General features: G+C 59.6%; 46 protein-coding genes and 2 pseudogenes (1 of these 48 running past the window's edge). 21 read left to right on the top strand and 27 right to left on the bottom strand.

Annotated elements, in window-relative coordinates:
- Positions 1–1223, bottom strand: partial view of a DEAD/DEAH box helicase gene (locus L4G42_RS24845; protein WP_237254421.1) — the 5' portion only. 130 nt of this gene lie to the left of the window's left edge; the window shows 1223 of its 1353 coding nt (coding positions 1–1223); it begins with the start codon at positions 1221–1223; its stop codon lies off the left edge, out of view.
- A gap of 180 nt (positions 1224–1403) precedes the next feature.
- Between L4G42_RS24845 and L4G42_RS24840 the strand changes: the two genes are divergently transcribed.
- The gene (locus L4G42_RS24840) at positions 1404–2684 is read left to right on the top strand and encodes a mechanosensitive ion channel family protein (protein WP_237254422.1); all 1281 of its coding nucleotides are present in this window, start codon (positions 1404–1406) and stop codon (positions 2682–2684) included.
- A gap of 199 nt (positions 2685–2883) precedes the next feature.
- On the opposite strand, the gene L4G42_RS24835 is transcribed toward L4G42_RS24840, so the two are convergent.
- From L4G42_RS24835 to L4G42_RS24825, 3 genes are all read right to left on the bottom strand, one after another.
- Complete coding sequence (locus tag L4G42_RS24835) at positions 2884–4656, bottom strand: coiled-coil domain-containing protein (RefSeq protein WP_237254423.1); 1773 nt, start codon at positions 4654–4656, stop codon at positions 2884–2886.
- A 121-nt stretch (positions 4657–4777) separates the two neighbouring features.
- Positions 4778–5281 (bottom strand): ABC-three component system middle component 5, encoded by a 504-nt coding sequence (locus L4G42_RS24830; RefSeq protein WP_237254424.1) that lies wholly within the window; start codon positions 5279–5281, stop codon positions 4778–4780.
- Positions 5256–5840 (bottom strand): ABC-three component system protein, encoded by a 585-nt coding sequence (locus L4G42_RS24825; protein ID WP_237254425.1) that lies wholly within the window; start codon positions 5838–5840, stop codon positions 5256–5258. Before L4G42_RS24825 ends, L4G42_RS24830 begins: the two co-directional genes overlap by 26 nt.
- 488 nt (positions 5841–6328) lie before the next feature.
- Between L4G42_RS24825 and L4G42_RS24820 the strand changes: the two are divergent.
- A pseudogene (locus L4G42_RS24820) lies at positions 6329–6925 on the top strand (mechanosensitive ion channel family protein); the annotation flags it as partial.
- 13 nt (positions 6926–6938) lie between these two features.
- Here the strand turns inward: L4G42_RS24820 and L4G42_RS24815 are convergent.
- On the bottom strand, positions 6939–7652 hold the full coding sequence (locus L4G42_RS24815) for an ArsR/SmtB family transcription factor (RefSeq protein ID WP_237254426.1): 714 nt from the start codon (positions 7650–7652) through the stop codon (positions 6939–6941).
- A gap of 75 nt (positions 7653–7727) precedes the next feature.
- Here L4G42_RS24815 and L4G42_RS24810 point away from each other — a divergent pair, with 75 nt between their 5' ends.
- Both L4G42_RS24810 and L4G42_RS24805 read left to right on the top strand, forming a co-directional pair.
- Positions 7728–8885, top strand: a complete 1158-nt coding sequence (locus tag L4G42_RS24810; RefSeq protein WP_237254427.1) for a cytochrome P450 — start codon at positions 7728–7730, stop codon at positions 8883–8885.
- Positions 8882–9226 (top strand): annotated as a pseudogene (locus L4G42_RS24805) (antibiotic biosynthesis monooxygenase family protein). The gene L4G42_RS24810 and the pseudogene L4G42_RS24805 overlap by 4 nt, the downstream one beginning before the upstream one ends.
- 70 nt (positions 9227–9296) lie before the next feature.
- On the opposite strand, the gene L4G42_RS24800 reads toward L4G42_RS24805, so the two are convergent.
- The 3 genes from L4G42_RS24800 to L4G42_RS24790 all read right to left on the bottom strand — a co-directional run bounded on the left by L4G42_RS24800 (position 9297) and on the right by L4G42_RS24790 (position 11257).
- Positions 9297–9533, bottom strand: a complete 237-nt coding sequence (locus L4G42_RS24800) for a hypothetical protein (RefSeq protein WP_237254428.1) — start codon at positions 9531–9533, stop codon at positions 9297–9299.
- A 152-nt stretch (positions 9534–9685) separates the two neighbouring features.
- Positions 9686–10552: a carboxylate/amino acid/amine transporter gene (locus tag L4G42_RS24795; RefSeq protein WP_237254429.1), complete on the bottom strand. Its 867-nt coding sequence runs from the start codon at positions 10550–10552 to the stop codon at positions 9686–9688.
- 390 nt (positions 10553–10942) lie between these two features.
- Complete coding sequence (locus L4G42_RS24790; RefSeq protein ID WP_065992674.1) at positions 10943–11257, bottom strand: 3-phosphoglycerate kinase; 315 nt, start codon at positions 11255–11257, stop codon at positions 10943–10945.
- A gap of 50 nt (positions 11258–11307) precedes the next feature.
- Between L4G42_RS24790 and L4G42_RS24785 the strand changes: the two genes are divergently transcribed.
- The 3 genes from L4G42_RS24785 (at position 11308) to L4G42_RS24775 (ending at position 15325) form a co-directional block, all read left to right on the top strand.
- A complete protein-coding gene (locus L4G42_RS24785; protein ID WP_237254430.1) occupies positions 11308–12234 on the top strand; it encodes a LysR family transcriptional regulator in 927 nt (308 codons plus the stop codon).
- A 511-nt stretch (positions 12235–12745) separates the two neighbouring features.
- Positions 12746–13303 (top strand): peptidylprolyl isomerase, encoded by a 558-nt coding sequence (locus tag L4G42_RS24780; protein WP_237254431.1) that lies wholly within the window; start codon positions 12746–12748, stop codon positions 13301–13303.
- A 189-nt stretch (positions 13304–13492) separates the two neighbouring features.
- Entirely contained in the window at positions 13493–15325 is a 1833-nt protein-coding gene (locus L4G42_RS24775; protein WP_237254437.1) for an ABC transporter ATP-binding protein, read from the top strand.
- 297 nt (positions 15326–15622) lie between these two features.
- Here L4G42_RS24775 and L4G42_RS24770 read toward each other — a convergent pair whose 3' ends face one another.
- Positions 15623–16750: a GNAT family N-acetyltransferase gene (locus L4G42_RS24770; protein WP_237254432.1), complete on the bottom strand. Its 1128-nt coding sequence runs from the start codon at positions 16748–16750 to the stop codon at positions 15623–15625.
- Between the two features lie 292 nt (positions 16751–17042).
- On the opposite strand from L4G42_RS24770, the gene L4G42_RS24765 reads away from it, so the two are divergent.
- On the top strand, positions 17043–18362 hold the full coding sequence (locus L4G42_RS24765) for a putative porin (protein WP_237254433.1): 1320 nt from the start codon (positions 17043–17045) through the stop codon (positions 18360–18362).
- Positions 18363–18630: 268 nt separating this feature from the next.
- Here the strand turns inward: L4G42_RS24765 and L4G42_RS24760 are convergent, their stop codons facing one another.
- The 4 genes from L4G42_RS24760 to fadD2 all read right to left on the bottom strand — a co-directional run bounded on the left by L4G42_RS24760 (position 18631) and on the right by fadD2 (position 28504).
- On the bottom strand, positions 18631–19752 hold the full coding sequence (locus tag L4G42_RS24760) for a beta-ketoacyl-ACP synthase III (protein WP_237254434.1): 1122 nt from the start codon (positions 19750–19752) through the stop codon (positions 18631–18633).
- Between the two features lie 408 nt (positions 19753–20160).
- A complete protein-coding gene (hrpA, locus tag L4G42_RS24755) occupies positions 20161–24072 on the bottom strand; it encodes an ATP-dependent RNA helicase HrpA (protein ID WP_237260012.1) in 3912 nt (1303 codons plus the stop codon).
- A gap of 690 nt (positions 24073–24762) precedes the next feature.
- Entirely contained in the window at positions 24763–26460 is a 1698-nt protein-coding gene (gene fadD1, locus L4G42_RS24750; protein WP_237254526.1) for a long-chain-fatty-acid--CoA ligase FadD1, read from the bottom strand.
- A gap of 355 nt (positions 26461–26815) precedes the next feature.
- Complete coding sequence (gene fadD2 / locus L4G42_RS24745) at positions 26816–28504, bottom strand: long-chain-fatty-acid--CoA ligase FadD2 (RefSeq protein ID WP_237260013.1); 1689 nt, start codon at positions 28502–28504, stop codon at positions 26816–26818.
- A 226-nt stretch (positions 28505–28730) separates the two neighbouring features.
- Here fadD2 and L4G42_RS24740 point away from each other — a divergent pair, with 226 nt between their 5' ends.
- Entirely contained in the window at positions 28731–29675 is a 945-nt protein-coding gene (locus L4G42_RS24740; RefSeq protein ID WP_237254528.1) for an alpha/beta hydrolase, read from the top strand.
- A gap of 40 nt (positions 29676–29715) precedes the next feature.
- Positions 29716–30186, top strand: coding sequence for a MaoC family dehydratase (locus tag L4G42_RS24735; RefSeq protein ID WP_037012202.1), 471 nt, complete (start codon positions 29716–29718; stop codon positions 30184–30186).
- A gap of 435 nt (positions 30187–30621) precedes the next feature.
- Here the strand turns inward: L4G42_RS24735 and ccoM are convergent, their stop codons facing one another.
- The 3 genes from ccoM to L4G42_RS24725 form a co-directional block, all read right to left on the bottom strand.
- Positions 30622–30738: a cytochrome c oxidase subunit CcoM gene (gene ccoM, locus L4G42_RS26155; RefSeq protein WP_336885906.1), complete on the bottom strand. Its 117-nt coding sequence runs from the start codon at positions 30736–30738 to the stop codon at positions 30622–30624.
- A gap of 134 nt (positions 30739–30872) precedes the next feature.
- Positions 30873–31034, bottom strand: a complete 162-nt coding sequence (locus L4G42_RS24730; protein ID WP_237254529.1) for a hypothetical protein — start codon at positions 31032–31034, stop codon at positions 30873–30875.
- Between the two features lie 66 nt (positions 31035–31100).
- The gene (locus tag L4G42_RS24725; RefSeq protein ID WP_237254530.1) at positions 31101–31448 is read right to left on the bottom strand and encodes an aspartate-semialdehyde dehydrogenase; all 348 of its coding nucleotides are present in this window, start codon (positions 31446–31448) and stop codon (positions 31101–31103) included.
- A 206-nt stretch (positions 31449–31654) separates the two neighbouring features.
- Here L4G42_RS24725 and rapA point away from each other — a divergent pair, with 206 nt between their 5' ends.
- Positions 31655–34501, top strand: a complete 2847-nt coding sequence (gene rapA, locus L4G42_RS24720; protein ID WP_237254531.1) for an RNA polymerase-associated protein RapA — start codon at positions 31655–31657, stop codon at positions 34499–34501.
- Between the two features lie 70 nt (positions 34502–34571).
- Here the strand turns inward: rapA and L4G42_RS24715 are convergent, their stop codons facing one another.
- Positions 34572–35930, bottom strand: a complete 1359-nt coding sequence (locus L4G42_RS24715; RefSeq protein ID WP_237254532.1) for a spinster family MFS transporter — start codon at positions 35928–35930, stop codon at positions 34572–34574.
- A 344-nt stretch (positions 35931–36274) separates the two neighbouring features.
- Here L4G42_RS24715 and L4G42_RS24710 point away from each other — a divergent pair, with 344 nt between their 5' ends.
- Positions 36275–36619 (top strand): YkgJ family cysteine cluster protein, encoded by a 345-nt coding sequence (locus L4G42_RS24710; protein ID WP_237254533.1) that lies wholly within the window; start codon positions 36275–36277, stop codon positions 36617–36619.
- Between the two features lie 112 nt (positions 36620–36731).
- Here the strand turns inward: L4G42_RS24710 and L4G42_RS24705 are convergent, their stop codons facing one another.
- Complete coding sequence (locus L4G42_RS24705) at positions 36732–37031, bottom strand: DUF2288 domain-containing protein (RefSeq protein ID WP_133777077.1); 300 nt, start codon at positions 37029–37031, stop codon at positions 36732–36734.
- Positions 37032–37358: 327 nt separating this feature from the next.
- Between L4G42_RS24705 and L4G42_RS24700 the strand changes: the two genes are divergently transcribed.
- The 5 genes from L4G42_RS24700 to L4G42_RS24680 all read left to right on the top strand — a co-directional run bounded on the left by L4G42_RS24700 (position 37359) and on the right by L4G42_RS24680 (position 42355).
- The gene (locus L4G42_RS24700) at positions 37359–38486 is read left to right on the top strand and encodes a branched-chain amino acid ABC transporter substrate-binding protein (protein WP_237254534.1); all 1128 of its coding nucleotides are present in this window, start codon (positions 37359–37361) and stop codon (positions 38484–38486) included.
- A 214-nt stretch (positions 38487–38700) separates the two neighbouring features.
- Complete coding sequence (gene livH / locus L4G42_RS24695) at positions 38701–39627, top strand: high-affinity branched-chain amino acid ABC transporter permease LivH (protein WP_237260014.1); 927 nt, start codon at positions 38701–38703, stop codon at positions 39625–39627.
- Entirely contained in the window at positions 39624–40886 is a 1263-nt protein-coding gene (locus tag L4G42_RS24690; RefSeq protein ID WP_237260015.1) for a high-affinity branched-chain amino acid ABC transporter permease LivM, read from the top strand. The genes livH and L4G42_RS24690 overlap by 4 nt, the downstream gene beginning before the upstream one ends.
- Positions 40886–41653: a high-affinity branched-chain amino acid ABC transporter ATP-binding protein LivG gene (livG, locus tag L4G42_RS24685; protein ID WP_122536637.1), complete on the top strand. Its 768-nt coding sequence runs from the start codon at positions 40886–40888 to the stop codon at positions 41651–41653. Before L4G42_RS24690 ends, livG begins: the two co-directional genes overlap by 1 nt.
- Positions 41654–42355, top strand: coding sequence for an ABC transporter ATP-binding protein (locus L4G42_RS24680; protein WP_037012216.1), 702 nt, complete (start codon positions 41654–41656; stop codon positions 42353–42355). It begins immediately after the preceding gene.
- Positions 42356–42892: 537 nt separating this feature from the next.
- Here L4G42_RS24680 and L4G42_RS24675 read toward each other — a convergent pair.
- A complete protein-coding gene (locus L4G42_RS24675) occupies positions 42893–43801 on the bottom strand; it encodes a LysR family transcriptional regulator (RefSeq protein ID WP_237260016.1) in 909 nt (302 codons plus the stop codon).
- Between the two features lie 104 nt (positions 43802–43905).
- On the opposite strand from L4G42_RS24675, the gene L4G42_RS24670 reads away from it, so the two are divergent.
- From L4G42_RS24670 to L4G42_RS24660, 3 genes are all read left to right on the top strand, one after another.
- The gene (locus tag L4G42_RS24670) at positions 43906–44505 is read left to right on the top strand and encodes a short chain dehydrogenase (protein WP_237254538.1); all 600 of its coding nucleotides are present in this window, start codon (positions 43906–43908) and stop codon (positions 44503–44505) included.
- Between the two features lie 62 nt (positions 44506–44567).
- On the top strand, positions 44568–45248 hold the full coding sequence (locus L4G42_RS24665) for a hypothetical protein (RefSeq protein WP_237254539.1): 681 nt from the start codon (positions 44568–44570) through the stop codon (positions 45246–45248).
- A gap of 216 nt (positions 45249–45464) precedes the next feature.
- Complete coding sequence (locus tag L4G42_RS24660) at positions 45465–47078, top strand: NAD(P)/FAD-dependent oxidoreductase (RefSeq protein WP_237254540.1); 1614 nt, start codon at positions 45465–45467, stop codon at positions 47076–47078.
- 135 nt (positions 47079–47213) lie between these two features.
- Here L4G42_RS24660 and L4G42_RS24655 read toward each other — a convergent pair whose 3' ends face one another.
- The 6 genes from L4G42_RS24655 to dinG all read right to left on the bottom strand — a co-directional run bounded on the left by L4G42_RS24655 (position 47214) and on the right by dinG (position 55692).
- A complete protein-coding gene (locus L4G42_RS24655; protein WP_037012225.1) occupies positions 47214–47678 on the bottom strand; it encodes an outer membrane lipoprotein in 465 nt (154 codons plus the stop codon).
- A 207-nt stretch (positions 47679–47885) separates the two neighbouring features.
- On the bottom strand, positions 47886–48533 hold the full coding sequence (gene pdxH, locus L4G42_RS24650; protein WP_237254541.1) for a pyridoxamine 5'-phosphate oxidase: 648 nt from the start codon (positions 48531–48533) through the stop codon (positions 47886–47888).
- Between the two features lie 48 nt (positions 48534–48581).
- A complete protein-coding gene (locus L4G42_RS24645; protein WP_237260017.1) occupies positions 48582–49688 on the bottom strand; it encodes an OmpA family protein in 1107 nt (368 codons plus the stop codon).
- Positions 49689–49838: 150 nt separating this feature from the next.
- Positions 49839–50987 carry a serine hydrolase domain-containing protein gene (locus L4G42_RS24640; RefSeq protein WP_237254543.1) on the bottom strand — a complete coding sequence of 383 codons (1149 nt, stop codon included), beginning with the start codon at positions 50985–50987 and terminating at the stop codon, positions 49839–49841.
- A 74-nt stretch (positions 50988–51061) separates the two neighbouring features.
- Entirely contained in the window at positions 51062–53440 is a 2379-nt protein-coding gene (locus L4G42_RS24635; protein ID WP_237254544.1) for a beta-galactosidase, read from the bottom strand.
- Positions 53441–53547: 107 nt separating this feature from the next.
- The gene (dinG, locus tag L4G42_RS24630) at positions 53548–55692 is read right to left on the bottom strand and encodes an ATP-dependent DNA helicase DinG (RefSeq protein ID WP_237254545.1); all 2145 of its coding nucleotides are present in this window, start codon (positions 55690–55692) and stop codon (positions 53548–53550) included.
- A 129-nt stretch (positions 55693–55821) separates the two neighbouring features.
- On the opposite strand from dinG, the gene L4G42_RS24625 reads away from it, so the two are divergent.
- Positions 55822–56286 carry a CopD family protein gene (locus L4G42_RS24625; protein ID WP_237254546.1) on the top strand — a complete coding sequence of 155 codons (465 nt, stop codon included), beginning with the start codon at positions 55822–55824 and terminating at the stop codon, positions 56284–56286.
- A gap of 87 nt (positions 56287–56373) precedes the next feature.
- Here L4G42_RS24625 and L4G42_RS24620 read toward each other — a convergent pair whose 3' ends face one another.
- Together L4G42_RS24620 and L4G42_RS24615 are read right to left on the bottom strand one after the other, a co-directional pair.
- Entirely contained in the window at positions 56374–57147 is a 774-nt protein-coding gene (locus L4G42_RS24620) for a collagen-like protein (protein WP_237254547.1), read from the bottom strand.
- Positions 57140–57415, bottom strand: a complete 276-nt coding sequence (locus L4G42_RS24615; protein ID WP_237254548.1) for a DUF1145 domain-containing protein — start codon at positions 57413–57415, stop codon at positions 57140–57142. Before L4G42_RS24615 ends, L4G42_RS24620 begins: the two co-directional genes overlap by 8 nt.
- Between the last annotated feature and the right edge of the window lie 256 nt (positions 57416–57671).

The raw sequence follows: 57671 nt of genomic DNA, 5'->3' as shown, positions 1-57671 counted from the left end.
TTGTCGCCCTTCTTGTCACCTTTGCCATCGGTTTTTTTCTTCTTCACGCCGACAGCCTTGCCCGACGCCTTGACCTTCTTCGGCCCGGTGTAGGTACCTTTGACTTCCTTGATCGTGCGGCGCTCGAACTTCTGCTTCAGGTAACGCTCGATGCTGGACATCAGGTTCCAGTCACCGTGGGTGATCAGCGAGATCGCCAGGCCTTCGCCACCCGCACGGCCGGTGCGGCCAATGCGGTGAACGTAGTCATCACCGGTGCGCGGCATATCGAAGTTGATGACCATGTCCAGGCCGTCGACGTCCAGACCACGGGCCGCGACATCGGTCGCCACCAGGATCTTCACGCCGCCCTGCTTCAGACGATCGATCGCCAGCTTGCGATCCTTCTGGTCCTTATCGCCGTGCAGCACGAATGCCTTGTATTCGAGCGCTACAAGGCGACCATAAATACGGTCGGCCATGGCGCGCGTGTTGGTGAAGATGATTGCTTTCTGGTAGGTCTCGTTGGCCAGCAGCCAGTTGAGGACCTGCTCTTTGTGCACGTTGTGGTCGGCGGTGATGATCTGCTGACGGGTGCCCGGAGCCAGTTCGCTGACACTGTTGACCTGCAGGTGCTGCGGGTCTTTCAGGACTTTGCCGATCATTTCGCGCAGACCCGAACCACCGGTGGTGGCCGAGAACAGCATGGTCTGCTGACGATTGGCGCACTCGCCAGCCAAACGCTCGACGTCTTCGGCAAAACCCATGTCGAGCATGCGGTCTGCTTCGTCGAGGACCAGCAGTTCAACGTGCTTGAGGTCGAGGTTGCCTGCGTTGAGTTGCTCGAGCAGACGGCCCGGCGTACCGATCAGGATGTCCGGCACCTTGCGCAGCATCGCGGCCTGGACCTTGAAGTCTTCGCCGCCGGTGATCAGGCCGGCCTTGATGAACGTGAACTGGGAGAAACGCTCCACTTCCTTGAGCGTCTGCTGGGCCAGCTCGCGGGTCGGCAGCAGGATCACGGCGCGGATGTCGACGCGAACCTTGGCCGGGCCCATCAGGCGATTGAGCATCGGTAATACGAACGCGGCAGTCTTGCCACTGCCGGTCTGCGCCGTCACCCGTAGATCGTGTCCTTCCAGCGCCAGCGGAATGGCCGCTGTTTGCACAGGCGTAGGCTCGACGAAATTGAGTTCGGCCACGGCTTTTAGCAGGCGTTCGTGCAGGGCGAATTGGGAGAACACGGGTGTTACCTCGGCGTAATACAAAAAAACAGTCGCATAGGGTACCGGTTTAAGCCCGATTCGCCGAGCCTCTTTAGCTCAAAGGGCCTATTTTGTTACCGGATTTAGCGCAAGCTGCCTTCCCTTTCCCAACAATGCTCTAATCGCGCCCCCCATTTTTGATCAGGAGATCCAGCGCCCATGGACACCCATTCGCTTTGGCTACGCGCCCAGGAAATCTGGACGCTGCTGGAAAACCAGCCAATGCTGCGCACGATCACCGGCTTGCTGTTACTGCTGATCGCCGCCTTCGTGCTAGGACGGCTGACGCGATGGGTGATCCTCTACGCCATGAAAGCGCTGAGCCGCCAGCCGGCGCTGTTCTGGCTCAACGATTTTCTGCACAACAAAGTCTTCCACCGGCTGGCCCAGGTCACGCCCTCGGTGGTGATTCAATTTGGGCTAAACCTGGTCCCGAACCTCAGCACTGCCGCCAATCACTTGCTCGGCAACATCGCGCTGGCGTTCACCATCCTCTTTCTCATGCTCACCGTCGGCGCGCTGCTCAACGCGTTGCTGGATATCTATGCGCGCACCGAACACGCCCGCACGCGTTCGATCAAGGGCTATGTGCAGCTGACGAAAATGATCCTGTACGTGTTCGCCGGGATCATCATCGTCGCCACATTGATCGATCGATCGCCGTTATTACTGCTTTCTGGGCTCGGCGCGATGTCGGCGGTGATTCTGCTCGTCTACAAAGACACCCTGCTGTCCTTCGTTGCCAGCGTGCAGCTGACCAGCAACGATATGCTGCGCGTGGGCGACTGGATCGAAATGCCACAGGTGGGTGCCGATGGCGACGTGGTGGACATCACCCTGCACACAGTGAAGGTGCAGAATTTCGACAAGACCATCGTCTCGATCCCGACCTGGCGCCTGATGTCCGAATCGTTCAAGAACTGGCGCGGCATGCAGCAATCCGGGGGACGCAGGATCAAGCGCAGCCTGTTCATCGATGCCAGCGGCGTGCGGTTCGTCTCCGATGAAGAAGAACAGAAGCTGACCCAGGTTCGACTGCTGACCGACTACATGGGCCGCAAGAAAGCCGAGCTCAAGGCGTGGAACGAGGCGCAGGGCAACGTCGCCGAAATGTCGGCCAATCGCCGTCGCATTACCAACATCGGCACGTTCCGCGCCTACGCGCTCGCGTACCTGAAAAGCCACGCCGACATTCACCCGGACATGACCTGCATGGTCCGCCAAATGGAAACCACGGCGCAGGGTGTGCCCCTGGAAATCTACTGCTTCACCCGCACCACGAGCTGGGGTGACTACGAGCGCATTCAGGGGGATATTTTTGACTACCTGCTGGCCGTGCTGCCGGAGTTCGGGCTGGTGGTTTATCAACAGCCGAGTGGGGCGGATTTACGGATTGGGTTGGCGGCCACGACCGCGACATATGTCCAGTCTAATTCCTAACTTGACCTACAAAAAGCGGTGTCAGAGAAATAATAAGGATGGCGTACTTTCGCCCACGGGGCGGCTAGGGTATTCAGGAAAACTAGCAGCTAGGGACTCGTGATGCCATATACGCTTCCTAGAAGCTAGCCAAGAATCTTTGGGCTTGACACTGCAATGCCTCAGCACAACAAAATAGGGAGCTTGAGTTTTGGGGGGACTATCTTACATCTAGAGAGCGAGAAACCGGAGTAAACGGGCGAGAAACAACCATATTTGTCTTTTCAATATCGGCCTGAATTTCAGACGTCGCGAATATAACCTGATAGTCAAACTTATAAGCACCGCACTCTCTTACAATTATTTCTTGTAAATTATGACTGCGGTTTTGTTCCATACCGCCATCATCGATACCATCTAGCATCAAAAAGTGTGGAACGCGCATGTAGTCTAGTTCCATACTCGTGGACAACAGTGCCAAATGAAAAATATGTCGAAGAACTACCGTTGAGCTTTCTGAAAAGTTTCGTGAGCCATTTACATATACCGAATTTTCTTCAAAATCGTACTTCACCACCTGAGCATCAACGAACTCAGGCTGTAATGGGAGATCTTGCTTGAGCAGCCTGATCATGTTCTTTTCAAGAACCCTTGCGACGTCGACTTTTCGGGACTGCTGACCAGCTTCAAGTGACTCTATTGTACTTTCTAGCTCAGTGAGTTCTCTAGCTAAATCATCACGTTGCTTTTGCAACTCTTGGATAACAGAAAAAAGCTTCTGCTTCTCATATGCCTGTTGAATCTCCTGATCAAGCACGCCCAAACGTCGACCAGTGCTTTCGAGAACTGTCTCTATATCTGAAGACCAGTTAGAGGACGCGGACTTATATTCTTTTTCTAATCTTTTAACTTCTTGAGTAGCTGAAGGTAAGTCCTTACTCAAACTCAGCACTTCTTCCTCTTTAAGTGCCAACAACAGTTTAGACTCTTTGAGTTGAATACTCAGCTCATTTCGCATACGAAGCAACTGACCGTCAGCGCCACTTTCAATAGGCGACTTGCATAACTGACAAGAATGCTCTATCGATTCGGTCTTTAATTCAGAAAGGCAACCTGGACAAAACTGAAACGACATATCCCCAAGATAATCACGAGTGGCTTTAGACTCATCAAGACTTTGAAGCCTATAAGTTAGCTCTTCTATGAAAAGCTTGGAGTCAGAAATATCTAAATTGATCGCAGCAATAGAATCCTTCAAGACCGATTCGTATCTTTTGGCGGAGCTAAGGCGCGCCCTTAGGTTATCAGCTTTCTTGCCAGCCTCATTTGACTCCTTCCGTGACAAGGTCCTGCTGACCTTTAACTGATCAATATAATCAGTCAACTGGGCTCTTTGCTGCTCCAACTCTTGGATAATATTTCGAGATGCTTCAATATCAGGCGTCTGGCCAGACTGGCCTAACACTCTAAATATTCCTCTCAACTCAGAAATTTTCTTATCTAAGGCCTTGTTAAGCTCTCTGACACGCAGTTGAGCAGTATAAAGTTGGTCGTCATATACTCCAGAAAGATAGCCACCGATCGTTTCTCTAGTAAGAGCGCTATCGAAATTATCCATTCGGAAAATTGGACTATGGACCGATGGTTGATCCGCATAAAGCACACGGAGCAGCTGATGCATTGTTAAGTTTGCTGCCCCTTGTCCTTGGGCTTGAGGCAAATCCAACGCACCAAAGATAGCCTGAGAGAAGCTTATTTTCTGTTCAGAGCGTTTAAAGGGGAATCTGTCCCACTGACTCGGACCCGCTGACAGGGCACCATCCATTCTCCCCCAGAATATAGATAATGGACGCTGAGCATCTTGGCTGATTTCCCTGAGAAATGTTGCAGGTTCGCCATTTAATTCAACCTCCACCATTACATTCGAGCATTTCAACGCATGCGGTTTCCAACGAATATTCTCAGCACCTAGCGAATACGCGAGCATATCCATGACGGTCGTTTTCCCAGAGGTATTACGCCCTCGTAGAACGTTAACCCCCAAATGAAATGCACAGTCAAATGCTCGATGCCCGCCTTGAAGAACAACAAGCCGTGCTACTCTAAGAGTTGGCTTAAGGAGTGTCATATCTATACTCTAACAGCGCTGTCCGATGTTTCAAACCATCGAGCCCACGCAAAGGAATCTGGGCGAGACCATTTGAAAGAAACTTTAAAATCTCTGCTTGCGCAGTCAAATAAATAGAAAGGTTCTCGCCTAAACTCTCAGGAATCGCGACCGAGTTAATTCGCTTAACAAAACCTTGCTCAAAACCATTCAAATCAATCAATCCTAGTGCGGCAATATTCCTCAGAGCCGCCAATTGAATTTGACTCATATCTCTGAAAGCAGCCTTGGGATTCAGTGGATCGCGATACGTATTAGATAAACTTTTCGCCAAACGCCTTCCATGCGCAAGCGTAGAGGGGAGCCTTATATCATTTATCGCAGAGGGAAATGCCAAATAAAAATCTAAAAGACGAGCCTTATCCACCTCAAGATCTGGGATTAAGCCCATCAATGCCATCATCCGAAACACACAATGATACGCATCAAACGCCGGATGATAGATCAGCATTTTTATCCCACCGTATGTGGCAATTCCCTGCCAAAAAGAAAAGCAAACCAAGCAGATCTTTTACCGTAAACTCCATAAAGTTCTCGCCCAACATTGACTTAACGGCCTGCAGCGCTCTACTGATGCTAGAATCAATCGCTAATCTGTCGCCTCCACCTTCAATAACTGGAGTGACAGTCAGCATATATATAGTATGTAACTCATCAAGAAGAATAGTGTATACGCGCTGGGCGCTTCGTGACGACTGGTATCTCATCACCAATTTGTAAGCGCGCTCCTTTTCCCCCATCGCAAAATGCAGCATATCCAGCCGCCCACTATCACGTAACTTTTCTTCAAGCCCACGGACATCGCCATCTGTAGGCATAGACATATAATGCTGTAGTTTTTGGGAGAACGTGTTGCCTGACAACTCGCCAACCCCGTCGAGTTTGAGCTTGGCGTAAAGAATAGCCAGTTCCTGTATCGACTCCGACGTTATTATATTAACGTCGGTGTTATATATACTTCCCCCGGCAATATCTCGACCAGAGGTGTTATTTGACTGGTTGATAGACAAGAGCCAACTACACTCTTTTATTTTTGTTAACTATGTCACCACCAGCCAAGTCCCTGCCAGCGCTGTTACCTTTCTGAGAGGTAAATGTACTTCTCGATTTACGAGAAGTGCGGTTGCTTATCGCTAATTTCAGTGTCCAGCCAGCGCCCAAACCTGCGACAAAAGTCAAAATGTGCGAGAGATATTCCATTACCAACCTACGTCAAATGAGAAAGCCGATGATCCTATGCCCTACGGGCTTGTACCGGAGAGTAGCTGATGGCCATCAGGGCGTCTACACCACTAAGGTCTTACCCCGGTAAGTGGAGCATACGAAAGCGCGTCTATACGCGGCGGTTACGGTCAGTTCTTTCGCTCAGCGTCTGCCGTCTTGGCTAAAGGACGCGGCAAAGCGTGGATTGCTTGAAGTCTTGCCAGGAGGACTGAGAGCCATACTCCTGATTGTGGCCTTTGTAGCACGGCCTGCGGTCACGAGTACTAACCCACAAATACAGAATTTCAACAAGACCATCGTCTCCATCCCGACCTGGCGGTTGATGTCCGAGTCGTTCAAGAACTGGCGAGGGATGCAGCAATCCGGGGGACGCAGGATCAAGCGCAGCCTGTTCATCGACGCCAGCGGTGTGCGGTTCGTCTCCGATGAAGAAGAACAGAAGCTGACCCAGGTTCGGCTTCTGACCGACTACATGGGCCGCAAGAAAGCCGAGCTCAAGGCGTGGAACGAAGCGCAGGGCAATGTCGCCGAAATGTCAGCCAATCGCCGTCGCATCACCAACATCGGCACGTTCCGCGCCTACGCCCTGGCGTATTTGAAAAGCCACGCCGACATTCACCCGGACATGACCTGCACGGTCCGCCAGATGGAAGCCACGGCCCAAGGTGTTCCGCTGGAAATCTACTGTTTCACCCGCACCACCAGTTGGGGGGACTACGAGCGGATTCAGGGGGATATCTTCGATTACCTGCTGGCGGTGCTGCCGGAGTTCGGGCTGGGGGTTTATCAACAGCCGAGCGGGGCTGATTTACGGATTGGGTTGGAGAAGATGTCGTCGAATCAAAGTCTGCAGCAACCGGGCAGCCTTTAACGCAAAAGTGCAGCTATGGCGCATCGTTTTCAGTGCTGACCCCGAATCGAGCGGAGAACTCTTTCCTTCCGTTGGGCGTCAACGCCAGCGCCCTACTGTCGAGGTCCTGAATAACCCATTTGCGGCTGGTCGCTATGTGCAGGAAGGCAGCACCCAGTGCTCCGGCGAGATGCGGGCGGCGCATGCTCCAATCCAGGCATGAGCAGGCGAAGCGACGTCGCTGCGCCCTGACTGTCTCCACATCAAGCCCCAGGTCGGCCATCGCTTTTTCGCCGCTGACAGTGAGTTGATAATTACCATCGTCAGGGGCTGACATGGTCAGCCAGCCTGACTCGAGGAAACGATCGTGCAGTTTTACGGCCAATGAACCCGCCATGTGGTCATAACAGGTTCGTGCGATTTGCAGTCGACCCGGGGTATTCGGGACGAACCGGGTGTCCGGCTTCTGACTGATCACCATAAGGGCCTCAATCGCTCTGGCCACATCTGCGTCCGCCAGACTGTAATACCGATGCCTGCCCTGCGTGTGCAGCTTCAGCAGCCCGTCCTCTTTGAGCCTTGCCAAATGCGCGCTTGCAGTAGAGGCACTTACGTCGCCGATGACAGCCATTTCTGTGCTTGTACGTGCATGCCCATCCATCAACGAACAGAGCATCTTCGTCCTTGCTGGTTCGGCGATTGCGCCGGCGACCCTTGAAATGGCGGTGTCATTGCCTGGGGAGTCCATATTTCGTTCCTGAACGAATCGTTAACGTGCGCAGTGCCGGATATTAGCCGTTCTTTGTGAACAGGACTTTCAGAAATGACGCCGTTTGAAGCAGCCAGCCATGCCGACCCTTATATTTATTACGCTGGTTTAAGGCAACGAAAGGGGCTGTTGTTCGATGCAGATCTACGCCTGTGGATCGCCAGTGATGCCAGTGCCGTAGAGGCCATTCTGGAACATTCGAACTGTCGAGTCCGTCCTCTTGATGAGCCGGTTCCTCTCGCCATTGCACAGGGCGCCGCGGGGCGTATTTTCGGTCGTCTCATGCGCATGAACGAGGGAGCTGAACACCAGTGTCCAAGAATGGCCATCGCGCCCGCTTTGGCTTCTGTGCATGACGAAAACATCGCAGAAATTGTGTCGCAGGTGTTCGAGTCCCTCCATGCCCCGGTCGACGCCCTCAATGAATTGATGTGGACGTTGCCCTTATCCGTCATAGCAACCTTGATGGGCGTTCCTTTCACCCAGTTACGTGAAGTAGTGACCCTGACCCAGAATTTCGTGGGCTGTCTTTCCCCCTTAAGCGACAAGACCAAGCTGGATGAGGCCGATGCCGGAGCGACTCGGTTGAGTCAACTGTTCGCAGAGTTGCTGCTTGGCGAGAATGAAAGAAGTCGCTTCATGAGCCACGTGTTGAGGGAATGTGACGTGACGGCCTGGAGAGACCGAGACGCATTGATCGCTAATCTGATCGGCCTGTTATCACAGACCTGCGAAGCCACCGCAGGCTTGATCGGCAACACCCTCATAGCAATTCATCGTAACCCCGACCTGTTTGAAACCCCTGAACAACCGGCGCGCGTTGCAGAGTGGGTAGCCGAGGCGGCGCGCCACGACTCCCCCATACAAAACACCCGGCGGTTCGTTGCCGAGCAGTGTGTTATCGAAGGCTGCGTCCTGAAGGCCGGGGATACGGTTCTTTTGTTACTGGCTTCAGCGAACAGGGATCCTTGCGCAAACCCGGATCCCGACAACTTTTTGCTCACACGGCCACACCGTCGAATATTCAGCTTTGGCTCAGGCAGACACGAATGCCCAGGCCAGCAACTCGCCTTGCGTATTGCCTCTGAAGCGGTTTCAGAACTGTTGCGTAGACAGCCCAACGCCGCTGTCCGCGCTAATCAATGGCGCTACTTGCCCTCGCTTAATGCTCGGATTCCTTATTTCCATCGCAGCCGGGAGACTCAACAATGATCGCCGTTATTTTTGAAGCGTGGCCACATGAGGAGCAATACCAGCGGTATCTTGATCTTGCGGCTGAACTGAAGCCATTGCTGGAAGGTTTGGATGGGTTCATTTCAGTAGAGCGTTATCAGAGCCTCAGTGAGCCAGGAAAAGTTCTGTCGCTGTCATTTTGGCGTGATGAGGACGCCATTAAACGGTAGCGCGGCCTTGAGTTGCATCGTGCCGCGCAACTTACGGGGCGTAGGCAAGTATTCAATGATTACCACCTGCGCATTGCTGAAGTGGTGCGAGATTACAGTCTGGAGAATCGTGCTCAAGCGCCGGGCGATAGCAGACGCGCTCATGAATAAAATAACTTAAAACAACAAAAAGCCCGGCATCTGCCGGGCTTTTATTGTGGGTCTTATTACACCCAAAGACTTACTGATAACGCTGGTAGCTCGAACCGAACTCTTTGCGGTTTTCAGCAACGGTGACGGTGCCGGAAGTCTGAGTGGCGAAAGGCTTGACCGCCTCTTTGCTGGCGACTTTGCTGTCCAGAACGGTAGCGCTGGAAGCATCGACGATGGCGCGTTGGTTGATGTGCTCTGGGCTGGCGAATGCAGAACCGGCAGCCAGGATGGACAATGCGAAACCGAAGGCGATGGACTTTTTCATGATGTAGATCTCCGCGTAGTTGCTGGTAAGTTGGTTAAGTCGTTTCGTTGGGGCCAATCTATTCGGTTGATCCCAACATGAAAAACCAAGCATGAAGATACTTAACATCACCATCGCTGATGTCGTTAACGCGGGCGTCTAACCCGGCTGTTTCAGAGAATGGTTCGTCGTTGAACAAGACCGCGCCGACTGATCCACACCGATGAAACAATCACCAGCCCGCCCAAAAACAGCTTGCCCAGGTCCTCGTTCTGCCCCCAGATCAACAGATTGATCAGCAGCCCCACCGGCACATGCAGGTTGTTCATTACCGCCAACGTGGCGCCGTTGACCAGGCAAGCGCCTTTGTTCCACCAGTACATGCCAAGCGCGGTGGAACACAGGCCGAGGAACAGCAACACCACCCATTGCTGAGGCGCATCCGGGAGATGCTGCGCGTTGCCGAACAGCAGAAACGCGGGCAACGCCACAGCCAGGGCGCCGAGGTAGAAATAGCCGAAGCGACGGTAGTGCGGCAGATCACTGGGGTAGCGGGCGACCAGGTGTTTGTAGAGCACCTGCCCCGCTGCGTAGGTGAAATTCGCCACCTGCAACAGAAGGAAGCCGCCGAGGAAATTCGGATCAACCCGGTCGTAACGAATGATCACGGCGCCGAGCACCGCGACCATGGCCGCCATTAGGCCCCACGGATTGAAGCGCCGGTTGAGAGCGTCTTCGATCAGCGTGACGTGGAGCGGCGTCAGGATGGTGAACAGCAGCACTTCGGGGACCGTCAGCACGCGGAAGCTCAGGTACAGGCAGACGTAGGTGACGCCGAATTGCAACGCGCCGATCAGCAGCATACCGCGCATGAATGGCGGCTCGACCCGACGCCAGCGCGTCAGCGGGATGAAGACCAAACCGGCCAGCACCACCCGAAGCAGCACGGCAAAATAGCTGTCGACGTGCCCGGCCAGATAAACGCCAATCAGGCTGAAGGAGAACGCCTGAATCAGCGTCACGAAAAGTAGATAGCCCATGGTCGCCCCTTTTTTGAAGGCGGCGACCTTAGCCGGTTGGCCATGGCGTGTCTATTGAACAGGTCGGCTGGACCACCGTTAGCGGCGATCCCGGGCCCGGAAAGAAAAAACCCGATCAACCCGGCGCAGTCCTGCGGGTCGATCGGGCAATGCACTCAGGAGCGAACGAGTGCCAATGGAGTGTCGATGAACGCGAGCATCATCAGGCGGCGGGATTAACAGGCGATTAAGGGGTCAGGTCGGATGTCGCTCCAGCATTCGAACGCCCATCCCCTCGGCATGTCAGCGGCGGACGTCTCGATCAAAGAAGCGGACTATTGCCCCGAACCCATCTAAGAATTTGTTTTATCGACGAAGCCGAAGTACGCTCCGTCGACCCCGCTGCGTGGGTTACAGAGGCTCGCAACTCAGGGAGATGCGCAGCTTAACGATGTCGCGGGTGAATTTCGCGGTGACTTCGGTGCTGCTCTTCGGCGCGACCTGGACCCGGCGCGTGCGCGGGGCTTCCGGCCCGTTGCGAAAGACCACGCTGCACTTGGCGGGAACGTCGCCAAAGTTATTCAGGGTGATGTTGCCGATGTCGTAGGCGACGTCATGACTGTTGTAGTCGACCTGCACGCCCTTGATGTCTTTCTCGACGTCAATCGGGTAGGCGAACGCGCTCAGCGGCAACATCGCCAGCAGCACACAACAGATTCTTTTCATGGGGCAGTCTCCATTCAGGGACCGCCAGCTTAGGACAACAGGAGCGAGAGATGAAAGCGCCCCGCGTGACCCTTGATCAATGGCGCACGCTGCAAGCCGTTGTCGACCATGGCGGTTTTGCTCAGGCCGCTGAAGCGTTGCACCGTTCGCAGTCGTCGGTCAGCTATACCGTCGCCAGGATGCAGGACCAGCTCGGCGTTCCGCTGTTGCGCATTGACGGCCGCAAAGCCGTGCTGACCGAGGCGGGTGAAGTCTTGTTGCGGCGCTCGCGGCAACTGGTGAAGAACGCCAGCCAGCTGGAAGATCTGGCCCACCACATGGAACAGGGCTGGGAGGCCGAGGTGCGTGTGGTCGTCGACGCCGCGTACCCGAACGCGCGACTGGTGCGGGCGCTGACAGCCTTTATGCCGCAGAGCCGCGGATGTCGGGTGCGGCTGCGTGAGGAAGTGCTGTCGGGCGTGGAGGAAGTGTTGCTGGAAGGTGTAGCCGATCTCGCCATCAGCGGCTTCAGCATTCCGGGCTATTTGGGTAATGAGATGAGCAAGGTCGAGTTCGTCGCCGTGGCCCACCCCGGGCACGCGTTGCATCAGTTGCAACGTGAGCTGAATTTCCAGGACCTGGAAAGCCAGTTGCAGGTGGTGATTCGTGACTCCGGGCGCAATCAACCGCGCGACGTCGGCTGGCTCGGCGCCGAACAGCGCTGGACGGTTGGCAGTCTCGCCACGGCGGCTGCGTTCGTCAGCAGCGGCTTGGGGTTTGCCTGGTTGCCGCGCCACGTCATCGAGCGGGAAATCAACGAGGGCGTGCTGAAGATTCTGCCACTGGACAAAGGCGGCAGCCGGCACCCGACGTTTTATCTTTACTCAAGCAAGGACAAACCGCTCGGGCCAGCGACGCAGATCCTGATCGAGCTGATTCAGAGCTTCGACACCGCGCCGCTGGATGTGCCCTTCCCGGGGCCGCAGCAGATGCTGTGAAGAACGCGTCAACTGGTACGCCTTTGGATTGATGCTGCTCAAACTGGCCCCTTCCCGGCTGAAGCCGGTCCCACGAGAACAACGCGTGCACTTGTAGGACCGGCTTTAGCCGGGAAAGCGTCAGGCGTTACACCGCAAATTTAATGGTGTTCATGCTGGCCCCTTCCCGGCTGAAGCCGGTCCTACGAATGCACCGCATTACCCTGTAGGACTGGCTTTAGCCGGGAACGCGTCAGGCGTAGCACCGCAAGTTTAATGGTGCTCACGCTGGCCCCTTCCCGGCTGAAGCCGGTCCTACGAATGCACCGCATTACCCTGTAGGACTGGCTTTAGCCGGGAATGCGTCAGGCGTCACACCGCAAATTTGATGACGCTCCATCCGGCCCCTTCCCGGCTGAAGCCGGTCCCACGAGAACACGCCTCGCCACACCCCCACTGTCCAAATGCCCGCAAACGTGCTTCCCTTACGTCCTGTTTTTTCGCAGTCGACATCAATTTCAGGACTCTGACCATGCTGAAGAAAATCGCCCTCTCCGCCGCTGCCGTGTTGTTCGCCGGTCATTTGATGGCCGCTCCGGCGCCTCACGTTGTGCTGACCACCAGCTTCGGCGATGTGGAAATCGAGCTGAATCAGGACAAGGCGCCCGTCAGCACCCAGAACTTCCTCAAGTACGTTGACAGCAACTTCTACAACAACACCATTTTCCACCGCGTCATCCCCGGCTTCATGGCTCAGGGCGGCGGGTTCACCGCGCAGATGCAACAGAAGCCCACCAACGACCCGATCAAGAACGAAGCCGATAACGGCCTGCACAACGTGCGCGGCACCGTCGCCATGGCGCGGACCTCGGACGTGAATTCGGCCACCAGCCAGTTCTTCATCAACGTGAAGGACAACGCGATGCTCGACCACGGCGCCCGTGACTATGGCTACGCGGTGTTCGGCACAGTCGTCAAGGGCATGGACGTCGTTGATCAGATCGTCAATGCGCAAGCCGGCAACAAAGGTGGAATGCAAAACGTGCCGCTTGACCCGATCCTGATCAAGACGGCCAAGCGCGTGAACTAAGCTTGCCGCAAGCGTAAAAGCCGGGCGCCTGCCCGGCTTTTGCATTTTAAGGACCCGGCCACTTGAATCAGCGTGAGCAATCGCGTTTTCATGTGGTCTGATCCGAAGACTGCCATCGGGCCGCTCTCAAGCCGCTGCACCCAATCCCCATTCAAAGGAGAGCCCGCTCAAGCGTGGGCGTCATTGCCAATGCTCTATCGCCGTTTTGAACAGCTGATCGATATCTTCCGCGAAGCCCCCACCGCCGCCCCGCCCAACACCGTCACATCGTTCTACGTGTATTACCTGCGTCAAGTGTGGCCCAGCTTTGCCGCGCTGCTGGTGGTCGGACTGATCGGGGCGTTGATCGAAGTCTCGCTGTTCAGCTACCTGAGCCGCATCATCGATCTGGCCCAGGGCACGCCCAATCCGAATTTCTTCCGCGAACATGCGTTAGAGCTGACGTGGATGGTCGTCGTCGCGCTGGTGCTGCGCCCGATCTTCGTTGCGCTGCATGACCTGCTGGTGCATCAGACCATCAGCCCCGGCATGACCAGCATGATCAACTGGCAGAACCACAGTTACGTGCTCAAGCAGAGCCTGAATTTCTTTCAGAACGACTTCGCCGGGCGCATCGCCCAACGCATCGTCCAGACCGGCAACGCGCTGCGCGACTCGGCGGTGCAGTCGGTGGACGCGTTGTGGCACGTGCTGATCTATTCGATCAGCGCGCTGGTGCTGTTCGCCGAGGCTGACTGGCGCCTGATGATTCCGCTGCTGAGCTGGATTTTCGCGTTCATTCTGGCGTTGTGGTACTTCGTGCCACGGGTCAAGGAGCGCTCGGTGATTTCCTCCGACGCGCGTTCGAAACTGATGGGCCGTATCGTCGATGGCTACACCAACATCGCCACGCTCAAGCTGTTTGCGCACACCAATTCGGAGCAGCAGTACGCCCGAGAGGCCATCAGCGAGCAGACCGAGAAGACCCAGCTGGCAGGCCGCGTGATCACCGAAATGGACACCGTGATCACCACGCTCAACGGCATTCTGATTGTCACCACCACGGGCCTGGCGTTGTGGCTGTGGACCCAGTCGTTGATTTCGGTGGGCGCGATTGCGCTGGCGACCGGTCTGGCGATTCGGATCGTCAACATGTCCGGCTGGATCATGTGGGTGGTCAACGGCATCTTCGAAAACATCGGCATGGTTCAGGACGGTCTGCAAAGCATCGCGCAGCCAGTGGGCATTACCGATCGGGACGCGGCGCCGAAGCTGGCCGTCAGCCGTGGCGAGGTGAAATTCCAGGACCTCAATTTCCAGTACGGCAAAGGCAAGGGCGTGATCCACGGCCTGAACCTGGACATCAAGGCGGGCGAGAAAATTGGTTTGATCGGGCCGTCGGGCGCCGGTAAATCGACCCTGGTGAATCTGCTGCTTCGTTTGTATGACGTACAAGGCGGGCGGATCCTGATCGACGATCAGGACATTTCCCACGTCGCTCAGGAAAGCCTGCGTTCGCACATCGGCATGATTACCCAGGACACGTCGCTGTTGCACCGCTCGATCCGCGACAACCTGCTTTACGGCAAACCGGATGCGACCGACGCGCAATTGTGGGAAGCCATGCGCAAGGCCCGCGCCGACGAGTTCATTCCGCTGCTGACGGACTCCGAAGGCCGCACCGGGCTGGATGCCCATGTTGGCGAGCGCGGCGTCAAGCTGTCCGGTGGTCAGCGTCAGCGCATCGCCATCACCCGCGTGCTGCTCAAGGACGCGCCGATCCTGATCATGGACGAAGCGACGTCAGCGCTGGATTCGGAAGTGGAAGCGGCGATTCAGGAGAGTCTGGAAACGCTGATGCAGGGCAAGACGGTGATTGCGATTGCTCACCGGCTGTCGACCATCGCGCGGATGGATCGCTTGATCGTTCTGGAAAACGGCGTGATCGCTGAAAGCGGGACCCATGCCGAGCTGCTGGCCCACAAAGGGTTGTATGCACGGTTGTGGGCGCATCAGACGGGCGGGTTTGTCGGGGTGGATTGATCAAGACATCGCGCGAACCGTAGGAGCCGGCTTGCTGGGGAACCCGATCTGTCATTCGCCACTGTGGTGGCTGAACAATCGCCTTCGCCAGCATTCCGCAGGACGGCCGCCGCATGTATAAACGACACAAAATCCTTGTAGGAGCGCGCTTGCCCGCGAACGTAGAGTGTCAGCCACTGGATATTTAGCTGACCCACCGCAATCGCGGGCAAGCGCGCTCCTACAGTTGATCTCGATCAAAACCTCACATCTATGTTGAATTCAAATCGGTAGGTGGATTCGCCGCCCGCTAGATCTTCACTCCGCCTGCCGATACGGCAACGCCCCGCGCGCTTCTTCGGCGTAGGCCAGAATCCCCGCCCGTTCCTGGGTCAGAAAATCCGCTACCGCCTCCCGCAATCCCGGGTGCGCCAGGTAGTGCCACGAGTGGGTGATGACCGGCTCGAAGCCGCGAATCAACTTGTGCTCCCCTTGGGCGCCGGCGTCGAAGCGCTTGAAGCCGTGGGCGATCGCGTAATCCATGCCCTGATAAAAACAGGTTTCGAAGTGCAGCCGGTCGAACTCGGCCAGGCAGCCCCAGTAGCGGCCGTAAAAACTGTCGCCGCCAATCAGGCTGAACGCCATGGCCACCGGCCGTGAACCCTGACGCGCCAGCACCACACGAATCGCTTCGGGCATGCGCTCGGCGACCAGGCTGAAGAATTCCCGCGTGAGGTAAGGCGTTTGCCCACGCACTTCGTAGGTATTGGAATAGCAGGCGTAGACGAAATCCCAATGCGCCTCGCTCAGCTCGTGCCCTTCAAGCAAGTCGAAATCAAAGCCCTGCCCCGCCACTTGCTCGCGCTCCTTGCGCATCTGCTTGCGCTTGCGTGAGCTCAAGACGTCGAGAAAATCCTGAAAATCCCGATAGCCGCGGTTCTGCCAGTGGTACTGGCAGCCAATGCGCTGCAGCCAGCCGGGTTGTTCAGCAAGCAACGCGTCGGCGACCGGGTCGGTGAAGTTGACGTGAACGCTGGACAGCTCCTCGCTCTGGGCATAACCCGGCAGGCAGGCCAGCAGTTCGCGGCCATCTTCCGGGGTCTTCGCCAACAGCCGCGGCCCGCTTACCGGACTGAACGGCACGGCCACCAGCAGCTTGGGGTAATAGGCCAGACCGGCGCGACGGCAGGCGTCCGCCCAGGCGTGATCGAACACGTATTCGCCATAAGAGTGCCACTTGCGGTAAGCCGGCAGGGCAGCGATGAGTTGCTTGCCCTCGTAGTGCAGCAAGTGCTCGGCGCGCCAGCCGGAACGCGGCCCAAGGCTGCCGCTGTCTTCCAGCGAACTGAGAAAGGCATGGCGCAGAAACGGCGAGTCGCCAGGTATCAGGGCGTCCCACTGTTCAGGTGCAAGGTCCGACAGTTTATCCAAACGGTGTAACGACATCTCGCCACTCCTGGTCCAGTCGTGTGGTCGCGCTAACGTTTGCGCAGTATCACTTATTCACAGGGTCTGCACGTGAATTTACTCGATACAGCGCTCTAGTCCGTGGCTTCGACGAAATTTTCTCATGTCATCGACATGACATCACTTCGCCACTGTTTCGTCATAAACGCTGGCAATACTGGCGCCAGTTTTTAGAGCCAGAGGCTCCAGGAACTCCCATTTTTTCCCGCCCACCCTTGGTCGGCTGATCCCTGGATGATTCGGTCATCCCTTCTCAGTTACGGAGATTGATATGCGTCTTGCTTCCACGAAAACTGCGGCAGCCCTGTGTGGTGGTGTGCTGCTGGCCATGAGCGTTCCGGCCAGCGCCGCAGTCGACGCGAAACTGCTCGACATGCTCAAGGCCAACGGCTCGATTTCACCTGCTCAGTACGCCGAACTGCAAACCGAGCTGACCAAAGACCAGCTGGCTCAGCAACAGGCCCAGAAAGCCACGTCCGACCAGATCGCCGCCGCTACCGCTGCCAAGTCCTCCGAACTGTCTGCCTTCGAGCAGAAAGTGGCATGGGCGGCGAAGACTCAGTTCAAAGGCGACGTTCGCGTTCGGCAAGAGACGGTCAAGATCGACGACCAGAACAACAGCCAGGACAAAAACCGTCAGCGTATCCGTGTGCGTCTGGGCGCTTACAGCGAGATCAACCCGCAAGTCAGCACCGGCATTCGTATCGCCACCGGTGGCGACAACAAGGCCAACTCCACCAACGTTGACCAGAACGACTACTTCACCAAGAAAGACCTGTGGCTGGATCAAGGCTTCATCGATTACCACCCGACCGCGATCCAGAACCTGCACGTCATCGGCGGCAAAATGGCTCAACCATGGGTCAGCGAAGGCGACGTGATCTGGGACAACGACATCAACCCTGAAGGTCTGGCCGCTACTTACAGCCTGCCGATCAACAAGGGCTTCGAGCTGTTCGGCAGCGCCGGTACCTACACCCTCAAGGACAACATCAGCGGTGAAGGTACGCAGTTCAAGAACGACCTGCGCCTGAACGCGGCTCAGTTGGGTACGCGGATCGCCATCACCGACAACGTGAAAATGACAGTCGGCGGTTCGGTCTACAACTACGAAAACTCCAACGACTGTAATCCGGCCGCTGCCAGCACCAGCACGACGTTCTGTGGCTTGAGCATCAACGGCAACAACACCACCGACTTCCGCCTGTATGAAGGCTTCGGTCAGCTGGACCTGACCGGCTTCGCCGTACCGGTCGGCCTGTACGGTCAGTACGTGGTCAACAGCGCCACCAACAGCGACGAAGACACCGCATGGCTGGCGGGTGTGAAAACCAAGGTGTTCGGTTTCGGTCTGGACTACAACTACCGCGATACACAGCGTAACGCTGTGGTGGGTGCCTTCACCGACTCCGACTTCGCCAACGGCACTACCGGTTCGCGCGGTCACAAGCTGAGCGTTTCCTACGACATCGACAAGAACTTCGCGGTCGGCGCGACGTACTTCCTGACCAAAGCGGACTTCGCGACCTCTGCGCTGCCACGTGACCAGGATGCCAACACGCTCCAACTGGACGTGCTGGCGAAGTTTTAAGAAAGCGAGCTAAAAGCAAAAAGCTTCAAGCGGCGTGCTCCTGCCGCTTGAAGCCGCTACAGACCTCATGCCCGCCGTTGCCCTGTCGGATCCCCATCATCCGTTCCGACAGAGCAGCGCCGGGCTTTTTTGTGGGCTGCACAAATCTTCTGCTGATCGCGATCCCTTGTAGGAGCGCGCTTGCCCGCGATTGCGGTGTGCCAGACAGCGCCTATGCCACAGACAGATTGCATCGCGGGCAAGCGCGCTCCTACAGAGGAAAAACGCATCACTTCTTGCGCAAAATCACGCTACCAATCGAATACCCGGCGCCGAACGAGCTGAGTACGCCCAGCGCGCCGCTTGGCAGGTCGTCCTGGTGCTCGTGAAACGCGATCACGGAGCCGGCGGAGCTGGTGTTGGCGTAGCGGTCGAGGATCACCGGAGCTTCTTCGACGGTGGCGTCGCGGCCCAGCAGTTTCTTCACAATCAGGTGGTTCATGCTCAGGTTGGCCTGATGCAGCCAGAACCGTTGCACGTCGCCGATGTTCAGCTGATTCTCGTCCAGGTGCGCAGCCACCAGCTCGGCGACCATCGGGCAGACGTCGCGGAACACCTTGCGGCCTTCCTGTACGAACAGTTTGTCCGGCTTGCCTTCGCCCTCTTCCGCCGCGCGGTTGAGGAAACCGAAGTTGTTGCGGATGTTATTGGAGAACGTCGTCAACAGCTTGGTGCCGACGATATCGAACTGATGCTGTGAGGTCGCCAGGTCAGCGCGCTCGACCACCACCGCCGTGGCCGCATCACCGAAAATGAAGTGGCTGTCACGGTCGCGGAAATTAAGGTGAGCGGTGCAGATCTCAGGGCTGATGACCAACAGCGCCCGCGCCTGGCCCAGCTTGACGCTGTTGCACGCCGTCTGAATGCCGAACGTGGCCGAGGAGCACGCCACGTTCATGTCAAAGCCGAAGCCCTGAATGCCCAGCGCCGCCTGGATTTCGATGGAGATCGCCGGGTATGCGCGTTGCAGGTTGGAACAGGCGACGATCACGCCGTCGATGTCAGCGGCGGTCTTGCCGGCACGCTGCAGGGCCTGCCAGGCCGCGGCAACGCCCATCTCGCAGAGAATCGACCATTCGTCATTGGAGCGCTCGGGCAGGCGCGGCTTCATGCGCTGCGGGTCGAGAATGCCGTCCTTGTCCATCACATAACGGCTTTTAATGCCGCTGGCTTTTTCGATGAACGCCGCGTTGGATTCCGTCAGTGCCTGAACCTCCCCCGCTTCGATCGCGGCGGCATTTTCGGCGTTGAACTGGGCAATGTAGGTGTTGAAAGACTGCACCAGCTCATCGTTGGAAATACTGTTGGCGGGGGTGAAAAGCCCGGTGCCACTGATCACGACTTCGTACACGGTCGTTCCTCTCGAGATAAAAGCGGCTCATTGACGGCAGCAGCTGAACAGCCAGCACAAGCGAGGACGTTAGCGATCTGGAACGAAGGTCCCAATGCAACGAAGCAGCAACCCGCTTGGCGGACGACGGATGTTTATGACGCTATGAAGTTTAGCCGCGAAGTTTGCCATAACGGCCGCAATTTCGCGCTACCGGGTGATACAAACGGGGCAGTGATCCTGCCCCAAATGCCGCACGATCTTCCACTGGGTGCCGGGGATCCACTGTAGGAGCGCGCTTGCCCGCGAATGGGGTGAGTCTGTGGCATAGGAGTCGTCTGACTCACCGCGATTCGCGGGCAAGCGCGCTCCTACAATAGGTCCCTATCAAATCAAGGATTTGCGTTGAATGCAGGACCCGTGAGGGCTTCAGCCCTCGACCTGGGTCCACTGCTTATTCAGGCGCTTGTCCGAGATCGGCACTTTGGTGCCCAGTTGCTGGGCAAACAGCGAGACGCGGTATTCCTCCAGCCACCAGCGATACACCACAAGCTCCGGGTCCCGCTTGCCTTCCTGGGCATGTTTGTCGGCGCGGGTCTGGTACTGCGCCCAGAGATTGCCCAGTTCGATGCTCCAGACCCGGTCCTTCTGCGCCTGGCTACCGAGTTTCTCAAGGCGGATTTCGATGGCCTTGAGGTAACGCGGCAGTTCCTTGAGCCACACCGCCGGCGTTTCACGAACGAAACCGGGGTAGACCAGCTTGCTTAGCTGACCCTTGATGTCGTTCAGCGCCACGGCCTGGGCCAGATCGATCTTGCCCTTGAAACGCTTTTGCAGGCCATGCCACAGCTTGAGAATCTCCAGCGTCAGCCTCGCCAGCCGCTCGGCATGTTCGGTCAGACCGCCACGTTTGCGCTCGGCCAGGGACAACAGCCCGGCACCGTCTCGCGGCAGGGTCGCTTCACCCTCAAGGATGCAGCTGTCGAGACTCGCCAGCAGGATGTCTTCGATCAACCCATCGACCCGACCCAGATCGCGGTACAGCAACGCCAGCTCGGTCTGGCCGGGCAACTTGCTGCGCAGGAACTTGGCCGGCTCGGCCAGTTGCTGCAACAACAACCGTTGCAGCGCTCGACGGTGCTGATATTCGGCCTCGGCCTGGGTCGAGAAACGCCCTTCCTTGACCGCGCCGCCCTCTTCCACCAGCGCCGGGTACACCGTCATCGACAGCCCGGCGATCTGCTGTTGAGTCTTCTCGGCCACCTTTGCGAAGCCCTTGGCTTCGACCGGTTGCTGACCTTTCGCCGACTGCGGCACCGCCAATGCAGCCTGTCCGGCCTCGGCGAACCGCGCGGTCAGCTCATCCAGCTCCCGGCCTTCACCGAGGAACTTGCCGTTGGCATCGACCACTTCAAGGTTCATTTTCAGGTGGCTTTCCACCTGCTGCGCCGCTTCGGCCCAAGCTTCGTCGGTCACCCGCACGCCGGTCATGCGCAACAACTCACGGCCCAACGCCTGGGGCAACGAGCCTTCGGCGAAGACCATCCGCTGCAACGCGGCTTTGACAAAATCCGGCACCGGTACGAAATTCTTGCGCAACGCCTTGGGCAGATTGCGCACCAGCGCCACGCATTTGGTTTCCAGCAGCCCCGGCACCAGCCATTCCAGGCGCTCGGCGGGCAATGACAACAACAGCGGCGCCGGCACCCGCAGGGTCACGCCGTCACGCGGATGGTTCGGTTCGAAGTGGTAGGTCAGCGACAGGGTCAGTTCGCCCAGGCGCAAGGTGTCCGGGTACTGATTGGCCGTGACCTCGCTGGCTTCACGGGCGAGCACATCTTCCTCGCGCATGATCAGCAACTGCGGGTTCTTCTGGCTCTCCATCCGGTACCAGGCGTCGAACGTCGCGGTCTGGTGAATATCCGCCGGCAAGCGTTCGTCGTAATAGCGGAACAGGGTTTCTTCGTCGGCCAGAATGTCGCGGCGACGCGCCTTCGCTTCCAGTTCGTCGAGCTGTTCCAGCAATTTGGCGTTGGCTGCGAGGCATTTGGCCCGAGACTGGATTTCACCACGCACCAACCCTTCGCGGATGAAGAACTCGCGGGACACCACCGGATCGATCGGCCCGAAATGCACTGGCCGACGCCCAACGACGATGAGGCCGAACAGGGTGATCTGTTCGAAGGCGACGACTTGGCCGCGCTTCTTTTCCCAATGGGGCTCGAAGTGGTTTTTCTTGATCAGGTGCCCGGCAAGCGGCTCGATCCAGTCCGGTTCGATCTTCGCCACCATGCGTGCATATAGCTTGGTGGTTTCGACCAGCTCGGCGGCCATGATCCATTGCGGGCGCTTGCGACCCAGCCCCGATGACGGATGCACCCAGAATCGCCGCTGACGCGCGCCCATGTAGTCGCCGTCTTCGGTCTTCTGAGCGATCTGGCTGAGCAAGCCCGATAGCACCGCCTTGTGAAATTTCGGAAAATCGGCTGGCTCTTTGTTGACCGTCAGTTGCAGGTCGCGGCAGATCAAACTCAGTTGGCGATGGGAGTCACGCCATTCCCGCAGGCGCAGGTAATTGAGGAAATTGCGCCGACACCAGTTACGCAGCGGACTGGCGGTCAGGGCCTGGCGCTGTTCTTCGAAACCACGCCACAGATTGACCAGCCCGGCGAAGTCGGAGTCCTGATCTTTCCACTGCGCGTGGGCCTGATCGGCGGCCTGTTGACGCTCCGGCGGACGCTCGCGCGGGTCCTGAATCGACATCGCGCTGGCAACGATCAGCACTTCCTGCAAGCTGCCTTGCTTCGCCGCTTCGAGCAACATGCGGCCCATGCGCGGGTCCACCGGCAGGCGCGCCAGCTGCCGGCCCATCGGCGTCAGGTTGTTCTCGCGGTCGACCGCCGAAAGCTCCTGCAACAGGTTGAAGCCGTCGCTGATCGCTTTGCCGTCCGGCGGCTCGATAAACGGGAAATCAGTGATCTGGCCCAAACGCAGGTGGAGCATCTGCAGAATGACCGCCGCGAGGTTGGTGCGCAGGATTTCCGGATCGGTGAATTCAGGCCGTGAGAGGAAATCTTCTTCGCTGTACAGGCGCACGCACAGGCCCGGCTCGACCCGACCGCAACGGCCCTTGCGCTGGTTGGCGCTGGCCTGGGAAATCGCTTCGATGGGCAGCCGCTGCACTTTGGCGCGGTAGCTGTAGCGGCTGATGCGCGCGGTGCCGGTGTCGATGACGTAGCGAATGCCCGGTACGGTCAGCGAGGTTTCGGCGACGTTCGTAGCCAGTACCACGCGACGGCCCGGATGAGACTGGAAAATTCGTTGCTGCTCGGCTGGCGACAGGCGTGCGTACAGCGGCAGGATTTCGGTGTGCTTGAGTTGCGCCTTGCGCAGCATTTCAGCGGCGTCACGGATTTCCCGCTCGCCGGGTAGAAACACCAGCACATCGCCGGGGGACTTGCGCTCGCTGCGCTCGAAGGCGGCCAGTTCGTCCAGCGTGGCAAGAATCGCCTGATCGACAGTCAGGTCTTCCTCGATGCTGTTGCCCTCTTCGTCCTGCTGGGCCGTCATCGGCCGGTACCAGGTCTCCACTTGGAAGGTCCGGCCCGAGACTTCGATGACCGGCGCCTTGTCGAAATGCTCGGAGAAGCGTTCGAGGTCGATGGTTGCCGAGGTGATGATGACTTTCAGGTCCGGGCGACGGGGCAGCAGGGTTTTCAGATAGCCAAGGAGGAAGTCGATGTTCAGGCTGCGTTCGTGGGCTTCGTCGACGATGATCGTGTCGTAGCGCTCAAGATAGCGGTCGTGCTGGGTCTCGGCGAGCAGGATGCCGTCGGTCATCAGCTTGATCAGGGTGTTTTCGTCGCTCTGATCTTCGAAGCGCACCTGATAACCCACCAGCCCGCCGAGCGGCGTGCCGATTTCTTCGGCGACCCGGCTGCCGACGCTGCGTGCAGCGATTCGACGCGGCTGGGTGTGGCCGATGAGGCCGTGCTGTCCGCGACCGATTTCCAGGCAGATCTTCGGCAGCTGAGTGGTTTTACCCGAGCCGGTTTCGCCGGCAATGATCAAGACCTGATGCTCAAGAATCGCTTTCTTGATCTCGTCGCGCTTGGCGGCGATGGGCAGGTTTTCGTCGTATCGCATGGTCGGCACGCTGTGCCCGCGACTCAGCACACGGGCGCACGATGCCTGCACGCGGTCGACCCATTGCGCCAGCTTCGTCTCGTCCGGTTTCTTGCGCAGCTCATGCAATTGCCGGCGCAAGCGATGACGATCGCTGATCATCGCGTGGTCGAGGTTCTTGAAGAGTGGGTCGATGGAGGTCGAATCGTCGGTCATCAGGGCGCGGAATCTTTCTATCTGAATGCAGGGCGCGGATTGTCGCAGATTTGGTGGGGCGGATGCAGGTCTGTGGCGCAAAGGCATTCACGGGGAGGGTGTGAGTCCTCGCGAGCAATGTGAAGCGCCACCCCGGTCGCTACCACGAGGTCGGTGACGGCTTCCACATGGAGGGTGTATGCCAAAAAATTAATGGCGGTCATGCGGGCCTCTTCCCGGCTAAAGCCGGTCCCACTAAGAGCAGCGCGTGCATTGAGTAAAATATGTGGCGATCACACCGGCCTCTTCCCGGCTAAAGCCAGTCCTACAGTGGGTGCGCAGTAGGTCTGTGGGACCGGCTTTAGCCGGGAAGCTTGTGATCTGCTTTTGATCTTCAACGCAAAAGGCTCAAACACCACAAATCGCGACTTGGGTGCAGGCTGAACGCAGGTCTCGCGCAGTGGGCCGAGCCGCATGGATGCGGCGAGAGCGCCGTCAGGACATGGATGTCCGTTCGGCGCGGGCCCACGGAGCGAGACCGGAGTGAAGGGACCCCGAGGAACGAGGGGCCAAACCGAGAGCAAGCACCTTTGGTTACTTGGGGATGGTGCGACTTTCGACTTTTCCAAGTAACTCGCCGAAGGCGAAACCCGAGGCCGTTAGGCCGTTAGGCCGACCACGGTGCCGGGGTTTGTGGTTGTCACGTCTGACTTAGGCCGGCTTTTTCAGCGCCAGCTTTTTCAGCTCTTCGTCGCGCAGTTCGCGGCGCAGGATCTTGCCGACGTTGGTGGTCGGCAGGGCGTCGCGGAATTCCACGCTGCGCGGCACTTTATAAGCAGTGACGTTGGCGCGCATGTGCTCCATGACCTGATCCTTGCTCAGGGTCGTGCCCGGCTTGCACACCACGAACAGCTTGATCGCCTCGCCGGATTTCTCGTCCGGGATACCAATGGCCGCGCACTGCAGGACGCCCGGCAAGGTCGCCAATACGTCTTCCAGTTCGTTTGGGTACACGTTGAAGCCGGAAACCAGAATCATGTCCTTCTTGCGGTCAACAATGCGCATGTAGCCATCCGGCTGAATGATCGCGATGTCGCCGGTTTTCAACCAACCGTCGGCATCGAGCATCTCGTCGGTGGCGTCCTGACGCTGCCAGTAGCCCTTCATCACCTGCGGGCCCTTGATGCACAACTCGCCCACTTCGCCCAACGGCAGCTCTTCGCCAGCGTCGTTGATGGTCTTGCACAGGGTCGAGGGCACGGGAATGCCGATGGTGCCCATCTGGATCTTCTGGAACGGGTTGACCGACGCCACCGGACTGGTTTCGGTCATGCCGTAACCTTCGCAGATCGAGCAGCCGGTCACATCTTTCCAGCGCTCGGCCGCCGCGGTTTGCAGGGCCATGCCGCCCGAGAGGGTGAGCTTGAGCGAGGAGAAATCCAGGTTGCGGAACTCGGCGTTATTGCACAGCGCAACGAACAGCGTGTTGAGCCCGACGAAGCCGGAGAACTTCCATTTCGACAGCTCTTTCACCATCGCCGACAAATCACGCGGGTTGCTGATCAGCACGTTGTGGTTGCCGCTCAGCATCATCGCCATGCAGTGAAAGGTGAACGCATAGATGTGGTACAGCGGCAACGGCGTGATCAGAATCTCCGTGCCTTCGTTGAGGTTGGCCGCCATCAGCGCCCGGCACTGCAGCATGTTGGCGATGAGGTTGCGGTGGGTGAGCATCGCGCCCTTGGCCACGCCGGTGGTGCCGCCGGTGTATTGCAGCACCGCGACGTCGTCACCGTTCGGCGAAACATCCTGCACCGGCTGACCATGACCCTTGGCCAGCACGTCGTTGAATTTGACCGCCTTGGGCAAGTGGAACGGCGGGACCATCTTCTTCACGTACTTGATGACGCTGTTGACCAGCAAGCGCTTGAGCGGCGGCAGCAGGTCGGCGACTTCGGTGACGATGATGTGCTTCACGCCGGTCTTGGGCACGACCTTCTCGGCCAGGTGCGCCATGTTCGCCAGGCAGATAAGCGCCTTGGCGCCGGAGTCGTTGAATTGATGTTCCATTTCCCGAGCGGTGTACAGCGGGTTGGTGTTGACCACGATGAGCCCGGCACGAATGGCGCCGAATACCGCGACCGGGTACTGCAACACGTTGGGCAACTGCACGGCGATGCGGTCACCGGGTTGCAGGTCGGTGTGCTGTTGCAGATACGCAGCGAAGGCACCCGACAGCGCGTACATCTCGCCGTAGGTGAGGGTCTTGCCCAAGTTGCTGAACGCAGGTTTGTTGGCGAAACGCTCACAGGACTGTTTCAATACGGCCTGTACGTTCGGATACTGATCCGGATCGATATCGGCAGCGATACCCGTCGGATATTTATCCTTCCAGAAGTTTTCGAGCATGGAAGCCGACTCCTCAGCGACAGCGTTTCTACACACCGCTTAATGCGATGATTTCTTGTGTTTGGAATTGTGTAGTCACCGCTTTTTGTTGACCGATGGGCACAAAAAGCGGGGCGAGCGTATCAGCTTTGCCAGAGGCCGCCTAGAGCCAAAAGCGGGCTCTCCAGTCACATACCTGACTCTTGAATATGCAGCGGTCACGTTCAGAGCAATGAACCTAAATGTCGGAAAATTCCTACGTGATGTTCATTTACGCGATGCGATAAACCTGCAGCGAAATACCAGGCAAAAAAAACGGCGTGATCATCACGCCGCTTGTTGTGGGTAAACGCTTATGGGGCCAGGCAATGCCGGATCAGGCGATATCCCGCAGCTCCCGCCGCAGGATTTTCCCCACAGGCGTCATCGGCAACGACTCACGCAGCACGATCTGCTTGGGAATCTTGTAGCCGGTGAAGTTCTCCTTGCAGTATGCCGTCAACTCCTCGCTGGTCAGCGTTGCATCCCTCGGCACCACGAACAGCTTCACAGCTTCGCCCGAACGGTCGTCCGGAACGCCGATCACCGCACAATTCGCCACTTTTGGATGCCGCGAGACCACGTCTTCGATCTCGTTCGGGTAGACGTTGAAGCCGGAGACGATGATCAGGTCCTTCTTGCGGTCCACGATGCGAATGAACCCGTCCGGGTCGATCACCGCGACGTCGCCGGTTTTCAGCCAGCCTTCGCTGTCCAGCACTTCGGCGGTGGCCTCCGGCTTGTTCCAGTAGCCGAGCATGATCTGCGGCCCCTTGAGGCACAGCTCGCCGCGCTCACCCACGGGCAGTTCGATGCCGTCGTCGCTGATGACTTTCGCCGTGGTGCCCGGCACCGGCATGCCCACCGTGCCCAGCCTGGACTGGTTGCCGTAGGGATTGGCGGTGGCGACGGGAGAGGTTTCGGTCAGGCCGTAGCCCTCGACGATCGGAGAGCCGGTCAGCTGCAGCCAGCGTTCGGCGGTGGCTTTGACCAGCGCAGTGCCGCCGGAATTGGTCAGCCGCAATGTTGAGAAATCCAGGTTCTTGAATTCGGGATGGTCCATCAGCGCCACGAACAGCGTGTTGAGGCCGAGCATCGCCGAGAACTTCCACTTCTTCAGCTCCTTGATGAAGCCGCCGATGTCCCGCGGGTTGGTGATCAGCAGGTTGTGATTGCCACTGACCATCATGCACATGCAATTACAGGTGAACGCATAGATGTGATAAAGCGGCAGCGGCGCCACCATGATTTCGCTGCCCTGCTTGAAGATCGGCAGCCCGTCGGGCCCATGCTGCAGCATGCAGGCATAGACCTGCTGCATGTTGGCGACCAGATTGCCGTGGGTCAGCATTGCGCCTTTCGGCGAACCGGTGGTGCCGCCGGTGTACTGCAATACAGCGACGTCATTCAGGGCTAACGGCACCTGCTGCAGACGATCGCCCTTGCCCAGTTTGAGCACACGTTTGAACGGGATCGCCTGGGGCAAGTGGTACGCGGGCACCAGTTTCTTGACCTTCTCGACCACCGTGTTGATCAGCCAGCCTTTGGCCGCCGACTGCATGTCGCCCATCTTCACTTCGATAAGGTACTGAATGTCTGTGTCCGGCAGCACTTCCTGCACGTTCTTGCCGAAGACGTTGAGATAGACCAATGCGCGCGCGCCGGAGTCCTTGAACTGATGGCGCATTTCCCGGGCGGTGTACAGCGGGTTGGTGTTGACGACGATCAGGCCGGCGCGCATGGCACCGAACACGGCGATAGGGTATTGGATCAGGTTGGGCATCTGCACGGCGATGCGGTCGCCGGGTTTGAGGTCAGTCTGCTGTTGCAGGTAACCGGCGAACGCCGCCGACTGGCGCTCAAGCTCTGCGTAGCTCAGGGTGACACCCATGTTGCTGTAAGCCGGCCGATCAGCGTACTGGCGGCAACTGCGCTCGAACACCTCGACCACCGATGTGTACGCCTGAAGGTCCACCTCAGAAAGAACGCCAGCGGGGCGCTTGTCGTTCCAGAATTCAGGTTGCATGTTGTTTTTATCCTCTTACCTGAGTGTGCTGGCCCCGTGGTATTTAAACGGGCGTTTGCCGGACGTTAGCAGCTATGGCATAGAAGGCAAATAGTCGTCGCGACGTCATCACCGCCGTGAATCTTGCGGGTACCCAGCCTGCCATCCGGCTACCGCTATACACTCAAGCGAAGCGCTCGCCACTGCGTTTTTTGAGACAACTTTTTACAAGGGCCAGGGAAACGCGATGGAACACGAAGCTTTTTGGCTGGACGCTCAAGATCACAGTCGCCTCTATGTGCATGCCTGGAGGCCGATGGGCAATGCCCGGGCGGTGATTCTGCTTTCCCACGGCATGGCTGAGCACGGCGGGCGCTATGACAGACTCGGCATGGCATTGATGCAGGCAGGTTTCGCTTTGTATGCCGCCGATCAGCGTGGCCACGGCCATTCGGCCTCGTATGGCACCCTGGGTCATTACGCCGATCAGGACGGCTGGAACAAAGTGGTCGGCGACCTCGCCACGCTGAAAGCGTCGATTGCAGTGCGCCATCCGGGCGTGCCGGTGTTCCTCCTCGGGCACAGCATGGGCAGTTACATCGCCCAAGGGTATTTGCTGCACCACAGCGCCAGTTTGCAGGGTGCGATCCTCAGCGGCTCGAATTACCATCCGGTCACGTTCTACCGCTCGGCGGCGCTGGTTGCCCGCATTGAGCGCTGGCGGCAAGGGGCGACCGGGCGCAGCGCATTGATCGAACACCTGTCGTTCGGCTCGTTCAACAAACGCTTCAAGCCCGTGCGCACCTGCTTCGACTGGCTCAACCGCGATCCGGCCGAAGTCGACGCGTACAGCAACGACCCTCTGTGCGGCTTTCGTTGCACCAATCAATTGTGGATGGACTTGCTTGGCGGCCTGCAGCAGATCAGCAAGCGTTCGAACCTGGCGCAGATCGATCCCGGACTGCCGGTCCTGATTATCGGTGGCGAATGTGATCCGGTGAGCGATGGCAAGCGTCTCACCCATCTGGCCGACGCTCTGAGCGGCACCGACCACCCGTTTGTTACGCTGAAGGTCTACCCGCAGGCGCGTCACGAGATTTTCCACGAGATCAATCGTGAAGAAGTCACCCGGGACCTGCTCGCCTGGCTTGAACAGGCGCTGCAGCAGCCAAGGCCGCGCCGCAGCGAATGACCCCGGTGGTTCATCTTTCCTAAATGTCACAGGACACCCCATGACCCAAGTCACCAACACGCCGTACGAAGCCCTTGAAGTCGGTCAGACGGCCAGCTACAGCAAAACCGTCGAAGAGCGTCACATCCAGCTGTTTGCCGAGATGTCCGGCGACCGCAACCCGGTGCACCTGGATGCCGAGTTCGCGGCCAAAAGCATGTTCAAGGATCGCATCGCCCACGGCATGTTCAGCGGCGCATTGATCAGCGCGGCGGTGGCCTGTGAACTGCCTGGCCCGGGGACGATTTACCTGGGCCAGCAGATGACCTTCCAGAAGCCGGTGAAGATCGGCGACACCTTGACCGTGCGCCTGGAAATCCTCGAGAAACTGCCGAAATTCCGCGTGCGCATCGCCACTCGCGTGTTCAACCAGAACGACGAACTGGTGGTGGATGGCGAGGCCGAGATCCTCGCGCCGCGCAAGCTCCAGACCGTAAGCCTGGCCGAGCTGCCACCCATCACCGTCGGCTGAGAGGGCTCTGTAGGAGCCGCCGGGGTGGCGCTCCACCTTGCTGGCGAACGCCTTTGTTCAGACACCGCTGTGCTGAATGACCCACCGCCATCGCGGGCAAGCGCGCTCCTACACAGATTCGCGTTAACGCTGAAACCTGCGCCGTGCACAAATGCGACTGGATTGGCGTTAACGCTGAAACCTGCGCCGTGCACAGATCCGTAGGAGCCGGCTTGCTGGCGAACGCATTTGTTCAGACGCTGCATGGGGGATGGCAAATCGGGTTCGCCCGCAAGCCGGCTCCTGCAGAGTGAATTGACGCGCGTCGGGAGATGCCGGCGCGCGCAGCGCATTCTTATTCCGTGTTCGACAGCCAACGCCGCCGCAATCAGCACGCAAAAAAAATGGGCAACCGAAGTTGCCCAAAATGCCTTGCGTGCTCTTTTTATAGAAGCCTCAGTGTCTGCCGCGCCGGGGTGAGTCCCGCCAGATGAACAGCCCAACGCCTGAATAAATCACCATCAACAGCCCCACCGTCATGACGCCGGCTATCACTGCGTGGTCGAGAAACATGCGCACTCCTTCTGCCCGAGCCTGTTTGATGGGTGCAGAGTAACCAGAGGGGTGGCGGGAGGAATTGACTCAGGTCAATGCCGGCGTGAATCGCAGACAACGGCCGGCAGACAGGGGACGAACGGAAGGCGGGCTCAGCGTTTTTTCGGTTTGCTCTTGGCTTTCTTCTTGCCCTTGCCCAGCGGCATGGCCTGCTCGAAAGCGCTTCGTACTTCGTTCAGGCGTTTGTCATTGAGGTCGTGAACACGCTTGGCGCGTTCGACGCTCAGGTCTACCAGTTTTTCGTCATCGCTCATGGCGTATCGCTCGTGAATAGCTGTTGCCGCCAATAATGCGCAATCGAAGCGGCGCTGACCAGCGCATCAGACTTTCAGGTCGACCCACAAACCCTGGCGCGGCTCGTCGTCGATGATCGGCACCACCGGGACAGTATTGTCGGCATTGAGGAAATCGCCGGGGATGGCCGGACCTTCTTCGAGATCAGGATGGCGGTCGGCCACGCGCCGGTCGCTGCGGCGACGTTGGTGGCGGCGTTGTTCTTCGCGCAGCAGCAATTCGGCCTGCTCGCGGTCACGTTCGCCCATGTCGATGTTGGTTTCGCTCGAACTCTTTTGAATCGGCGTTACCGGCGGGATGTCCGGGGTGGGTTTGACCGGGTCCAGCTGCGAAGTCACGGGGGCCGCGCTCAGTGGGATCAGCGGTGGCAGCATGGTAATGGTCTCCTGTTATCAAGCTGTCGGCTGCCGTTTCGTCGACTTGAGCCGATTCAAGCGCGAGTTTCGACTATGTTTTTCGCAGCAAGTGCCCGCCTCAGGCGCGCCACTCACCATATCAGGGCGTTTTTACAATGTGGCTTTGGCCTGGGCGCCTTGTTCCGTTAACATAGTCGGCTTTTTCAAGGCGGGAGTCAGGCAGCATGTCGCAGCAGTATCAACCGGGGCAACGCTGGATTAGCGACAGCGAAGCCGAGCTGGGTTTGGGCACCGTTCTGGCACAGGACGGCCGCTTGTTGACCGTGCTCTATCCGGCCACTGGCGACACGCGCCAGTATGCTTTGCGCAATGCGCCGCTGACGCGGGTGCGCTTCTCGCCGGGTGACACCATCACCCACTTCGAAAACTGGAAGATGACCGTCCGCGAAGTCGACGACGTCGACGGCCTGCTGGTCTACCACGGCCTCAACGCGCAAAACCAGCCCGTGACCCTGCCGGAAACCCAGCTGTCGAACTTCATCCAGTTCCGCCTGGCGACCGACCGCCTGTTCGCCGGGCAGATCGACCCCCTGCCGTGGTTCTCCCTGCGTTATCACACCCTCGAACACACCAGCCGCCAGCTGCAATCCTCGCTGTGGGGCCTGGGCGGCGTGCGCGCGCAACCGATCGCGCACCAGTTGCACATCGCCCGTGAAGTCGCCGACCGTATTGCGCCGCGCGTCTTGCTGGCGGACGAGGTGGGGCTGGGTAAAACCATCGAAGCGGGTCTGATCATCCACCGCCAGTTGCTGTCGGGCCGCGCCAACCGCGTGCTGATCCTGGTGCCGGAAAACCTGCAGCACCAGTGGCTGGTCGAAATGCGCCGCCGCTTCAACCTGCAGGTCGCGCTGTTCGACGCCGAACGCTTCATCGAGAGCGATGCCAGCAACCCGTTCGAAGACACACAACTGGCGCTGGTGTCGCTGGAATGGCTGGTTGAAGACGAGAAGGCCCAGGACGCGGTGTTTGCAGCGGGCTGGGACATGCTGGTCGTCGACGAGGCCCACCACCTGGTGTGGCACGAAGAAAAGGCCAGCCGCGAATACTCGCTGGTCGAGCAACTGGCCGAAGTCATTCCCGGCGTGCTGCTGCTGACCGCAACCCCCGAGCAGCTCGGTCAGGACAGCCACTTTGCCCGTCTGCGCCTGCTGGACCCGAACCGTTTTCACGACCTGCACGCCTTCCGCGCCGAGAGCGAAAACTATCGCCCGGTCGCCGAAGCCGTTCAGGAGCTGCTGGACAAAGGCACGCTGTCGCCCAAGGCGAACGAGACCATCCGTGGTTTCCTCGGCGCCGAAGCCGAGGCGCTGCTGACCGCTGTTGCCGCCGGCGACGCAGAAGCCAGTGCCCGCCTGATCCGTGAACTGCTTGACCGTCACGGCACCGGCCGCGTGCTGTTCCGCAACACCCGCGCCGCCGTGCAAGGGTTCCCGGAGCGCAAACTGCACCCGTATCCGCTGCCCTGCCCGGCTGAGTACCTGGAGCTGCCGATTGGCGAACACGCCGACCTGTACCCGGAAGTCAGCTTCCAGGCCCAGGGCGAAATCAGCGAAGAAGAACGCTGGTGGCGCTTCGATCCGCGCGTTGAATGGCTGATCGACACGCTGAAAATGCTCAAGCGCGTGAAGGTGCTGGTCATCTGCGCCCACGCCGAAACCGCGATGGACCTGGAAGACGCCCTGCGCGTGCGCTCCGGCATCCCGGCGACGGTCTTCCATGAAGGCATGAACATCCTCGAGCGTGACCGCGCGGCGGCGTACTTCGCCGACGAAGAGTTCGGCGCCCAGGTGCTGATCTGTTCGGAAATCGGCAGTGAAGGTCGCAACTTCCAGTTCTCCCATCATCTGGTGTTGTTCGACCTGCCTGCGCACCCGGACCTGCTGGAGCAGCGGATCGGTCGTCTGGACCGGATCGGCCAGAAGCACATCATCGAGCTGCACGTGCCGTATCTGGAAACCAGCCCGCAAGAGCGGCTGTTCCAGTGGTATCACGAAGCGCTCAACGCTTTCCTCAACACCTGCCCGACCGGCAACGCACTGCAACATACGTTCGGCCCGCGCCTGTTGCCGCAGCTGGAAGGCGGCGACGAGGACGACTGGCAGGCGCTGGTGACCGAGGCCCGCGACGAACGCGTGCGCCTTGAAAGCGAACTGCACACCGGCCGCGACCGTCTGCTGGAGCTGAATTCCGGCGGCGCGGGCGAAGGCGAGGCGCTGGTCGAAGCCATCCTTGAGCAGGACGATCAATTCACCCTGCCGATCTACATGGAAACCCTGTTCGACGCATTCGGCATCGACAGCGAGGACCACTCGGAGAACGCGCTGATCCTGCGGCCGAGCGAGAAGATGCTCGACGCCAGCTTCCCGCTGGGCGACGACGAAGGCGTGACCATCACCTACGACCGTAATCAGGCGCTGGCCCGCGAGGACATGCAGTTCATTACCTGGGAACACCCGATGGTGCAGGGCGGCATGGATCTGGTGCTGTCCGGCTCGATGGGCAACACCGCCGTGGCATTGATCAAGAACAAGGCGCTGAAACCCGGCACCGTGTTGCTGGAATTGCTCTACGTCAGTGAAGTGGTCGCGCCGCGCTCGCTGCAGCTGGGCCGTTACCTGCCGCCGGCAGCGCTGCGTTGCCTGCTGGACGGCAACGGCAACGACCTGTCGGGCCGCGTGTCCTTCGTTACCTTGAATGATCAGCTGGAAAGCGTGCCACGGGCCAGCGCCAACAAGTTCATTCAGGCCCAGCGCGACGTGCTCAACCCGCAAATCAACGCTGCTGAAAGCAAGATCGCGCCGAAGCACGCTGAACGTGTGGCGCAAGCCCAGCGAAGATTGGCGGCAGACACCGAAGAAGAGCTGGCGCGTTTGACGGCTCTGCAAGCGGTCAACCCGACTGTCCGCGACAGCGAACTGGCCGCGTTGCGCGAACAACGTGAGCAAGGCCTGGCCATGCTGGAAAAAGCCGCGCTGCGCCTCGAAGCAATCCGCGTGCTGGTAGCGGGATAAAAAGGTTCGCCGCGAATCCGCGGCGAAACCTGTAGGAGACCGCATTAACCTGATCCATAGGCGCAGCCGCTCAAGCCGCCGACGGCTTCACCTGTCGACCCACCACCGGCTCATCCGCCACCATCCCCTCGCGCATCCGCTGCGCATCGGCGCTGAAACACGTCGACGCCTTCACCAGAAACACCAGCGCGAAAAACAACGCCACCGGGATCAAATACATCGCATCGTGCAGCCCCACCGCCTTGAACGGTTCGGTCATCTGCTCGACCTGCGCGGCGTACAGGGCCGAGTGGGCGAAATGGTCCGACAGCAGGCCCACCACCACCGGCCCCAGCCCGCCGCCCAGCAGATACAAACCGGCAAAAAACAGCGCCATGGCCGTCGCACGCAGCCGGGGCTGGGCCACGTCCTGAATGGCGGTGTAGACGCAGGTGTAGAAGTTGTAAGAGAACAGCCAACCGAGGCTGAACACCCCGACGAACACGCCGATCTCGATGCGCCCGGCGTGCAGCGCATAACCGGTACACAGCGTCGCGACCACCATGCTCATCGCGGCAAACATCAGGCGGCCGTTGCTCCAGCGTTGATGCAGCTTGTCCGCCACCCAGCCGCCGACGGTCAGGCCAACGAGACCGGTCACGCCGACGATCATGCCGGTGGCCATTGCGGCTTCCTGCAAGGGCAGTAAAAAGTAGCGCTGCAGCATCGACACCATGAACGAGTTGCACGCGTACGTGGCGAAGTTGAACGCCAGACCGGCGAGCACCAGCCAGCGAAACGTCGGGATCGACAGTAAGCGGCGGATCGGCCGGTCGATTTTTTCCTGGGAAATGGCCACGCTTTCAGCGGCGCCCCGGGCCGGCTCGCGAATGAAGAACATGAACACGGCCAGCACCAGCCCCGGCACCGCGGCGATGAAGAACGGCGCGCGCCAGCTGCCGAACGCCTGGACCATCGCGCCGATGGTGAAGAACGCCAGCAGCAGCCCCAGCGGCAGGCCGAGCATGAAAATGCCCATGGCCCGGGCACGGCGGTGGGCCGGGAACAGGTCGCCGATCAACGAGTTGGCCGCGGGTGCATAGCTGGCCTCGCCGATCCCGACGCCCATGCGCACCAGCAGAAACGCCCAAAAGTTGCCGACCAGACCGTTTACCGCCGTCAGGCCGCTCCACACCGCCAGGCCCCAACCCATCAATTTGCGCCGCGAGCCGTTGTCGGCCATGCGACCCAAAGGCAGACCGGCCACTGCGTACACCAGCGTGAAGGCGGTGCCGATGATGCCGAGCTGAAAATCGCTCAGCGACCATTCCTTGCGAATGGGCTCGATGATGATCGCGGGGATCGTGCGGTCGAAGAAATTGAACAGGTTGGCCAGAAACAGCAGAAACAGAACGCGCCAGGCGTTCGCTGCCTGAGTCGATTGATCCATGAGTCGATCTCTTTTCTTGTTATTGATGACTGACGTCGGCGAGTGGACTGATCAAGTGGCTAGCGGTCTCGGTCTGCGAGGTTTGCGCGGTCCCCTGGTCTGTGGCGATAAACACATCCACGCCCAATCTGTGTAGTCCCCCGTCCGCCCCTTGTCTGCAAACATTCGCACCGCTGATACCCAGCCATGGGAACGCGGAGAGCCGGCCAGATCGATGCGTCGTACGACTGAAATCTCAGGCGCCCCGATCCTCGGGATATATTTCTCGTATCCACTTCCCAGCGCCCATGGGAAGCCTAGAATGAGCCGCAGATTGCCCCTCCTCTCCCCTCCGGTTTTAACTCATGTCCGATGTCAGTCCGTGTCTGAATTGTGGTGCCTGCTGCTCACAATTTCGCGTTTCGTTTTTCTGGGGAGAATGTGCATCGGCGGGAGGAACAGTGCCCGATGAGCTGGTGGAGAGCATCAGCGCGAGCCGCGTGGCAATGATCGGGACGGACTGTAAGTCGCCGCGGTGTGTTGCACTGGTGGGAGAAGTCGGCGTCAAGGTCAGCTGTTCTATCTATGAACAGCGCGCGACTACTTGCCGCGAATTCGATCCTGTCTGGGCAGATGGCGAGCACAACAGCCATTGCGACGCGGCACGGGCAGCCTTTGGTTTGCCGCCGGTTGTTCTCGTGGCAGCTTGAGTCGGAGCCGTGCAAATTCAACGAGAGATTTTGCTACCGGCGACACACTGGGAGTTACCGCCCTACCCACTTTGCCATCATCCGACGCACCATTATTGAGCAGCGGACAGCGTCACGCCCTTTCGTGGATCAACACCCAGGGCGCGACGACGACGGCCCACAGCGGCGGATCGCGCTCCAAAAGATCCAGAGCCTTTGATTCAGAGACCTTGCCGACCTCCCCGCTCGCTACCCATGCCGCCACCTGCGCCTCGCTGTTCTCGGCAAATGCCTGCGCCACGGCGATCAAATCCAGCGTCGGCTCGACCCACAACAGGGCACCCTTCGCAAAGAACGGTTGCAATTCTTTCCAGGTAATTGAAGCGGTTTCGCCAAGCAGTTTGGCATAGAGGGTGCTAGGTTCTTGCGTCATGGGTTTTCACCGTATTGGAAATCGGCGCAATGATAGCGCCGCCTTTCGTACCGACAAACCCGGATTCAAGTGATTGATTGCAGGGAAGTTCGCGTAAGCCAAACGGTTCGTCGCTCGATAGGGCAACGCAGCCGGCTTGATTGTGTATCTTTCTGTCGATTAAGCGACATCCACAGGTTTTGCCCCCCGCAGCCAGCTATTCAAGCGCTCGACCGGCGCTCTAAACTGTTCCGGTACAGTTGCTGGGGGTGCGGCCTGGAGATTCAATCCGGTCCTGCAGCTTTGGCCGTCAGGATTATAAAAACGACAACGCAAGAGTGGAGCATCATGACTAAGGGTATTAATCAGATTTCCAAGCTGTTTGCCGCACTGGTTCTGGCGGGGGTTGCCAGTCATTCGTTCGCAGCTGACACGATCAAGATCGGCATCGCCGGCCCGAAAACCGGTGCTGTGGCCCAATACGGCGACATGCAATTCAGCGGCGCCAAGATGGCCATCGAGCAGATCAACGCCAAAGGCGGCGTGGACGGCAAGAAGCTTGAAGCCGTTGAATACGATGATGCCTGCGACCCGAAACAAGCGGTCGCCGTCGCGAACAAAGTGGTCAACGACGGCGTCAAGTTCGTGGTCGGTCACCTGTGCTCCAGCTCCACTCAGCCTGCTTCCGACATCTACGAAGACGAAGGCATCATCATGGTGACTCCGGCTGCCACCAGCCCGGAAATCACTGCCCGTGGTTACAAACTGATTTTCCGCACCATCGGCCTGGACAGCGCCCAGGGCCCGGCCGCCGGCGACTACATCGCCAAGCAGGTCAAGCCTAAGATCGTTGCGGTCATCCACGACAAACAGCAATACGGTGAAGGCATCGCCACCGCCGTCAAGCAGACCCTGGAAAAAGACGGCGTGAAAGTCGCCCTGTTCGAAGGCATCAACGCCGGCGACAAAGACTTCTCCTCGCTGATCGCCAAGATGAAGCAAGCCAACGTCGACTTCGTCTACTACGGCGGCTACCACCCTGAGCTGGGTCTGATCCTGCGTCAGGCACAGGAAAAAGGCCTGAAAGCCGGTTTCATGGGTCCGGAGGGCGTGGGCAACGCGTCCATCTCGCAGATCGCTCAGGACGCGTCCGAAGGTCTGTTGGTGACCCTGCCGAAATCCTTCGACCAGGATCCTTCCAACAAAGCGCTGGTTGATGCATTCGCCGCGAAGAAAGAAGACCCGAGCGGTCCGTTCGTGTTCCCGGCCTACGCTGCCGTGGAAGTGATTGCCGACGCGATCAAGACCGCCAAGTCCGAAGACACCGCGAAAGTGGCCGCCGCCATTCACGCCGGCACCTTCAAAACCCCTACCGGCGATCTGACCTTTGACGCCAAGGGTGACTTGAAAGACTTCAAATTCGTCGTTTACACCTGGCACAAAGATGGCACCAAGACTGAAGCCCCTGTGAAATAACGCAGCCTTCATGCTTACCCGAAGCCCACTGCAACCGCAGTGGGCTTTGTTTTAGCTGGGCACCGAATTTCACAAGAATTCCGATCCCCGAACATCTTGAAACCGCACCAGTGAAACACTGGGCTCGTGCCGGACGCGGACGTAGATCACGACGCGCGAGCGGGAAAAGACTTCACCAGTGAAACACCAGGCAGGTTTTTAGGAGCACTCAGCAATGCCGATAGATCTCTATCACTTTCTTCAACAGCTGGTTAATGGTTTGACCATTGGCAGCACTTACGCCTTGATTGCCATTGGCTACACCATGGTTTACGGCATCATCGGCATGATCAACTTCGCCCACGGCGAGGTGTACATGATCGGGTCGTATGTGGCGTTTATCGCCCTGGCCGGTCTGACCATGCTTGGCCTGGACAGCCTGCCCCTGCTGATTACCGCAGCCTTCGTCGCCAGTATTGTGGTGACCAGCGCCTACGGGTATGCCATCGAGCGAGTTGCCTATCGCCCGTTGCGCGGCAGCAACCGTTTGATCCCTCTGATTTCCGCCATTGGCATGTCGATTTTCTTGCAGAACACCGTGCTGTTGTCGCAGGACTCAAAAGACAAGTCGATCCCCAACCTCATTCCCGGCAACTTCGTTTTCGGCCCCGGCAGCAACCATGAAGTGGTGATCTCGTACATGCAGATCCTCATCTTCGTCGTCACGCTGGTGGCCATGCTCGGTCTGACCTGGTTCATCTCCCGCTCTCGCCTGGGTCGCGCCTGCCGTGCCTGCGCCGAAGACATCAAGATGGCCAACCTGCTGGGGATCAACACCAACAACATCATTGCCCTGACCTTTGTCATCGGCGCCGCCCTGGCGGCGGTCGCGGCGGTCCTGCTGAGCATGCAGTACGGCGTGATCAACCCCAACGCCGGTTTCCTCGTCGGCATCAAAGCTTTCACCGCCGCGGTACTGGGCGGCATCGGCAGTATCCCGGGCGCGATGCTCGGCGGTCTGGTGCTGGGCATCGCCGAAGCCTTTGGCGCCGACATCTTTGGCGACCAGTACAAGGATGTGGTGGCGTTCGGTCTTCTCGTATTGGTGTTGTTGTTCCGGCCAACCGGCCTGCTCGGCCGTCCGGAGGTTGAAAAAGTATGACCAGGAATCTCAAATCGGCCCTCTTCAGCGCAGTGCTGGTGCTGGCCGTCGCTTACCCGATCCTCGGGCTCAAACTGGACATCGTCGGGATCAATCTCGCGGTGGTCGGCGCCAGCACCACGACCGTACTGGTGATTTTCGCCGCGGCGTTTCTGATGTTCCTGCGCGTGCTGTTCAACGAACAGATCAGCGCCATGTGGCGTTCGCGTCCGCAGAAACAGCTGATGTCCGACAAAACCAGCAACTTTCTGACCCTGCCGTCGACCCAACGCTGGTTCCTCGGCGCGCTGGTGATTGCTGCGCTGGTGTGGCCGTTCTTCGGCTCGCGCGGCGCGGTGGACATCGCGACCCTGATCCTGATCTACGTGATGCTCGGCCTGGGCCTGAACATCGTCGTCGGTCTGGCCGGGCTGCTCGATCTGGGCTATGTCGGCTTCTACGCCGTCGGCGCGTACACCTACGCCCTGCTGCAGCACTACTTCGGCTTCGGTTTCTGGATCTGCCTGCCGCTCGCGGGGCTGGCTTCGGCGACTTTCGGCTTCCTGCTGGGCTTCCCGGTCCTGCGCTTGCGCGGGGACTATCTGGCCATCGTGACACTGGGCTTCGGTGAAATCATTCGCCTGTTCCTGCGTAACCTGACCGACATCACCGGCGGCCCGAACGGCATCAGCAACATCGAAAAACCGACGCTGTTCGGCCTGTCGTTCGAGCGCAAGGCGGCTGAAGGTATGCAGACGTTCCACGAATATTTCGGCCTGCCCTACAACTCCATCAACAAGGTGATCTTTCTCTACCTGATCGCCCTGCTGCTGGCGCTGTTGGCGCTGTTCGTGATCAACCGGTTGTTGCGCATGCCCATCGGCCGCGCCTGGGAAGCCCTGCGTGAAGACGAAATCGCCTGCCGCGCGCTGGGCCTGAATCCGACCATCATCAAGCTGTCGGCCTTCACCCTGGGTGCTGCGTTCGCCGGTTTCGCCGGCAGTTTCTTCGCCGCGCGCCAAGGGCTGATCACGCCAGAGTCGTTCACCTTTCTCGAGTCGGCGATCATCCTCGCCATCGTGGTCCTGGGCGGCATGGGCTCGCAGCTGGGCGTGATCCTCGCCGCAGTCGTGATGATTCTGTTGCCTGAACTGCTTCGCGAATTCAGCGAATACCGGATGCTCGGCTTCGGCGCCTTGATGGTGCTGATGATGATCTGGCGTCCACAGGGCTTCCTGCCAATGCAGCGTCCCGTCATGAAACTCAAGGGGGAGCGCTGATGAGCCGTCCACTTCTGCAAGCGTCCGGCTTGTGCATGCGCTTTGGCGGTCTGCTGGCTGTCAACGGCGTCGGTCTGACCGTCAACGAGAAGCAGGTTGTGTCGATGATCGGCCCGAACGGCGCCGGCAAGACCACCGTGTTCAACTGCCTGACCGGCTTCTACAAGCCGACTTCCGGCACGATTCTGCTGGACGGCGAGCCGATCCAGGGCCTGGCCGGCCATGAAATCGCCCGTAAAGGCGTGGTGCGAACGTTCCAGAACGTGCGCCTGTTCAAGGAAATGACGGCGGTAGAAAACCTGCTGGTGGCCCAGCATCGCCACCTCAACACGAATTTCCTGTCCGGCCTGTTCAAGACTCCGGCGTACCGCAAAAGCGAGCGCGAGGCGATGGAGTACGCCGAGCATTGGCTGGAAGCGGTTGATCTGAAGGAGTTCGCCAACCGTCCTGCCGGCACGCTGGCGTACGGTCAGCAACGTCGTCTGGAAATCGCCCGCTGCATGATGACGCGCCCGCGCATCCTGATGCTCGACGAACCGGCGGCCGGTCTGAACCCGAAAGAAACCGAAGACTTGAAAGCGCTGATCGGCGTGTTGCGCAACGAGCACAACGCGACGGTGTTGCTGATCGAGCACGACATGAAGCTGGTCATGAGCATTTCCGACCACATCGTGGTGATCAATCAGGGCACGCCGCTGGCCGATGGCACGCCCGAGCAGATCCGTGACAATCCTGAAGTGATCAAAGCCTATCTGGGGGAAGCGTAAATGCTGCAGTTCGATAACGTTTCCACGTTTTACGGCAAGATCCAGGCATTGCACGGTGTCAGCATCGATGTTCAGCAGGGTGAGATTGTCACGCTGATTGGCGCCAATGGCGCGGGCAAATCGACGCTGTTGATGACGCTGTGCGGTTCGCCGCGCGCGCACAGTGGCAGCATCCGCTATATGGGTGAGGAGCTGGTGGGTCTGGAGTCGTCGGTGATCATGCGCAAGAGTATTGCGGTGGTGCCGGAGGGCCGTCGGGTGTTTGCGCGTCTGACGGTGGAGGAGAATCTGGCGATGGGCGGGTTCTTTACGGACAAGGACGATTATCAGGTGCAGATGGACAAGGTGCTTGAGTTGTTTCCGCGTCTGAAGGAGCGTTTCAATCAGCGCGGCGGGACGATGTCCGGCGGCGAGCAGCAGATGCTGGCGATCGGGCGTGCCTTGATGAGCAAGCCGAAGCTGTTGCTGCTGGATGAGCCTTCGCTGGGTCTGGCGCCGATTATTATTCAGCAGATTTTCGAGATTGTTGAGCAGTTGCGGCGGGATGGGGTGACGGTGTTTCTGGTGGAGCAGAATGCGAATCAGGCGTTGAAGATCGCTGATCGTGCGTATGTTCTGGAGAATGGCCGGGTGGTGATGCAGGGGTCTGGGGCGGAGTTGTTGGTTGATCCGAAAGTGCGGGATGCTTATCTCGGCGGTTGAATCTGAAGCAAGATCAAGAGCCTCGGCCTAACGGCCTCTTGTTTCGCCTTCGGCGAGTTACTTGGAAAAAGCCCCCCAAGTAACCAAGGGGGCTTGCTCTCGGTTGGGCTCCTCCTGCGTCGGAGTACCTTCACTCCGGTCTCGCTCCGTGGGCCCGCGCCGAACGGACATCCATGTCCTGACGGCGCTCTCGCCGCATCCATGCGGCTCGGCCCACTCCGCGAGACCTGCGTTCAGCCTGCACCCAAGTCGCGTTTGGCGTTGTTTGGGCTTTCTGCGTATGAAGATCAAAAGCACTGCGCAGATCAAAGGCTTCCCGGCTAAAGCCGGTCCTACAAGGGTCGCCGTCGTTCCCACTGACTACACGCGCAGCTTTTCGTGGGACCGGCTTTAGCCGGGAAGAGGCCAGTGGGTGCGCCATCAATTTTGAATGTTAAAACCTGCCTGATTGTTCCCTCGCTCCGCGTGGGAATGCATCCTGTGACGCTCCGCGTCAGCTCTGTTCTCGTCCGAACGACGGGAGCATTCACCGAACTGTCAAAGTTTCTCCAGCGCGGCAGTGCTGCGTTCGAACCATTTGGTCAGGTAATCGGCCATGACTTGTACCCGCCTCGGCAGTCGGCCTTCAAAAGGGTGGACCAGGTACAGGGACGAAACCGGCGTCTGGTAATCACGCAGCAACCAGTGCAATCGGCCGTCTTTCAATTCTTCATACACCATGTACGACGGCAGGCGGGCGATGCCGGCGCCAACCAGCGCGGCCTTTTTCAGGAGTCCGTAGTGGTTGCTGGCGAAGGTGCCGCGGACGTTGACGCGGGTCAGTTCGTGTTTTTGGTGGTAGGCCCACGATTCGCGGCCGGTGTAGTGGCTGTTGAGCAGGCATCGGTGGACGCGCAGTTCTTCCGGCGTCTGCGGGGTACCATTTTTGGCGAGGTACTCCGGGCTGGCGCAGGTCAGTTCCTGTAACGACAGCAACGGCTTGGCGACCAGGCGCTCGTCAATGCCCACGCTGGAACGAATGCCCAGGTCGAAGCCGTCCCGGCGCATGTCGCGGAAGTGGTTGTTGAGGTCCAGTTCCACCTGCACGTCGGGGTAGGTTTGGGCGAACTCGGTGAGCAGGCCTTCGAAGAAGGTTTCGCCCAAGGACACCGGCACGGTCAGGCGCACGGTGCCGATCAGGCTTTCGCTCAGGTAGGCCATGGCGTCGCGGACGCGGTCGCGTTGGGCCAGCAGCGCGCGGGCCTCGGGCAGGAGAATGGCGCCCGCCGAGGTCAGTGTCAGGCTGCGGGTGGTGCGATGGAGCAGCGTCACGCCGAAGTTTTTTTCCAGTTTGCTGATGCGCTTGGACAGTTGGCTGGTACTGGTGTCCAGCCATTGCGCGGCCAGGGTGAAGCTATTGGCCTCCACCAGCATCGCGAACGCGGCCAGGTCGTCCATTTCGCTCATGATTGTTTCCTTTCTGACAAACCGGGATTGCCGTTTAGCCCCTGTTTCGGTGGGAAAAGGCGACTCACACTGAGCGCCTGATCCATACCAGGAGAAACCGCATCATGAAAATTCTATTGATTGGCGCCAGTGGCACCATCGGCTCGGCGATCGAGAAAGAGTTGGCGCCACGCCACGAGATCGTTCGCATCGGCAGAACCGGCGCAGACGAGCACGTCGATATTAGTGACAGCGACTCGATCCGCAAACTATTCGAACGGACAGGCCCTTTCGACGCATTGATTTGCGCCGCCGGCAATGTCACCTTCGCGCCGCTCGGCGAGATGACGGCCGATTCCTTCGCGCTGGGGCTGCGCGACAAGCTGATGGGTCAGGTCAATCTGTTGCTGATCGGTCGGAAATTCGCCAACGACGGCGCCTCGTTCACCTTCACCACCGGCATCACCAGCATCGATCCGATTCGCACCGGGGCCTCTGCCAGCCTGGTCAACGGCGCCATCGACGCCTTCGTGCGCGCCGCCGCCATCGAGATGCCACGCGGCATGCGCGTCAATTCGGTCAGCCCCAATGTGCTGGTCGAAGCCATGGGCAGTTACGCGCCGTACTTCCGCGGCTTCAAGCCGGTTCCCGCAGCGGATGTAGCACTGGCGTACGCAAAAAGTGTCGAAGGGCTACAAACCGGACAGACGTATCACGTCGGCTAATCGCCCCTTGTGATGAGCGAGCAGGCTGAGTAACGTGGCGGCACTTGTCTGGAGACCGCCCCATGTCCGCTGCTCGTTCTGCCCTGATGTTCGCTTTGCTGCCCCTGTTTGCCGGCTGCCAATTGATGCCCATGTCTTCCGATGACAGCAAGGTGTCGACCGCCGGCATGATCCGCATGCAGGGCACCCTCAGCGGTGACGGCGGCAAGCTGTTCTTCGCCCCGTGCAACGAACAGCGCCGCTATGCAGTGACCGACAAGGGCAACACCGGCGTCTTGCAGGAAGCCGCTTCGGTGGTGGACAAGAATGGCAAGGCGTTCGCCGACGTACGCGGCAACTTCGTCGCGAGCAAGGCCCAAGGCAGTGACGGTCAGGCTGACATCTATCAGCTCTACCGCGTCGAGCGCCCAAGCGGTGCCTGCGAGGACCCCAACTTCAAGCGCCTGACGATTCATGCCAGCGGCAACGGTCCGAAGTGGAACCTCAACGCCAGCGGCAAGGGTCTGGTGCTTGAGCGTGAAGGCCAAGAGCCGTTCGCGGTGCCTTACATGGAAGAGCAGATGCCCGAGGGCCGCTTCAACCTGATCACCGACGCCAACAATCAACACGTCGAACTCTACGTCGCGCCGCTGCGCTGTGTGGACCCGTCGAACGGTTCGGTGCAGCACCTGACCGCCGAACTGCGGGTCAATGGCCAGGCTCAGCGCGGTTGCGCGTATTTCGGGGCGATGCGTAACGATTAACCGTTCACCCCGGCCCCTTACAGGAGCGCGCTGGCCCGCGAACGCGCGCTTACAGCCACATTCCTGATAAATGACCCACCGCAATCGCGGGCAAGCGCACTCCTACACAAGTACGCTCGCACGCTGTCACCACCGCATCACGCCCAATCTGGCTTATAATCGCGCGCTCTCGTAGTGCTGCCGGGCCGATCCTGCGGCCCGAAACCGGATCTTTCAATGTTACGAATCACCGAATTCAAACTGCCGCTGGACCACGCGGACGACGAACTGCGCCCCGCACTTCTGCAACGCCTGGCCATCGGCAGCGACGAGCTTCTGGATTTCACCCTGTTCAAGCGCAGCTACGATGCGCGCAAGAAATCCACCGAACTGCAATTCATTTACACCGTCGACTTCCAGGTGCGCGACGAAGCCGCCCTGCTTCAGCGCCTGAGCCACGACAAACACATCGGCCCGGCCCCAGACGTGAGTTACAAAGTGGTCGGCCACGCCCCTGCCGATCTGAGCCAGCGTCCGTTGGTCGTCGGCTTCGGCCCATGCGGGATTTTCGCGGGTCTATTGCTGGCGCAAATGGGCTTCAAGCCAATCATCCTCGAGCGCGGCACAGAAGTCCGTCAGCGCACCAAGGACACCTGGGCCCTGTGGCGCAAGAACGTCCTCAACCCTGAGTCCAACGTACAGTTCGGCGAGGGCGGCGCGGGGACGTTTTCCGACGGCAAGCTCTACAGCCAGATCAAAGACCCGAATTTCATCGGCCGCAAGGTCTTGCACGAGTTCGTCAAAGCCGGCGCGCCGGAAGAGATTCTCTACGTCAACAAGCCGCACATCGGCACCTTCCGGCTGACCGGCGTCGTCGAGAACATGCGCCATCAGATCGAAGCGCTGGGCGGCGAAGTGCGTTTCCAGCAACGCGTCACGGATGTGCTGATCGAAGACGGCCAGATGCAGGGCGTCCTGCTCGACAGCGGCGAGCGCATCGACTCGCGGCACGTCATCCTGGCGCTGGGCCACAGCGCCCGAGACACCTTCCGCATGCTTCACGGGCGCGGCGTTTACATGGAAGCCAAACCGTTTTCGGTCGGCTTCCGCATCGAGCACCCACAGGGTTTGATCGACCGCGCGCGACTGGGCAAGTATGCCGGTCACCCGAAGCTGGGCGCGGCGGATTACAAGCTCGTGCACCACGCCAAAAACGGCCGTTCCGTGTACAGCTTCTGCATGTGCCCCGGTGGCACCGTGGTGGCGGCGACCTCTGAGCCCAACCGCGTCGTCACCAACGGCATGAGCCAGTACTCGCGCAACGAGCGCAACGCCAACTCCGGCATCGTCGTGGGCATCACGCCTGAGCAGGATTATCCGGGCAGCCCGCTGGCAGGCATCGAACTGCAGGAGCGTCTGGAGTCCCACGCCTACATCATGGGCGGCGAAACCTATGAAGCCCCAGCGCAACTGGTAGGCGATTTCATCGCGGGCAAAGCGTCGACGGCGCTGGGCGGCGTCGAACCTTCCTACAAGCCGGGCGTAAAGCTGACCGACCTTGCCGACGCGCTGCCCGCCTTCGCCATTGAGGCCATTCGTGAGGCGCTGCCCGCGTTCGAGAAGCAGATCAGAGGATTTTCGCAGCACGATGCGATCCTCACCGGCATCGAGACGCGCACCTCCTCACCCCTGCGCATCACCCGAGGCGAAGACATGCAGAGCCTGAACGTCAAGGGCCTGTTCCCGGCGGGCGAAGGCGCAGGCTATGCCGGCGGCATCCTGTCGGCCGGCGTCGATGGGATTCGCGTTGCCGAAGGCCTGGCCCGCAGCATGCTGGGTATCGCTGGATAAACTGCTGTAAGGCAAATCCTGCGCTGAAATAAAAAGCTGAAATGCAAAACGCCCCGAATCATCGGGGCGTTTTGGCATGCGGACTTTCTACGTCTAACTTAAGGAGAGGCAACGCTTCAGGGCATTCAGCGCGGTTTAGTGGCTGACGCGACTGGTGCCGTTGACGGTCATGATGCGAACGCGCTCACCCACACGGAAGATCTCGTTTTCCTGAACTTCCTGCACATAGGCACGCATGGTGCCGTCGTCTTCACGCACAGTGATCTCGACGCCTTGAGCACGGGTCAGGCCGCCTTCCGCTGCCGATCCCAGCAGACCACCGGCGACCGCACCGATCACGGCCGTCACGATGCTGCCGCGACCGCCACCGATGGCGCTGCCACCCACGCCACCGACGATGGCACCGGCACCTGCGCCGATCGGAGTTTTGGTGCCTTCAATCTTCACCGGACGCAGCGATTCGATGGTGCCCAGGCGTACGGTCTGCACCTGACGAGCTTCGTCACGCGAGTACGAGTCGCCGGTGAGGCTTGAAGTACAGCCGCCCAGCGTCAGCGCCATGGCGGTGAACGAAGCAACCAACAGAACAGACTTACGCATAACAGTATCTCCAGAGGTACAGGTAGCCATTAGACTCTGCGACGCCAATCGGTGTCACGGCCCTGTACCGATAATTTACGTTTATTCAGGCGTGATACAGCAACCCGCCAGCGCCTACCTCAGTGGACGACGGCGCCGGAGATTGATTCAAAGAAAAGTGTGACAGAGATCCTCGGGCTAGTAACCAGGGGCTCCGAAGACCGGCGTTCATGGCGCGAGGCGTTCGCGCTGCCATTCATCTTCAACCAGACGATAGTTCAGGCGATCGTGCAGACGGCTTGGACGTCCCTGCCAGAATTCGATGCGATCCGCCACCAGACGATAACCGCCCCAGTGATCGGGACAGTCAGGCTGGGTGTCCATGAAACGCGCCTCGGTGGCTTTGAGCAAACCTTCGAGTTCTTCACGGTCGGCGATCACCCGGCTTTGCGGCGATGCCCAAGCACCCAGGCGGCTGCCGAGAGGGCGTACCTGGAAATACGCGTCGGATTCTTCATGGCTGACCTTGGTCACGCGGCCTTCAATGCGCACCTGACGTTCCAGCGTGGGCCAGAAGAAGGTCATGGCGGCGAAAGGCAGGGCGCTCAGCTGCTGGCCTTTGGAGCTCTCGTAGTTCGAAAAGAACGTGAAACCCTGAGCGTCCAGACCTTTCAGCAGCAGCACCCGACAGTGCGGGCGGCCGTCGGCGTCGACGGTCGCCAGCGTCATCGCGTTGGCCTCGACCGGCGCTTGCTCGGTTTCGACCGCTTCATTGAACCAGCGATGAAAGAGTGCGAAAGGTTCTTCCGGAGCCTGAGCTTCAGTCAACCCTTCGCGGGCATAGTTACGACGCATATCGGCCAGACGCTGGCTCATCACTGCCTTCCTTAATCGAGATCCGTGAACAGAATCCCGATCTTAACCTCAGTTGCTGGCTTGAGCATCCGGGGCAGGTTTTTTGGCCGCAGCTTTCGCAGGCGCTGCCTTGGCTTTTACCGGCGCAGCTTGCTTCACAGGTGCTTTTTTGGCCGCAGGCGCTTTGGCTGCGGAAGCCTTGGTAGCAGCGGCTTTCTTGACCGGTGCAGCCGATTTGGCAGGCGCTGCAGCCTTGGTCGGCGCAGCCACCGGTGCCGGAGCGGGCGCGTTGGCGGTTTGCACGGCCAGCAGGGTTGGCGCTGGCGGCAAGTTGTACTTGGCCATCAGGGCAACCATGGTGTCTTGCGGCGTGAGGATGATTTCCACACGGCGGTTGAGTGCGCGACCCGGCGCGCTGTCACCGGCTGCACGGGGCATGTCGGCGCCCATGCCACGCAGGTTCAGACGGTTACGCTGCAGACCGCTGAGGCGGAAAATCGCCGCGACCGACTGTGCGCGCTGCTGGCTGATCTTGAGATCGGCATCGCTGGCGACATCGCTGTGGCCCAGCACCAGAACAGCGGCGCGCTGGTCGACTTCAACGATCTTGGCCATGCGGCTGATCGGGCCGAGGTTGGTCGGCAGGAGCATTTCCGGACGCTTCGGATTGAAGGTGCTGTCAGCCGGCGCGGTCACCACGAGGATGTCGTCACGGCGCTCAAGCTGAAACTGGCTGTCCTTGATCGCTTCGCGAACTTTCGGCTCGTTCAGATCCAGCCAGGCCTGAGTCACTTTCGGGTCGATTTTGGGAATAGCTGGCGCGGCGTCTTTTTTGGCTTCGGTTGCACCGAACGGCCACCACCACTTGTTGGCGTCGCTGGCCTGGGCAACGGCCGGGGCTGCAGCCGGTTGAGTAACGGCAACTTCTGGTTTCTTCTCGGTTTCGCCGTGGTCGGAGCCAAACGGCCAGTACCAGCGCGTACCGGTCTCGGCCTGGGCTTTCGCCACTTGCGCAGCCGCCGGGCTTGGCGCTGTGGCTGCAGGAGCTGCATCGGCGCCCTTGCCTGAACCGAACGACCACCAATGGTCATTGCTGGCCGACTGATCCTGAGGGGTCTGCGCACAGCCGGTGACGGCGAGGCAGATGGCGAATGCGAGACTTTTGTTAGCTGACATGGGTGACCCACATGAATAATTGATCAGAAAATGAACGAAGCAGCGCTCATATAACACGCATAAAGACCGTTTTGGAAAAAGAAACCGCCCTACGGTTCCGTTATCCATCTTTAACTGACAGTCGGTAGAACAAGCACTTAACGGCGATAGTTATTGCAAACACTCACCAAGCACGCGCACCAGACGCTGGGCGCGCGGATCCATCAGCACATAGGGACCGAGGGTGTTGGTCACGAACCCGAACGCCACATCGCGCTCGGGATCGGCGAAACCGACCGAGCCACCTGCGCCGGGATGGCCAAATGACTTGGCACCCAGCCCGAACGTCGCGTTAGGCACCGTGGGTTGATCAAGCATGCAGCCCAGACCGAAGCGGGTCTGGGTGAGCAGCGTCTTGTCCTGGCCCATGCTGTGCTCGCGGGTCAGCTCGTTGAGCAGGTCGCCGTCCAGCAGGCTGCCATCGAGCAAGCCACTGTAGAAACCGGCCAGGCTGCGTGCGTTGCCATGGCCATTGGCGGCAGGTTGCTGCATGCGCCGCCATTCCGGCTTGTTGGTGCTGGTCATGATCGACGGCGGGTTGGTGAACGCCCGCGCCGTCATGGAAGCAGGCTCGCGCATCGTGGTCTGCAACAGTCGCTGCGCAGCCTCATCACCTGCATTGCCCTTGCCTCTGGCAATATGGGCGACGCGGTGAAATTCTGCATCGGCCAGACCGACATGGAAATCCAGGCCCAACGGGCGCGAAATACGCGCAGCGATGGATTCACCCGGACCGCGCCCGTCGGCACGACGAATCATCTCACCCACCAGCCAGCCGTAGGTGATGGCGGCGTAACCGTGGCCCTGCCCCGGCGTCCACCAGGGCTCCTCGGCAGCCAATACGCTCGTCATGGCCTGCCAGTCGTAAAGCGCTTCGGCCGGCAATATTTCACGGATCGCCGGGAGCCCGGCTTGATGGCACAGCAACTGGCGCAGTGTGATGGATTGTTTGCCGTTGGCGGCGAATTCGGGCCAGAGACGCGCCACGGGCTCATCCAGATTCAGCTTGCCCTCGCCCACCAACTGCAAGGCCGCGACCGCCGTAAAGGTCTTGGTGCAGGAAAAGAGATTGGCGATGGTGTCGCTGTGCCAGACTTCGCTGCCATCCTTGTCTGCCGTACCCGCCCACAGATCCAGGACCGTCTCCCCGCCGATCTGCACGCACAGCGCAGCGCCACGCTCCTGCGGATCGTCGAACAGCGCGGCGAATGCCTCGCGTACGGCCTCAAACTGAAGCTCGAAATGGCCTTGAATCTGCACGGTCTGGCTCTCCGGTCGGGCTGCAAAAATGGCGAATATTGTTCCAGCGATTGCGTGCTTTGGGAACCGCCCGGTTAAGGGCGCTTGCCGATCACATCCACAACCTGCCCATTGGCCTTGCGTACCGCTTCAACGAAGCCCTGATACGGCACGTCGGTGATGCCCACCAGCCCAAGATGGCCGTTTTCGCCGTCCAGCAAGCGGCCGGTGACAGGCTGATCCAGGTACTGGAACCAGTGCACACCGACGATGGAAGGCTCAGCCAACGCACTTTTCAGGAAATTGGCATACGCCGGGCCGCGATCTTCTTCACGCGGCACTTCGATCACCCCGCCCCAGAACGGCCCGCGATCACGGGAACCAAAGTGAAACTCACTGACCAGCACCGGCTTGTCGAGCACGCGCAGTTTCGCGAAGTCCACGCCGTCCTGCGGTTTGAGGGTGTAGAAGTTGAAGCTCAGCACGTCGCAGAACTTGGCGCAGGCTTCAACCGCCTCGGGGCTGGTGACGCCAAAGCGGCCGCCGAGCAGCAGATGGTTCGGCGCATGCCACTTGAGCGCGTCGGAAATGGTTTTGAAATAGGTCTCGGCGAACACGCGCTGAAAATACCTGAAGTCGTTTTCGATCTCAGGGTGCTCTGCGCTGGGCAGCGGCGGCTCGAAGCCCGGGTCTTCCATCAATTCCCATGCGGCGAGATGGATGCCCCACGCCTTGGAGAGCCCTTCCTCGTTCCGGTACTTGTCACGCAACTGCTTGAGAAACGCGCGCTTGGCCGGCACATCGGTGGTCAGCTTCAGCGTGCCGTAGGCCAATGCGTAGCGATCCTTCGGATCGTTGCCCGGCGCAGCCCAGGCCAATTCGTTATCGGCGAAGTAACCGATCAGGTACGGGTCGTCGCGATGGTCGCGCGCAGCGATGGCGACGGCCCGCTCGGTGGCCATGGCAAAGCGCGGATCGAACGGATCAGGCATGCCGCCCCACCAATCCTGGCCGGTGCTGATACTCACGTAGTCGCCAACGATGGACAGCGGCAGCGTGTAGGGCACGTGTGCCTTTTTGCCGTTTTCGAGATTTTGCAACGCGGGCTCGCTCCAGTTGCCGACGGTGTTGAAACCCCACGCCAGCAAGCGTTGCAAGGTGTGATCAACCCAGCGTTTGCTGTCCACAATCACCGGCTTGCATTCGATTGCAGGCGCAGGGATGGCGGGCTTTTCGGGCTGAAGCGCTGCCGCGGTGTGCTCGGTCGAGCTGTCGCCAGTGGATTCGGTCGCTGCTGGGGTGGTGGCTGCGGTCGTGGCTGTGCTCGCGTCTTCGTCGTCGGCCGGATCCACAGGCATTGAGACTTCAGCACACTTCGGCACACCGTACGTGCGTTGCAGGTTCGCACCATAGAAATCGAACCAGCGGCCCTGATCGAACTGCCGGTTGCGGTTGGCGCCCGTTTCGCGGTTGTCGTCGCCCTTGCCATAGAACGCGGCGAGCGGATCGTCGCTGCCGGGCAGGCCGGTGAACATGGCCTCGCGGCCTTCGACGTAGGTTTGGCTGTCGTCAGCGGAGATGGCATTGACGCCGAGCGAGTAGAACGGATGGCCTTCCGGCGTCACCAGATACCAGCGCTCGTCGCGCTTCTCGGTGCGGAAAAAGCCTTTCGCTTCGAACGCCGGGCCGTTGAGCAAGCCGCCGTATCTGTCGTGGGCCGGACGGTCTTTCAGCCAGGTTTGCAGCTGTTGCTGCTCCTTGCCCGCCAGCGTCTTGAGCTGATCGTCGCTGGTGACCTTCTCCGGCCACTTGCCCCGGGTGAACTGACCGTAGCCGTCGACCAGGTTGCTGTAGGCAGCAGTTTGCAGCGCATCGCCCTCTTGCACGCCGAACTTCTCGATCAAGACGGACTGCGCAACGTTGGGTTGAGACATCGACACGGTGACCGATGAAACTTCAGCGCTGTTCAGTTCACCTTCGGTGTTGGCCAGCAACACGCGCTGCCCCTCGTACATCCAAGGCATCGGTGGGGCGGCGCGCATGCCCTGGCTCAGCGGCGAACTGGCCTTGAGCGGCAGCACCAGTGTTTGCGCCGGGCCAGCCGGCAGGTCGATGCGGCTGGTGAGGATTTTGCCGTCGCGGCTTTCGATCTGCACGTACACCGTCAACGCCCAATCCATCGCGCTTTGCAGGCGCAAGGTCATGGCGCTGTCGTGGCTCCAGTCCCAGACGCCGGACTGCGGGGCCAGCTGCAGACTGGGCTTGGCAACCGGATTGAAAACCACCCGGCGCAGCACTTCGCCTTCGGCGGTCTGTTCGGCGTTGGCCTGGGGAAACCCGGCATCCTGGGTCGTGACCTTCACCACGTCGGCGGGCCGGACGAAATTGAACAGCGTCTGCTGCACGTCAGGCGCGGCGTGGGCCATGCCCGCGCACAGCGTGGCAAGGATGGCGGACAGTGAACGGCGAATCATGTGATCTGAAGCTCCTTGATCATCTGAGGCCGGAGCACGACAGGGCGCGCGCATCCGGGCGGACCGAGTTTAGAACCGGTCAACCGTGTTTCATTTGCAACACGGGTTCAGGAAATTTCGCGCCGAAATGGCGGCAGTGCGTTGAGGATGGCTTTGCCATAGCGCTGGGTCACGACCCGGCGATCCAGCAGCGTGATGATGCCTCGGTCCTGTTCAGTGCGCAGCAAACGACCACAGGCCTGGATCAGGCGCAGCGAGGCGTCGGGAACGGCGATTTCCATGAACGGATTGCCGCCTCGCGCTTCGATCCACTCCGCCAGCGCGGCTTCGACCGGATCATCCGGCACAGCGAAGGGAATCTTGGCGATCACCACGTGCTCGCAGTAGGCGCCCGGAAGGTCGACCCCTTCAGCGAAGCTCGCCAGCCCGAACAGGACGCTTTCATCGCCACCGTCGACCCGCGCCTTGTGCTTGTTGAGGGTTTCCTGTTTGGACAGATTGCCTTGAATGAACACCCGCTTACGCCAGTCCCGCTCGAGGCCGTCGAACACTTCCTGCATCTGTTTGCGCGACGAGAACAGCACCAGCGTGCCTTTAGAGCCTTCGACCAGATTCGGCAGTTCACGGATGATGGCTGCCGTATGTTCGGCCGCGTTGCGAGGGTCGGCCTTGAGGTCCGGCACGCGCAGCACGCCTGCGTCGGCATGGTGAAACGGACTCGGCACCACGGCGGTGACGGCGTCTTTCGGCAGCCCGGCACGCATGCGGAAACGGTCAAACTTGCCCAACGCAGTCAGCGTGGCCGAGGTCACCAGCGCGCCGTAGGCGACGTTCCAGAGGTTGCGGCGCAACATTTCGGCGGCCAGGATCGGGCTGGCGTTTACCTCGATGTCGAACAGAGAGCCGCTGTCGGCCAGGGTCAGCCAGCGCGCCATGGGCGGGCTGTTTTCCGGGTCTTCGGCGGTGAAGGCCGTCCATAATTCCCAGTTGCCGTGGGCGCGGGCCAGCAAGCTGCCGAACAGCGGGTACCACTCTTCCGCCTGATGGCTGGCGATGCCGATGTTGACCTCGCCGTCCATGCCTTCTTTAAGCAGCTCAGTCAGGCGCGTGAACAGGTCGTCGAGCCGGGCAAAGCCTTTTTTCAGCTCGATACCCATCTCGCGCATGTGTTCGGGGACCACACCGCCGACGAAGCGATGGCGCGGGCGCTCGCGGCCTTCCATGTCTTCGCCTTGCTTGAAGTCGGCAAGCTGCTCACAGGCAGTGAACATGAATTGCTGCTGGGTCTTGATCTCGCGGGCCAGCTCGGGCACTTGCTCGATCAGCTTGCCCAGGTCGCCCGGCAGCGGGTGCTGGGCGAGCAATTTGGTGAGGTTCTTGGCGGTTTGCTCCAGCCAGTCAGCGGTGGAGCGCAGACGACTGAAATGGGCGAAGTGGCCGATCGCCTTATCTGGCAGGTGATGGCCTTCGTCGAAGACATACAGGGTGTCGCGGGGATCGGGCAGGACCGCACCGCCGCCCAGCGCAAGGTCAGCAAGGACCATGTCGTGGTTAGTGACGATGACGTCGACTTTGCCCATGCCCTCGCGAGCTTTGTAAAAGGCGCACTGCTGGAAGTTCGGGCAATGGCGGTTGGTGCACTGGCTGTGATCGGTGGTCAGGCGCGCCCAGTCCTGGTCGGCCAGTTCCTGGGGCCAGCTGTCGCGATCGCCGTCCCATTTGTTGCCCGCAAGCTTTTCGATCATGGTGGTGAAGAGCTTCTGGCTGGCCTCGTCCACCTCGATCTTGAAGCCTTCTTCTTCGAACAGCTGCGCGGTCGCGCTCTGGGCGTCGCCTTCCTGCAGCAGCATGTCGAGCTTGGACAGGCACATGTAGCGGCCACGGCCCTTGGCCAGCGCGAACGTGAAGCTCAAGCCACTATTGCGCATCAGGTCGGGCAGGTCTTTGTAGACGATCTGCTCCTGCAGCGCGACGGTCGCGGTGGCGATGACCAGGCGCTTGCCGGCAGCCTTGGCAGTCGGGATGGCCGCGATGGCGTAGGCCACGGTTTTGCCGGTGCCCGTCCCCGCCTCGACTGCCACCACGGCGGGATCACCCGAACGGCGGCCTTCTTCGTCGGTATCGACGTCGCCCAGCACCTTCGCCACTTCAGCGATCATCAGGCGCTGGCCGTAACGAGGCTTGAGGCTCTTGGCTTCGAGGAAACGCGAGTAGGCGCCCTGAATCTGGGATTTGAGTTCGGTGCTGATCATGGGCTGGGTCGTTGGCTCGGCGTCACGGGTGCTGAATGAAAACACGAAAACCGCTGGATATATCTTCAGTAGTCGCAGCGGGCGGCTATCATACCGCGCTAATTCTTTCTGCGCAGATCGGAGTTCTTGATGTCACCTGTAGCCTTTGTCTACGCCTTGCATGTGCTGGCAGCGATTGCGTGGGTAGGAGGAATGTTTTTCGCCTGGATGATTCTTCGACCGGCGGTCATCGCCGCCCTTGAGGGCCCGGCCCGGTTGAAGCTGTGGCTGCAAGTGTTGCCGCGGTTCTTCGTCTGGGTCTGGTGCGCGGTGATCATGCTGCCGGTGACCGGTATCGGCATGATCAACGTGAACTTCAGCGGCTTTCAGAGCGCGCCTCGCTATGTGCAGGTGATGATGGGTCTGTATGTGGTAATGGCGGCGTTGTTTCTGCGGGTTTCGACGCTGAACCTGCCGCAGTTGCGCAAGGCTGTGCTCGCTGAGCAATGGGCGGATGGCGCGGCCGCGATGGCTGGAATCCGGCGTCTGGTAGGGATCAATCTGATCGTGGGGGTGGTCGTTGTGGCGATCGCCGCGATTCGGCCGATGTTCTAAGTCAGCTTTCTGATCTGTAGAGACGCGCTTGCCCGCGCAGGGAGTTCAGGCATCCCTGGCAGGCGCGCCTCTAAGGCAGATCGGCGCTTATAAGTTGCGAACCACGATAGCGCCTACCGGCCCTGCTGCACCGGACTGGCCCTTGTCGCCGTTCTTGCCGGACTTGGCGCCGTCAGCGCGGTAGACCACGCAGCCTTTGGACGCGCCGCCTTTGCCGCCGCGACCGCCGTCTCCGCCGATGCCACCGGCGCCGCCCTGTACGTTGACCTTGATGCGGTCATTGCCGAAGGTCGCCGGGAGTTCGAGACGAACGAGCGCACCCGGCGCGCCGTCACGGCCGTTGCCGCCATTGTCGCCGTCGATCCCCCGACTGGCGGAACCCCAGGTGCAGCCCGGATCGATGCCGTTGCCGCCGTCGAGGCCGACGTAACCGGGCGAGCCCGCGCCGCCGCGGGCGTCGACGAAGAGTTGGTCAGCCTTGAGTTGTTCGATCCGCAGGTTGAGGTTGCGGCCTGGCGTTGGCGGTTTCTCGAAGGTGCCCGGGGCACCCCGCGCGGTGATTTCAGCGCCGCTGCCGAGGTCAACCTGTTTGACCTGCAGGCTGAACGGTTCGGCGCTCGGGACGATGGCGATGCGTGATTCATGGCCCATGATGAGTTGGCCGACTTTGACCTCGGTGAGCCCGGCCGGGATCAGGAGGGTGCCGTAGTCGGCGACTTCGAGTCGATCCAGTTGCAATACGCTGGTTTTGGAGGGCAGGCGCATTAGCGAGTGGGTTTCGACGGAGATGGTCTGGGCCATGATCCAGGGGCTGCTCAGGGCGGACAACAGGCCTGCCGTCATCAGCATCGCGTTACGCATGGTGTACCTCCGCGTGTGGGCGTGGGAGTGTGTTGAGGTGGAATAGGCCGAAGAGCAAAATCTGGAGGCGATCGCGCCAGGGGTGGGGGCGGCCGCGCAGGCTGGCGTTGTAGCTGATCAGTTCGATGATGTGGGTGAGCAGCAAGAGGCCGCCTGCCAGTTTGAACAACAGGTCGAAGGGGTGTGGCATGGCGATGGTCAGGCTGGTGATTATCAGTAGCCAGAATGCTGTAGTCAGTACTTTCCCTGTTCCCCAAATCACACTCATGTGGTGCCTCTGCTGTTTTTAGTTTTGTTCGGTGAAAACGGTTCGCGCACAGTACGGGGACGGGGGGGACTATGCCAGAGGCAGGTTTCAAAAGTTGCCTGCATTTATACGGTTGCGCTGGGATTGGGTGAATATCCGTTATTTGTGTTTGCCGGGATTATGGTTCCGCCCTTACGGCGGGTCACTTTTGGCAAAAGCGCCCCGAAAGTAACCAAAAACGCTTTGCTCCCGGTTGGGTTCCTCCTTCGTCGGAATA

Source organism: Pseudomonas petrae (assembly GCF_021728295.1).
Taxonomy (GTDB): domain Bacteria; phylum Pseudomonadota; class Gammaproteobacteria; order Pseudomonadales; family Pseudomonadaceae; genus Aquipseudomonas; species Aquipseudomonas petrae.
This window is presented reverse-complemented; position numbering and strand designations above follow the sequence as displayed.

Excerpts from the sequence above, each read along its gene's own strand:
- fadD2 (WP_237260013.1), bottom strand. The coding sequence starts at position 28,504 with ATGCAACCTGAATTCTGGAACGACAAGCGCCCCGCTGGCGTTCTTTCT.
- L4G42_RS24700 (WP_237254534.1), top strand. The coding sequence starts at position 37,359 with ATGACTAAGGGTATTAATCAGATTTCCAAGCTGTTTGCCGCACTGGTT.
- L4G42_RS24830 (WP_237254424.1), bottom strand. The coding sequence starts at position 5,281 with ATGCTGATCTATCATCCGGCGTTTGATGCGTATCATTGTGTGTTTCGG.
- L4G42_RS24705 (WP_133777077.1), bottom strand. The coding sequence starts at position 37,031 with ATGACGCAAGAACCTAGCACCCTCTATGCCAAACTGCTTGGCGAAACC.
- L4G42_RS24680 (WP_037012216.1), top strand. The coding sequence starts at position 41,654 with ATGCTGCAGTTCGATAACGTTTCCACGTTTTACGGCAAGATCCAGGCA.
- L4G42_RS24615 (WP_237254548.1), bottom strand. The coding sequence starts at position 57,415 with ATGAGTGTGATTTGGGGAACAGGGAAAGTACTGACTACAGCATTCTGG.
- L4G42_RS24790 (WP_065992674.1), bottom strand. The coding sequence starts at position 11,257 with ATGAAAAGAATCTGTTGTGTGCTGCTGGCGATGTTGCCGCTGAGCGCG.
- livH (WP_237260014.1), top strand. The coding sequence starts at position 38,701 with ATGCCGATAGATCTCTATCACTTTCTTCAACAGCTGGTTAATGGTTTG.
- rapA (WP_237254531.1), top strand. The coding sequence starts at position 31,655 with ATGTCGCAGCAGTATCAACCGGGGCAACGCTGGATTAGCGACAGCGAA.
- L4G42_RS24765 (WP_237254433.1), top strand. The coding sequence starts at position 17,043 with ATGCGTCTTGCTTCCACGAAAACTGCGGCAGCCCTGTGTGGTGGTGTG.
- L4G42_RS24815 (WP_237254426.1), bottom strand. The coding sequence starts at position 7,652 with ATGGACTCCCCAGGCAATGACACCGCCATTTCAAGGGTCGCCGGCGCA.
- L4G42_RS24775 (WP_237254437.1), top strand. The coding sequence starts at position 13,493 with ATGCTCTATCGCCGTTTTGAACAGCTGATCGATATCTTCCGCGAAGCC.
- fadD1 (WP_237254526.1), bottom strand. The coding sequence starts at position 26,460 with ATGCTCGAAAACTTCTGGAAGGATAAATATCCGACGGGTATCGCTGCC.
- L4G42_RS24710 (WP_237254533.1), top strand. The coding sequence starts at position 36,275 with ATGTCCGATGTCAGTCCGTGTCTGAATTGTGGTGCCTGCTGCTCACAA.
- L4G42_RS24840 (WP_237254422.1), top strand. The coding sequence starts at position 1,404 with ATGGACACCCATTCGCTTTGGCTACGCGCCCAGGAAATCTGGACGCTG.
- L4G42_RS24690 (WP_237260015.1), top strand. The coding sequence starts at position 39,624 with ATGACCAGGAATCTCAAATCGGCCCTCTTCAGCGCAGTGCTGGTGCTG.
- L4G42_RS24730 (WP_237254529.1), bottom strand. The coding sequence starts at position 31,034 with ATGAGCGATGACGAAAAACTGGTAGACCTGAGCGTCGAACGCGCCAAG.
- L4G42_RS24795 (WP_237254429.1), bottom strand. The coding sequence starts at position 10,552 with ATGGGCTATCTACTTTTCGTGACGCTGATTCAGGCGTTCTCCTTCAGC.
- L4G42_RS24625 (WP_237254546.1), top strand. The coding sequence starts at position 55,822 with ATGTCACCTGTAGCCTTTGTCTACGCCTTGCATGTGCTGGCAGCGATT.
- L4G42_RS24655 (WP_037012225.1), bottom strand. The coding sequence starts at position 47,678 with ATGCGTAAGTCTGTTCTGTTGGTTGCTTCGTTCACCGCCATGGCGCTG.
- L4G42_RS24785 (WP_237254430.1), top strand. The coding sequence starts at position 11,308 with ATGAAAGCGCCCCGCGTGACCCTTGATCAATGGCGCACGCTGCAAGCC.
- L4G42_RS24835 (WP_237254423.1), bottom strand. The coding sequence starts at position 4,656 with ATGGATATGCTCGCGTATTCGCTAGGTGCTGAGAATATTCGTTGGAAA.
- L4G42_RS24670 (WP_237254538.1), top strand. The coding sequence starts at position 43,906 with ATGAAAATTCTATTGATTGGCGCCAGTGGCACCATCGGCTCGGCGATC.
- ccoM (WP_336885906.1), bottom strand. The coding sequence starts at position 30,738 with ATGTTTCTCGACCACGCAGTGATAGCCGGCGTCATGACGGTGGGGCTG.
- hrpA (WP_237260012.1), bottom strand. The coding sequence starts at position 24,072 with ATGACCGACGATTCGACCTCCATCGACCCACTCTTCAAGAACCTCGAC.
- L4G42_RS24665 (WP_237254539.1), top strand. The coding sequence starts at position 44,568 with ATGTCCGCTGCTCGTTCTGCCCTGATGTTCGCTTTGCTGCCCCTGTTT.
- L4G42_RS24735 (WP_037012202.1), top strand. The coding sequence starts at position 29,716 with ATGACCCAAGTCACCAACACGCCGTACGAAGCCCTTGAAGTCGGTCAG.
- pdxH (WP_237254541.1), bottom strand. The coding sequence starts at position 48,533 with ATGAGCCAGCGTCTGGCCGATATGCGTCGTAACTATGCCCGCGAAGGG.
- L4G42_RS24780 (WP_237254431.1), top strand. The coding sequence starts at position 12,746 with ATGCTGAAGAAAATCGCCCTCTCCGCCGCTGCCGTGTTGTTCGCCGGT.
- L4G42_RS24740 (WP_237254528.1), top strand. The coding sequence starts at position 28,731 with ATGGAACACGAAGCTTTTTGGCTGGACGCTCAAGATCACAGTCGCCTC.
- L4G42_RS24620 (WP_237254547.1), bottom strand. The coding sequence starts at position 57,147 with ATGCGTAACGCGATGCTGATGACGGCAGGCCTGTTGTCCGCCCTGAGC.
- L4G42_RS24635 (WP_237254544.1), bottom strand. The coding sequence starts at position 53,440 with ATGATTCGCCGTTCACTGTCCGCCATCCTTGCCACGCTGTGCGCGGGC.
- L4G42_RS24715 (WP_237254532.1), bottom strand. The coding sequence starts at position 35,930 with ATGGATCAATCGACTCAGGCAGCGAACGCCTGGCGCGTTCTGTTTCTG.
- L4G42_RS24660 (WP_237254540.1), top strand. The coding sequence starts at position 45,465 with ATGTTACGAATCACCGAATTCAAACTGCCGCTGGACCACGCGGACGAC.
- L4G42_RS24770 (WP_237254432.1), bottom strand. The coding sequence starts at position 16,750 with ATGTCGTTACACCGTTTGGATAAACTGTCGGACCTTGCACCTGAACAG.
- L4G42_RS24810 (WP_237254427.1), top strand. The coding sequence starts at position 7,728 with ATGACGCCGTTTGAAGCAGCCAGCCATGCCGACCCTTATATTTATTAC.
- livG (WP_122536637.1), top strand. The coding sequence starts at position 40,886 with ATGAGCCGTCCACTTCTGCAAGCGTCCGGCTTGTGCATGCGCTTTGGC.
- L4G42_RS24725 (WP_237254530.1), bottom strand. The coding sequence starts at position 31,448 with ATGCTGCCACCGCTGATCCCACTGAGCGCGGCCCCCGTGACTTCGCAG.
- L4G42_RS24800 (WP_237254428.1), bottom strand. The coding sequence starts at position 9,533 with ATGAAAAAGTCCATCGCCTTCGGTTTCGCATTGTCCATCCTGGCTGCC.
- L4G42_RS24675 (WP_237260016.1), bottom strand. The coding sequence starts at position 43,801 with ATGAGCGAAATGGACGACCTGGCCGCGTTCGCGATGCTGGTGGAGGCC.
- L4G42_RS24645 (WP_237260017.1), bottom strand. The coding sequence starts at position 49,688 with ATGTCAGCTAACAAAAGTCTCGCATTCGCCATCTGCCTCGCCGTCACC.
- dinG (WP_237254545.1), bottom strand. The coding sequence starts at position 55,692 with ATGATCAGCACCGAACTCAAATCCCAGATTCAGGGCGCCTACTCGCGT.